The organism is Paenibacillus filicis (assembly GCF_038070315.1).
Lineage (GTDB): Bacteria > Bacillota > Bacilli > Paenibacillales > NBRC-103111 > Paenibacillus_G > Paenibacillus_G filicis.
In genome coordinates, this window is sequence record NZ_JBBPCC010000029.1 from 1 (window position 1) to 57,671 (window position 57,671).

The window sequence follows — 57,671 nt, forward strand, 5'->3', positions numbered from 1 at the left end:
GAATTCCTCGCGCTGAAGCTCTTGCTCGATCTGCTCGTCTGCCAGCTTGCTCTCCAGTCCTACACGCTGACGCTCCTGCTCGGCCCGCTCGTCTTCCAGCTTGCTCTCCAGCTCTGCACGTTCGCGCTCCTGCTCAGCCCGCTCTGCTGCCAGCTTGCTCTCCAGCTCTGCACGCTGACGCTCCTGCTCGGCCCGCTCGTCTGCCAGCTTACTCTCAAGCTCTGCACGCTGGCGCTCCTGCTCGGCCCGCTCCGCAACCAGCTTGCTCTCAAGCTCTGCACGCTGACGCTCTAGCTCGGCTTGCTCGGCGGTCAGCTTGCTTTCAAACTCCGCCCGTTGGCGCTCCTGGTCCTCCAGGCCGACGGCCAGCAGCTCCTCATAATCCGCACGCTGCTGTTCCCATTCGGCGAGCCCGGTTTCCAACCGGCCTTCGAGCTCGTACCGAAGCTTCTCGCCTTCGCGCAGCAGCCCGCCGATCCGCTCCAATTCGCGCTCCTGCTCCGCGCTGCGGCCTTCGTACTCGCGGGCCCGCTCCAGCGCAGCCGCCAGCTTGGCCTCCAGCTCCGCCTGAAGAGACAACTGCCGCTCCAGCCGCTCGGCCGTCTCCGCGAATTCCTTTTCAATGGCCTGCTTATGCTCGGCCAGCGATTCCAGCTCCTTGGCAAGCTCTGCCCCTCGTGCCTCGAGCTCATCCTTGCGCGCCTGCAGATCGCTGCGTTCGGCCGTCACAGTCGCGAGCTGCTCCCGCTCCGCCGTCAGCTCCTGCTGAAGCTGCTCCAACAGCTCGGTTGCAGCAGCTACATCCACCAGCGCTTTATCCAGCTGACGCTGCTGGTCCTTATGAAGATCGATCTGCTCCTGCATCTGCGTCCATTCATCCGCCATATTTACAGCAGCCAATACCGCAATTTTGGGAAGATCCAGCCTAGGGCTTCCGGAAGCGATGCGGTGCATCTGATCATTGACCACAGCGACGACTCGTTTTATATAGGAAGGACTGGACCTTGAAACCAATTTGTATTGGGTGCCATAGATGTCGACGGTCATGCGTACTTTTTCTTCACCGTTCACTCAGGTTGTCCCCTTTCCATACACCAAAAAATTCTCCGTATCCTCAACTATTCGATACGGAGAATCGCTTTTCCTGCTGCCTCAAGCCATGATTTGCCGAATGAAAACGGTACGCAAAAGGAGGGGCGCCCCCCTCCTTTTGATTTATGAAAACGATATAACCGCTCTGCCGCACAATACGCTGTTCACGGGACCAGAGTCCCGGCAAGGAGACCTCAGGACCCGCAGCCCAGTCTGTCCGAAGGCTATCCCTATCTTCCGGCTCCTGCCGTTACTTACGGAGCTCAGCTCCGTAAGCAGCTTCCAGCTCAGACACGAGGCGGCTGTGCGTCCCGCTGACTTCTTCGTCGGTAAGGGTCCGATCGGCTGTCCGGTATACCAGTGCGATCGCTACGCTCTTCTTATCCGCACCAATACGGTCACCCGTATAGATATCGAACACTTGGATCGACTCCAGCAGCTCTCCAGCCGTTTCCTGAGCCTTGGCGATCAGATCGCCGACAGCGACACCGCGGTCTACGACCAGAGCCATATCCCGGGAAATCGCCGGGAAGCGAGGCAGCGGACTGTAAGCGAAGCGCTCGGAAGCGAGCTTCGTCAAAGCCTCCAGCTCCACCTCCAGCACGTAGGTATCAGCCAAATCTCTCGCTTGCTGCAGCGCAGGGTGCAGCTGGCCGATCGTACCGATGACACGGCGGACGCCGTCCAGCTCGACCTCAATCGCAGCTGTACGGCCAGGATGGAAGCCTTCTACCTGTGCCTGCACGTAACGGAGTCCTTCAACCCCGAGATACGAGACGACATTCTCGAACACGCCCTTCAGGTCGTAGAAGTCCACGTCTCCAGGCTTGCCTGTCCAGTGCAGCTCGCTCCGCTTGCCGGTCAGCAGCGCCGATAGGAGCAGCTTTTCCTCTGGCTGCTTGGTCAAGGAAGCTTCCTCCGTCAGGAAGACCGGGGCAATCTCGAACAATGCGACATCATCCGTATTCCGGTTGCGATTGTAAGCAGCGGCATCGATCAGATGCGGCACCAGGCTGGTCCTCAGTACACTGCGCTCCTCGCTCATCGGCATAGCCAGAGCGACCGGCTTCGCTTCGCGGTAAAGTCCGGGGAATGCAGCAACCTGGTCCGGATGCGTGTACGAATAAGTGATCGCCTCATGCAGTCCGCTGCCGTTAAGCAGATTGCGGACAGTCCGGCGGATCGCCTGCTCTCGCGTCAGGGAGCCCGGTGTCGTCTCCGTATTCATCAGCGTCGTCGGGATGTTGTCGTAGCCGTACAGACGTGCAACTTCCTCAATTAGATCGACAGCGCGGGTAATATCGCCGCGGCGGCTCGGCACATGCACGAGCAGACCGTCTTGCTCCAGTGGCTCCACCGTGAAGTGCAGGCGTCCGAAAATCGCCGTGATCTCTTCCACAGACAAGCTTGTTCCCAGATACGTATTGATCCGGGTCGCCGTAATTTCAATCTGCACCGGGCGATGCTCGCTCGATATTGCCTCTACGATCCCTACAGCGACTTGTCCTCCGCTAAGCTCGGCAATCAGCGCAGCCGCCCGGTCCAGAGCAGGAATGACCGCCTCAGGATTGACTTCCTTCTCGAAGCGCAGCGAGGCTTCCGAGCGGAGTCCGAGCTGACGGCTCGTCTTGCGGATCGTACCGCCTTCGAACTTGGCCGATTCCAGCAGGATGCGGGAAGTGCCCTCTGAGACTTCGGAATTAGCGCCGCCCATCACGCCGGCGAGGCCTACAGGCTTGGTACCGTCAGTGATCAGCAGCATATGCGGCTCCAGTGTACGCTCGTTATCGTCCAGCGTTACGAGCTTCTCGCCTTCCCGGGCGAAACGAACGTCAATGTGACCGCCTGCCAATTGATCCGCGTCAAAGGCATGCAAAGGCTGACCGTATTCCAGCATCACGTAATTCGTCACGTCGACAATATTGCTGATCGGGCGAATACCTGCAGCCATCAGCCGGTTTTGAAGCCAGAGCGGCGATGGACCTACCTTCACGCCTTCGATCAAGCGGGCCGCATAATGCGAGCAGGCGTCCTTGGCCGTAATTTCCACAGAAATCTTGTCCGCCGCCTTCACTGCTGCTTCGCGGTCACGAAGTCCGGCCTCACTATCCGGCAGACGCACCTCGCGTCCGAGGATCGCAGCAATCTCATAAGCAGCTCCCAGCATGCTCAAGCAGTCGGAGCGGTTCGGCGTCAGATCCAGGTCCATCACTTCGTCGTTGATCGCCAGCACATCGAGAATGCTCTCGCCTACCTGCGTATCCGCCGGCAGCACCAGAATACCTTCTTGAATCTCCTTCGGCAGCAGCTTGTCGTTCAGGCCCAGCTCCTTGGCCGAGCAGATCATACCCTGGGATTCCACGCCGCGCAGCTTGGCCCGCTTGATGTTCAGTCCGTCCGGCAGCTTGGCGCCGACCGTTGCGACCGGCACCTTCTGGCCCGCATCCACATTTTTCGCCCCGCACACGATTTGCAGCTCTTCGCCCGTTCCTACGTCTACCTTACATACGTTAAGTTTGTCTGCATCCGGATGCTTCTCTTTCGAAGTTACGTAACCGACAACAACGCCGGTGACGCCTTTATTCCGGCTTTCGACGATATCGACCTCGATGCCGCTGCGGGTCAGCTTCTCCGCCAGTTCTCCAGCCGTAAAATCAGCAATATCCACATACTGTGCCAGCCATTGATAAGATACATTCATCGCTCGTACTCGCCCCTTTCCCTTACAAGTGAACGAACTGCTTCAAGAAACGCAGATCGTTCGTATAGAAATGCCGGATATCTTCAATATCGTATTTGAGCATGGCAATCCGCTCGACGCCCAAGCCGAAGGCAAAGCCATTGTACTCCTCAGGATCATAGCCGGCCATCTCCAGCACGCGCGGATGCACCATCCCGGAGCCGAGAATCTCCAGCCAGCCTGTATGCTTACAAACCCGGCAGCCGCTGCCGCCGCACATCGCGCAGGTCACGTCGACTTCAGCGCTTGGCTCCGTGAACGGGAAGAAGCTCGGACGCATCCGGATCTTCGTTTCCTTGCCGAACAGCTCCTGCATAAATCTCAGCAGCGTCCCCTTCAGATCGCTCATCCGGATATTGCGGTCGATGACCAGTCCCTCGATCTGGGTGAACATATGGGAATGCGTCGCATCGTCATCATCCCGGCGATATACGCGTCCCGGACAGATGATTTTAATTGGCACCTTGCCCTTGCTCTTCTCCAGCGTACGAACCTGAACCGGCGAAGTCTGCGTCCGCATCAGAATATCTTCCGTGATGTAGAAGGAATCCTGCATGTCACGCGCCGGGTGGTTCTTCGGCAAATTGAGCGCTTCGAAATTGTAATAGTCCTGCTCAACCTCCGGGCCCTCAGCCACGGTGTAGCCCATACCGATGAAGATATCCTCGATCTCCTGGATGACCTTGTTGATCGGATGCTGCGCGCCCTGTGCAGACGGACGGCCTGGCAGCGTGACGTCGATCGTCTCGGATGCCAGCCTGGCCTCCGTCTCCGCCTGATTGTAGGCCGCCTGCTTCGCCTCGATGACGGCCTCGATCGCGCCGCGTACGTCATTGACGACCAGACCGATAGCCGGACGCTCCTCCGCGCTGAGCGCTCCCATCCCGCGTAAAATCTCGGTGAGCGGTCCTTTCTTACCCAAATACTTAATCCGCAGCTCATTCAGCTGCTGCTGGCTTTGTACGTCCGCCAGCTCGGCGAGCGCTTCTTCCTTCAACTGCAACAAACGTTCCTTCATGTTCCTGCTCCCTCCTAAAGGTTATAGTTAGCTGTGGTCCTCAATCTCGGAGATGGCCCCTTCACGGAAACCGAAAACCGTCCTGCCTTGCAGCCGCAAGGTATCGCCCGCCCTCAGCCCATCCGGGAGATCCTGCGCGAGTACGGCCTCGTAGTTGATATGGGCCTCCACCCGGCCTCCGTGCATGACCAGATGACCGGGAATCTGTCGGCGGCTGACGAAGAGACCGGCGCTCCGCTCGGCCAACTGGCGGAAGGCCTGATGTCCCCTGGCGCTCGAGTTCTCTACGCCGTCCGCGATATTCCGGAACACAATGTCCTCATGGAGCACATATATCATGCCCTCGATATCCATGCCGTTGTACGCCTCCAGATACCGGTCAATCAACTGCTTCTTCGCCTCGTACTCCATGGGTGGACTCTCCTCTCCAGATAGCCGTGATCCCTGTTTCCAAACACGCAAAAAAGGCCTCTCCATCCCGGATAAGGGACGAAAAAGCCGTGGTACCACCCTTGTTAGAAAACAGCTGATCCCAAAATGCGATCCGCTAGCCTTCTCACTTCATTGATCATAACGGTTCGAGAACCGGTAACCCTCTACTTGCCCCGGTACGCGTCACAGACGCAAAGCCAGAGGGTTCAAAGGACTGCTCGGGAGCGAATTTCGGCAGCCTGATTCTAACGGTCCCGCTCTCAGTCTCCGGCGGTTCCTCCCTGTGAAGAAGCACTGCTTACTTGTCTCCGTCCACGCATTTGTGGTATGGATTTACCAAGTATTATATGCAATCCCTGGCGCGGATGCAAGGGGCTTCTCTCGGATGCATCGCGACTCGCAAGCATGCGACCGGCGTTCAGATCACCAGTTGGCTGGAGCGCACGGCCTCCAGTACCTTGGACACCGCCAGGGAGAGCTCCATATTTTCCACGACAGCTTCACATGACTTTCGGTAGGATACCTCATCCGAATATTGGGCCATGTAACGTTCCACCACCTCGTAAGGCATCCCCTTGGCGGTCAGCCGTTCCAGAACCGTTTGCTTGCTGACGTAAATAAAGACGCGGAAGGCTTGTTCGCCGTACATCCGTTTGAACAGTTCCGTTCCCTCCCGGTTCAGGACGAGATAAGCTCCCCGGGTTCCAGCCAGAGCCTTGTCCAGCTCGGATCGCTTGATGCCGTACCGGTATCCGTTGATCGTGACCGTTTCCATAAATTCTCCGGCTTGGAATGACATTTCGAAATCGCTTTCATTAATATACCGGTAAAAGCCATTATTAGCTTCGCGAGGTCTAGGACTCCGGGTGGTATAGGAGACGACCGGATGAAGCCCCATGGCCTCCCCGACCTTACATGCAACCGACTTGCGTCCCGAGCCTCCCGTACCGGTAAAAAGAAGAAGGATTGGCCGACCGCTCATTGCGATCACTCCCTTTGAGAAGCTATCTTCATAGCCTTATTATAGTATGAATATTCTGATAATTAAAGAGGGTCTGTGACTTCTTTTTTTGAGAACCCGGTTCTCTATGGTATAATCAACCACACCCAATACTTGTCCATGAAAAGAGAGGTTTACCCTATGTTAAGCTATGAGCAAAAATTAGCGATTATCGATTCGTTCTCCGAGCTGACTCGCAAAGAAGTATCGCTCGGCCGTGCGAACTATCATTATGAGAACAGCGGCTACGACAAGAAGATCGTCGTTTATCATCTTCACCCGAACGGCAATGGCTTCGTATACGCCGGTCACTTGACCGGAGTGGACGCCGACGAGCGCGGTCTTGTCAATATCCGCGATTACGAAGCTGATGAGCTTCGCTCCCTGATCAAGGCTTCCATCCTGTCGCTTGCTCCGAAGTCGGCGGCTGAGCTGGCTGTCAGCGGTACTGCCGATGACGAGGAACGCTGGCATGGTCCGGATAACCAGACCCTTCTGCTCGTGCATGAGGATGAGCTGTGGTACGTCTATTCGGGCCTTAATCTGGAATCGGCATTTGAAACGTATGAGGAAGCCGTGCAATATTTGCAGGAAGAGGGCTTTCGCCGTCCGTAGCTTGGCTAACGGAGTACAACGGATCAGTGAAGAACGCCGTACAGGAAAGGAGTGGCATCCAGATGCACGCCGGACAACAGAGAAGCCAGATCCGCCCGGGGCTTGAAGTCGATATCGTGCTCAAGCAGGATCAGCGCACCGGAAAAACCACACGCGGAATCGTCAAGGACCTACTGACAAATTCCCCCACCCACCCGCATGGCATAAAAGTACGCCTGCAGAGCGGTCAGGTAGGGCGTGTCAAAACCATCGTAAGCACAGGCGCAGACAGCAGCACAAGCTGAGCTGCGCCCTCTTGCGGCGTTTCCTCTTGCCATTGGGGGAGGTTTCGCCTTATAATGGGAACATATATTCCTATTCTCATCTTAGAATTTATTGCGATAACAGGTGATACGAATGGACTCCAACAATTTTTATGATGATTTGCGTGTGAAGTTCAAGGACGAGGACCGGGCCAAGCTCGTCATGCAGCAGTTGTACACATACCGGGAGAACAAGCTGAAGCGCAAGTGGTGGCAGAAGATCACGCTCTCCCGCAAGCCCAAGACCAAGCCCAAGTCCTGGGAATGACCGGTTGATGGGTATCAGCTGGGCCCCTGGGAACAGACCAGGCCTGACTCAGGTTGTGCCTTGCTTCGTTCAGTTCCCATCCCCTGCGGTCAGCCGGATGCCGTTGCGCCTGGCCCACATCCCGATAACGTTCATGGCCGCCTGCGACTGATGGCGGGAAACCGTTAGATTGCCCCATCCCCAGTACCTTTTGCTCTTGATCGAGATCACTCCCTTCTTCTCCAGAAGCCTGATTTCCGTAATCTCCTCCCGCCGGTAAGCCCGGTATCCCGGCACGACGATCGCCCCCTGCTCGATGCGCAGCACATAGCGCTTGCGCGCCATTCGAATAAGCAGCCCTACGGAAGCGACGATCAAGACCGTTAACGCCAGGAATAGAAGCGTTCGCTCATACCCGGTGCCTGCATGATTGATGGTGTCCATGAGTCCGATGCCGATTACTGCTGTTAATCCGCCGATCCAGGCTCCCCATCTGCCAGGTCGGGTCATGTGATAGACAACGGGTTGGTTCACTTCTTCATTCCCTCCTTCTTGCAGCCGCTTGATCTCGGCTTCATGAGCACATACGGGCTCGACAAGCGGCTCTATGAGCTGATCAAAATCAGGACTTCCCAAATTAACGGATGCGCGTTCTGCCTCAACATGCACACGACCAATCTGCGCGCCATTGGCGAAGAAGAGCGGGCGCGTTCATCTCATCTCCGCGATCACTACAGGAATATTTCACGGCTGCTTCGATACCAGTCATCCTTGTCCACTACGTAAAGATATGCGGCACGGAGCGCTTTCTATGACCGGAAGGTTGCACTGTGCTTGGCATAGGAAAAGACCTGGCCGGAGGGCCAGGTCTTTTCCTAGTATAAGTCTGTGCAGGTTACTGCGGGCTGAAGGCCGATAGGCACGCTGCCGATTAAGTCTGCAAAGCCTGCTTCCGCTCTCCCTGGTACTGCAGGCAAACCTCGAGCCAACGTGCAACAAGCCCCGGATTGGAAGCAAAATGCAGATGCGTGTAGCCGGCTACTAGCCGGTGGAGCAGGCAGCCCTCGGTTTTGACCCCTCGCATTCCTTGGGTCTCGTAAGCGGTGGAGAGCACCCCTTCTCCGGACTTATAGACCGAATAATGGAACTCATGCCCGCGCGCCCGTTCTCCGTCCGGTAGCAAGTAGTTGCCAGGCAAACCCTTCACCTCGCGCAGACCCAGCGCAGCCAGCTTGGTTTGCATCACGACATGCCCGGGTACGATCCCGACCATCGGGTAGCTCTGGCCCTTCGTGTCGCTGATCGACTCAGTCAGATACATGTACCCGCCGCATTCTGCAAGTGCCGGTATTCCCCGGTTAATCACTGCACGGATGGACGCTGCAACCTCTGTCTGAGCCGCGAGCCGTTCGGCAAATTCTTCGGGGAAGCCTCCCCCAATGTACAGGCCATCGGCATCTGCCGGAACCAGTTCGCCGACCAGCGGCGAGAAGAAGAGAAGCTCAGCCCCATAGAGCTGCAGCAGCTCCAGATTTTCTTCGTAGTAGAAATGAAACGCCGCATCCCGTGCTACAGCCAGTTTGACCGCAAAGCGCCGATCGGGCTCAGCAAACAGCACCGGCTTGACCGGTCTGGCTCCGGTCGGGCGGGAGCCAACGGGCAGCTCCTCAGAAGAGGCCCCGGACGCTGCTGTGGGGTCTGCACCCGTCGGCTCAGCCTTATTCACATTGTCAGACACATTGGCCTTATAACCAGCCTCTGAAGCCTGTACACCCGTCTCATCCGGCACATTCCTCTTCGTCCCTGCCAGTTCGATCAGACGGTCCAGATCTGTCGACGCCTCAATCCGGTCTCCCAGCGCCGCGTAGAACCCGGCAAGCTCTCCCCGCTCGATAGACGGCACGAGGCCAAGATGACGCTCCGGCATGGACAGCTCGTCGCTGCGCAGCATATAACCGATCACAGGGATGCCGCATTCCTGCTCGATCGCTTCCTTCACGATCCGGTAATGATTGTCGCTGCCGACCTTATTGGCGAAGACGGCTGAGATTCTGACCTGCGGATCAAGCAGCTGGAAGCCCTTGACGATTGCCGCTGCGCTGCGGGCCATGCTCTGGCAGTTGACCACGAGCAGCACCGGACTGTCCAGCAGCAGGCTGACCTCAGCCGTGCTGCCTGTGTTGGACTTCGGGTCCTTGCCGTCGTAGAAGCCCATCACGCCCTCGATGATAGAAATATCCGCATCGGCTGAGGCCCGGTCATAGATTTCCCGCAGAACATCGGCTCCCAGCATCCAGCTATCCAGATTCCGGGAAGGCCTTGATGTAACCGCCTTGTGATAGGTCGGGTCGATATAATCCGGCCCGCACTTGAAGCCCTGCACGGTCAAGCCTTTGCGCCGCAGCGCCTCCATGATGCCGAGCGTGACCGTCGTCTTGCCGGCACCGCTGCCGGTCCCTGCGATGACGAGGCTGCGCCCTGCAGCTTGCGTGTTTTCCATCTGAGGGGTTCCTCCTGATTGTGAGTTAGGCATAGGTCATCAGTGCCACGGAGATCGTGACATTGCCGCTCTTTTTCTTAGTCAGGACGAGCTGTCCGTTGCCCGAATAACGCTTCGCCGCAGGCTCGCTGACCCCGTAGGCTCCCGTGAATTTATAGACCGTATCGGACGGGTCCTCGATTGTCATCTCGTTGAGCTCCTGCGGCGTATAGCAGACTAGCGGCCAGTCATGACGCTCGCAGACCGCCAGCAGTCCCGCTTCGTCCTTCTTCAGATCAATGGTGCAGATGGCCTTGACGCTGCGGATCGAGAAGCGCAGCTCCTCGAGCGTCTCACGGATGACAGACTCGATCTCGGCTTCTTCCGTGCCCCGGTTGCAGCCGATGCCGAGTACGATGGACTTCGGCCGGTAAAGCACGCCGTTGGACAGAATGGCTTCTTCGTCAGCCTCCAGCAGCCGGTGCGTGACCACGAGCGCGCCCTGAGGCTCATCCGCCAGCGCGGTCTTGATGTTGTCATACACGCGGATATAGCCGGGCATCGGAGTCTGATGGAGCCACCAGTTCGGCTCGCCCGATTCCTGCACGACCGCTACACGCTCCTCATTGACGACCGAGGCGCTGACCGGCGTCAGCTTATCCGCGCTCTCCCACGTCCAGCCGAACCGGCGGCCGAACAAGTCGACAGCGATCGTCTTCTGCACGTCAGAGGCCGTCGTAATGACCGCCCGGGCATTCAACGCCGCAGCCACCTCGCCAGTGAGCTCATTGGCCCCGCCCAGATGACCGGACAGCACGCTGATGACGTTCTCGCCTTTGTCGTCGATGACGACGATGCCCGGGTCCTTCTTCTTGTCCACGAGCAGCGGGGCAATCATCCGCACAACCGCGCCGAGCGAGATGATGCAGATGATGCCCGAATACGCCGGGAACAAGGCAGGGAACAACAGCCTGACGCTGCCCTCGAAGAGCTGAATGCCACGCGCTTCCTCGTCCCCCTTGGCAAACTTGGACATATAATAGACATCGGCTACGCCCTCGAAGGACGTCTGCAGCCGTCTGGCCAGCTCCACGCCATGCTTGGTGATCGCCACGACCGCATAGTCGCCTTGGCGGCGGACCACTGGCACGACGCCCTCCTGGAGCTTGATCGGTCCGGTGCTTGCCGGAATAACGGCTTCTGCTTCGGTTCTGCCGGCTTCCTGCTCTGCCATTACTCCTTCACTCCCTTGCGGTAGCCATGTGTGAATGTCTTATCATATAGCTTGGACCGATACTCGTCCCGGCTGTGAATGTCCGGGTCCAATGCCCAGCCCGCCAGAATCATCGCGTGGGAGCGGATGCCGTTGGCGCGCATGTCCGCATCCAGATTCTCCAGCGTGGAGCGCACGATGAGCTGGTCCGGCCAGGTTGCGCGCTGCACGACCGCCACCGGCGTCTGCGGGCTCCAGCCCGCTTCCGTCAGCTCGCGGACGATCTTCTTGGTCAGCGTAGCGCTCAGGAACAGCGCCAGCGTACAATGATGCGCGGCCAGATCCCGAAGCTGCTCCCGGTCCGGCATCGGCGTGCGTCCTTCCACCCGTGTCAGGATAAGCGTCTGCGTGAGCTCGGGGATCGTCAGCTCGGCGCCGATCGCCGCTGCTGAAGCAAATACGGAGCTCACGCCGGGGATGACCTCATAAGAGACGCCTTCGCGCTTAAGCAGCGCGGCCTGTTCCATGATCGCGCCGTAGACCGACGGATCGCCCGTATGCACGCGGGCTACCATTTTCCCTGCCTTCACCCGGTCGACCATCACCTCGACCATCTCTTCCAGACTCATCCCTGCGCTTAGGATGACCTCCGCTTCGGGCTTCGCCTTGGCGATCAGATCCGCATTCACGAGAGAGTCCGTATACATGACGACATCCGCTTCCTGGAGAAGCTTCAGTCCCTTGACCGTAATCAGATCCGGATCGCCCGGGCCTGCGCCGATAATATAGATCTTCATTTTCTCACCACCATCAATGTTAAATATTCCAGCTCACGGCCTGCGAGCTCCGTGACATCGCGCCAAATCTGCTCCTCGCCCGACGTCACCTTGGTCAGTACCGATGCGCGGTCCGTCAGTCCCAGGTCTCCCAGCACGCGCAGCATCAGATCGATAACCTTCGCCACCTTGATAAAGACGACAGCATCATGCGTCTCAAGCGCCGTACGCATCGCGTCGTAGTCGTCCGTAGCCGGTACGATCGCTACCTGCTCGTCGCCATCCGCAAGCGGTATCCCCAGCCGGGAAGCCGAAGCGATGACCGACGAGATACCTGGCACCGATACAGCCTCCACCTCAGGATGATGCTGCTTCATCAGCCGCATCAGATGAATATAGGTGCTGTAAAGCATCGTATCTCCCTCGGTAACGAATGCCACGTCGCGGCCCTCGGATAGATGGCCCCAGACGGTCTCAACCGTTTTGTTCCAATGCTTCTCCAGCGCTTCGCGGTCCTTGGTCATCGGGAAGGTCAATCCGAGCATGACCTTCTCCCGCGTATCTACATAGAGCTCTGTGATTGCCAGCGCGTAGCTCTTGGCTCCCGACTTCTTGCGTGGATACGCAATGACGGGACACTGTTTCAGCAGACGAAATGCCTTGACCGTGATCAGCTCCGGGTCCCCTGGCCCTACGCCCAATCCGTATAACGTGCCTAGCTTTGTCATGCTTATGCTTCCTTTCCTCTATCCGTTAATCGCCGATGGACGGCGTATCCTGCTGCCGGGCCATCGTAAGCTGATACGTTATTCACTGCGTCTTCACGGCGCAGGCTATGTAGAGCCCCATCTCCGGCAGCTCTTAATCGTTAGCCGGCTCCGCTTCCAGCGGTTTGCGGCGGGCCGCAATGATGTAGACGGGATTCAGTCCCTCGAATCTCGTCATATCCAGAATCGGCTTGCTGCGGGACAACTGGGCAAGCGTGATGTCCGTCGTGAAGCCCTCCTGGGCAAACGCCTGCTGAGCTCCCGCCAGATTCTCGATCGTCACCGCATTCAGGACAATCGTCCCGCCGGGACGCAGCCGGGAGCAGCACAGCGCCAGCAGCTCGCGCAGCTCTCCTCCGCTGCCGCCGATAAACACGGCATCCGGGTCCGGGAACGCTTCTAGCCCCTGCGGAGCCTTGCTGTGCACCAGCGTCAGATCCGTGCGGAACTTCCGCGAGTTCTCTACGGCATTGGCCAGATCGCCCTCATTCTTCTCCATCGCATAGACGGCGCCCTCCCGGCAGAGGCGGGCAGCCTCGATCGCCACGGAGCCTGTGCAGGTGCCGATATCCCACACGATGCTGTCTGGCCTAAGGCCCAGCGCGCCCAGGCTAAGCACACGGACTTCCCGCTTCGTGATAAGCCCTTTATCCGGCTTGCGCTGGGCAAATTCGCCATCCTCGATCCCAAGCGGCCATACGGCCGGACGCTCGGCGTCACGCCGGAACCGCAGCACGACGACATTCAGCGGAGCGAAGAAGGCCTCCTCCACGGTGCCTAGCTCTTGCAGGCCGTACCAGCCGGTACGCTCGCGTTCCCCGCCCAGATGCTCGCCGACGAAAGCTTCATATTCGGTCATGCCGAATTCGAGCAAATAGCGGGCGATAGCCGGCGGACTATTGATCTCGTCGGTCAGCAGCGCTACCTTGCGCTTGCCGTCGATCCGCTGGGCAAGCCCCTTGATAGAGCGGCCGTGCAGACTGAGAATCGCTGCGTCCTGCCAGCTGTCTCCGATTCTGGCGAAGGCGAGCTGCAGCGAGCTCACTGCCGGATAAACGCTGACCCGACCCGGCAGCTTCCCTGCCAAATAACCGCCGATCCCGTAAAACAACGGATCGCCTGATGCCAGAACGACTGTATCTCGGCTCTCCTGCTCCAATTTCTTGACCAGCTCGGAGAGACTGCTCCGAATCACGACCTTCTCAGCCGGACTGTCTTCAAAAAAAGACAGCTGTCTCTCGCCTCCGATCAATACTCCGCAGCGCTCGATCCGCTCCAGGTAGGCGGCAGGCAAGCCCGCCTTGCCGTCGTCCCCAACGCCGATCACTGTAATCTGATGGCTCATGTTCCGTCCTTCCCCTTCCTATCAGCCACTCCGGTCCAGATCGACCGTCCAAGCAGCTCAGCCTTCATCGAAATAATGATGGTCTCTATCTCCGCTTCGCCTGCCGAGCCCCCCGAAGTCTCTCTTTGCTCCATGTCGTGTATGCCGCCTTCCCGCATGTCCATGGCACGCCCCGCTTCCTTCAGCAGCGCTTGGCAGCAGTAGGTCCCCATCCGTTCAAAAAAAGCGCGGTTCCCCTGAGTCTGCATCAGATCGCCGACCTGAGCAGCGGTATTCGCCCCGCGAATGATGTCGAGCGTGTCCTCCGAAGCCTCCGCTTCCTCCGCCAATTGAGCGAGGAAGCCGAAGTCGACGGGCGCACTCTTCGAGTGCACCATCATCACACCTTGCGCGACCTTGGAGAACTTGCCCATCATCCCGACCAGTGTGATCCGGGTGATTCCCTGACGGACACACTGCTGCACGGCAAAGCCGACGAAATCTCCCATCTCCACGAACGCCTCTTCCGGCAGAGACGGATATACGTCCATGCCGTACTTCTCCGTTCTTCCGCCCGTAGACAGCACGATATGACGGACTCCGCTTTTCACGGCGACCCGGATCGCCTGCGCGACACTGGCTTTATACGCAGCCGTCGAGAAAGGCACGACGGTTCCCCGCGTGCCTAGAATAGAAATGCCCCCGATAATGCCCAGTCTGCCGTTCAGCGTCTTCTTGGCGATCTCTTCGCCGTCCGGCACCGATACAACCACCCGAACCCCTCGGTGAAGCAGATCGAACCGGTTTAGTACGCCATGCACGGCCTCGCGGATCATCTTGCGCGGGACCGGGTTAATTGCCGCCAGTCCGACCTCGACAGGGAGGCCCGGCTTGGTCACGCGGCCAACGCCGATGCCGCCGTCGATCTCGATGCCCTCCTGCTCCAGCCAAGACACCTCGCTGATGATGCGCGCACCATGCGTCGCGTCGGGATCGTCGCCCCCGTCCTTGATGATCTCCGCGCTGGCTCGGCCGGATTCATAGACGCAGCTGACGATCTGGAACGTCACAACCTGGCCGATTGGCAGCCGAATCGTCGATTCACCAACCGTCTCCTGCATAATCAAGGCTTCCAGCGCAGCCTGGGCGGCTGCCGTCGCGCAAGATCCCGTCGTATACCCATGACGCAGCGGCTTTGCTTCTCCGTTATCTCCACCAGCCTGCGCCATCGCGGTTACCCTAGCTTTTCAGCCATCAGCGACAACGCGTTGACCGTAGCGACCGCTACCGGGCTTCCGCCTTTGCGGCCGATATTTGTAATGAACGGGATATCGAGCTTGAGCAGCTCTTCCTTGGACTCAGCGGCAGAAACAAACCCGACCGGCACCCCGATGATCAGACCTGGACGCGCTTCGCCCGCCTTGACCATACGGATGAGCTCCAGCAGTGCCGTGGGCGCATTGCCGATCGCGTAGATCGCACCCTCGGCCTCGCGGGCCGCCTTGCGCGTTGCGATAATCGCGCGCGTCGTATTCAGACGCTTGGCCTCCTGCATCACATCGGGATCGGAGATATACACGCGCACATCGCCGCCGAATTTTTCCAGACGCGGCTTGCTGATGCCGACCTGCACCATTTGCACATCCGCGATGACCGGGCGTCCCTGACGGATAGCCTCAATGCCCGCACGTACGGCATCCGGGTGGAACACCAGGCTTCGGCCCAGCTCAAAATCCGCAGAGGCGTGAATCACTCGCTGCACTACCTTGTACTGCTCTTCGGGATAATCATGCGGACCGAATTCCTCGGTGATGATATCGAAGCTTTTTTCTTCTATTTCCTGGGGCTGAACGGTCAGCGGCTTAAATTCCGTCTGAAAATCCATTAACCACGCACCTCCTGCACAGTAGTCGCAAGCTCGGCGATGACGCCGGCAAACTCGGTAAAGACGAGTCCATAATCCAATTGAGGCCGTCCGATGACAATCGTGTCGATATCCAGCTCCAGCGCTGCGGACAGCTTCTCCTCGACGGCTCCCACTTGTCCGCTTTCCTTGGTCACCAGAACCGTAACACCGTAATGACGGTAGAACGCCTGGTTCATTTCCTTGGAGAAAGGCCCCTGCATGGCGACGATATATTTCTGCTCGACGCCGAGCTGCTCGCATTTCTCCATATTATCCTTACGCGGCAGCATCCGCGCTACCAGCGTCGTATCCGGCAGGCCGATCAGCTTCTCGGCAAAAACGTGAAGCGTTTTGCTGCCCGTCGCCAGGAAGACAACGCCCCGCTTCTCAGCGGCCAGCTCTGCAGCCTGCTCGTAGTCGTCCACGAACGTCAGCTTCGGATGCGCCGCATACTTTCCATGCTCCCGCTCGTAGCGGATGTACGGGACGCCGGCCGCTTGAGCAGCTGCCATCGCATTGCGCGAAGCTTCCTCGGCGAACGGATGCGTCGCATCAACTACCGCCTGAACGCCGCGTTCCTGTATTAAAGAGACCAGCGCAGGCTCAGGCAGCCTTCCCACCTGTACAGGCAACCCTACCTCCGCCAAGCTCTTGGCGGCCGTATCGGTGACCACCGTCGTCAGCAGCTCGAAGCCCGCTTGGCTGATCTGGACGGCCAGTTCCCGGGCATCGCTCGTTCCGGCCATGACCAGGATCATGAGCGGTCCTCCTTTGCTGCCGCCGCCTCGCTGCTGCCGGCTTGCTGGCTTTCAGCGCTGTGATCATGGTCATGATGGTGATCGTGTCCATGGTTATGCCCGTGATCATGATGGTGATCGTGACCGTGGTCATGCCCATGATCGTGATGGTGATCGTGTCCATGGTCATGCCCATGATCGTGATGGTGATCGTGGCCGTGATCATGTCCATGTTCGTGATGATGATCGTGACCGTGATCATGGTCGTGGTGATGATGCCCGTGGTCATGATCATGGTTGTGATCGTGGTGATGATGCTTCATCGCTTCCAGACGGAATTGGCACATGTCGCAGTTCATCTTGACCTCGCCCTGCAGCGCCTCCAGCGCGCGCTCGCGCAGGATATCTTGCAGCTTCGGGTGGAAGCCGAAATAGTCGGCCAGCGTGATTTCAATTTCAGGATGGGCAGCCGCGAACGTTTCCTTCAGCTGCTCCAACCTCTTAATGAGAACGCCCGTAAACAAGAAGTAAGGCAGCAGGACGATCTTCTTGGCTCCGAGCCGGACACAGCGCTCCACGCCTTCATCCGCGCGCGGGGAAGTGACGCCGATAAACGCCGTCTCGACCCACTTGACGTTCAAGCGTTCCCAGAGCAGGCGCGAGATCTTGAACAGATCGCTGTTCGCATCAGCATCGCTGCTGCCCCGTCCGATCAGCAGGAGCGCCGTGTCTGGCGACTCAGCAAGTCCATCCACCCCTGCATCATCCAGACGAGATTGCAGAATGTCCAATGACAGATCATGTACGCCGATCGGTCTTCCATAATTGAAAGTGATGTCCGGGTAAGTCTTCTTGGCCTCATCGATGGCTGCCGGAATATGCAGCTTGGCATGACCTGCCGCAAGCAGCGTAATCGGCACGACGCCGACGCGGGTGGCTCCGCGTCTGGCGCAGGCTGCGAATCCGTCCCTCATCGTCGGACGCTCGAACTCCAGAAAACAGGTTTCGACGATCGGCACATCCAGTCCCTGCTCGACCGCCTTAACAAACTCACGTATCTCTTCATTCCCTTCCGGGTCACGGCTTCCGTGCCCGACAAACAATAATGCATCCATAATAATGTTCTCCTATCAATCGCCGCAAATGGCGTTCTCGATTTTGAAAACCGGCACCTCACGGTGGCGGTAGCCTTCCAATTCCTTGACCCGGTTGAAATATTTATGAAACCGTTCATTCGGATGGGCTTCATCCGCATACTTGCGCACGATGCTTTCAACCGTATCGAGCAGCTTCTCGGGCTCGACGCCTTCGGCGACAGGAATACCTGCATGCGCATTTCTGCCTACAGTCTTGCCTCCCAGGAACAGATCGAATTTCTCCCGGCGGTACACGATGCCGATATCCTCCTTGACTGCGCCGTAGCAAGCCATCCCGCAGCCATTGAACCCGATGCGCAGCTCCTTGGCAACCTTCATGCCGCCGATTCGGCTCTGCAGCTCTTCGAGATACGGAACCGAATCTGCTTTATCCATGTTGCAGAAATCGCAAGCCTTGATCTGCGCGACATCGCCGATCGGAGCCAGCAGCAGCCCGGCCGCCTTCAGACGGCTAACCGCCTCGCTAGGCTCGCTAGTCACAATGCGCACGAGCATCTGATGATGAGGCGTGTATTCGATCGTACCTTCCTCGCCGACCACATCCGCCAGCAGCATCAGCTGGGCGCTCGTCAGCTTCTTCTCCGCCAGCCCCGGGCTAACGGCCAGCTCCAGAATCTCCTGCCTGCGGAAGGCCGACGCCTGCTGAAGCCATGGCGCTGCGGCTTCGCCTGCGGAAGGCACTCCGGATGGCTCCGCCGTTCCCTTGTGGCTATCGACCAGCCACAGCGCTTCCAGCGCAAGTGCGAGCGGTGACACCGGCTCTGCCACAGCTGCTGCAGCCGAGCCCGCCCCCCTAGAGGCCTCTCCAGCGGCGGGCTCGCGCTCTGCGACCGACACGCCTGCCGGGCTTCCTTCATACGCGCCAGTACCGGACAGCGGGCCTAAACCTCCTGTCCATGGTCCGCTCGTCGCTGGCTGCACCGGTACGGACGGACCTGACTCAGCGCCCTGCTGCGCTTCCAGCGACCACGGCTCTGCTGCAACCTGCAGTCTTTGATGCGGCTTGAGCGGCTGAATATCGTCGCCGAGCGTATATTTGCGCTGGTAGCCGCGTGGTGTAATCATCAAGCCGTCATAGTTGACCGTGGACGAATTGCCGATGATAACCGTCGTCAGCATGCCGATATCATGCTCCAGCATACGGCCTAGCGTAGTCACGACAATGTCCTCCCGGTCCCGATAGGCGCTCTTGACGATTCCCACGGGGGTATCAGCCGAACGGTAGCGCAGCAGCATGTTCTGCGTCTCCACGATCTGGCGCGTCCGTCTGCCGCTGCGCGGGTTATACAGAGCCACGACGAAGTCGGCGGCAGCCGCAGCCTCCACCCTTTTAATAATCAGCTCCCAGGGAGTCAGATGATCGCTCAGACTGATCGTGCAGGCATCGTGCATGATCGGAGCTCCGAGCAGGGAGGCTGTCGAGTTGATCGCCGAGATGCCCGGAATAATTTCAACCTCAACCCCGCTCTCGCGCCGCCATCCCTTCTCCATCAATACCTCATAGATCAGTCCGGCCATGCCGTAAACGCCTGCATCTCCGCTTGAGATAACGGCAACCGTACGTCCTGCCTCTGCCTGACGCACTGCCTCCTGCGCCCGGCTGACCTCCTCAGTCATCCCCGTGCGTACAATCTGCTGACCATTCAGCAGACCGCGAATCAGATCGACATACGTGTTGTAGCCGATAATGACGTCGCTGTTCTGAATCGCGTCCTTCGCCGCTTGTGTCATATGGTCGAAGCTGCCGGGACCGAACCCGACGACCAACAATTTTCCTCTCATCCGCTTGTTCCTCCCTCTGCCTACACTAACCAAACTTATGACGAAAATAATCGTTCAAGCACATCTCAACGACAGACTGTCCGATTCGGATCATGATCCTAAACGCAAAAAAGCGTCTCCCCTCAAAAATGAGGAGGACGCTGAACGACAGGGAGATTTTCGCCGATGAAACGATCCGTCCGAAGCCGATGTCTGGCGACAACAGCAGCGGCCGAGTGCGCATCGAGCCAGAACCCGTTCGGCGTACACCTCCCTATCCTCGTAGGTTATACGGTGACTTTGCATCATGTCCACACGGAATATACCGCGTCATGACGCTTGTGCAACAGGCAGGTCTCCTGACTCGCGTCTCTTCGCTTCTCCTGCGCCTTCCCATCCGGTTGTGACAGTGGCGTCATGCAGAGAGCAGCTCCTCGCTTACAGTGGCGGGACCGTGCCGGACTCTCACCGGCTTCCCTTTTAACCGTCCGGGAGCGTGACCTCCCTTTCCGGCACCTGTTCATCAGAACAATAGCTTTATGAAATGAATAGCTTGATCTTATGTGTTATCATCAACCTTAATGATAGCATGTTCGTTTCGGGACTGTCCACCGTTTCCAGTTGAACCGGAAGCCCCCTCCAAGATACAGAAATCGAAAATACTGACTCTAGCGTTCTCTGCGTCTACTCCAGCTAACCTTCATCTGTCCTCTTCACAAACCTTTGCCAACTCCCTGCTCTTCGTATATGCTGGGGTTATCCTGGAATGCTAGAGTAGAGTATTATATAGGAAAGGAATCAAAAACTATGAACCACCAAGCCATCATCACTCACGTCCTATCCAAGCCGGGAACGCGTCTGCGCTACCCGTTCGATCCGGATCTCCCCATATTATTCGTAGGCGACAAAATGTTTGCTGTTCTGGGCACAACCTCAGGTGTCCAAAGCGTGACCCTCAAAGCTGATCCTGATACGGTCTGGCTCACAAGGGAAACGTACCCTGGCACCGTCCTGCCCGGCTATCATATGAACAAGAAGCATTGGAACACCGTCGTGCTGAACGGGCTCCTGCCAGAGACCGAACTGCTGGACATGCTGGAGGAATCCTATCAATTGGTCCGCCGCAAGCTGACCCGGGCCATGAAGGAAGAATTCGGACTTTCCTAAGGGAAGTCTGGCGCCTAGCATTGATTTTCTCTCTCATTTATGCTACAGTTTGTTGGTAGTTCCATTGTGCGGGTGTAGTTCAATGGCAGAACGCCAGCTTCCCAAGCTTGAGGCGAGGGTTCGATTCCCTTCACCCGCTTATCTTTAATGTGACTCTAAACCCTTGCGGCGCAAGGTTTTTTTCTTTTTCTACAGAGTCATATCTTTCTTAAATTTTGCCCCAGAGAAGCCCAGTGGGGACAGAATGGGGACAAAGGCCGACGATTGACATATTCACAAAAATTGGACGCCATTCTAAATGGGCAAGTAACGAAAAAGAGCAGTCAGGGTTAGTCCTGCTGCTCTTTTGCTTTTCTTAATTTTTCTTCTATTGCTTCAAGTATAAATGCATTGCGGCTAAGGCCCAGACGGACAGCGGCTTCATCTATCCTCTCCCTCTCCCCCTTCTTTACTGTGAACTTGACTTGATCATAATTTGCCGCGTTATATTTATCTTTTGCTCGAGTAGCGGCTGTTCCTTTCTTTTCATCCATCGCTATCACCTTCCTTAATTAGCATTTTATCATAAAAAATATACGCGTACCAGTATATAATAAGAGTATAAGGAGGTGAACAAGAGATGGATAAAACGAGAAAAGAAAGACAGCAATAGGAACGTATCGAAAGATTCAAGATGATGACTGCAATCATCACTTTGATCAACACGGTCGCTCTCCTCATCCTCACACTGGTGCGCTAGAGCCAGAACCAAGCCGAGGCTCCGAAAGGGGCCTCCGGCAAGGTGGGTGAAAAATAAGGTGCTGTCTTTCTTTTCTCAAGTATATCACAAAGGGGCCGATGATATGAAATTCCAAAAAGTAACGATGACGATCAGCGTGATTGCCTTAGTCATCAGCATTATTACGCTGATCATAATCCTTCTAAAGTTAACCGCCTGACGATAGACGGAAAGGAACCGGCTGAAGCGCTGAGCTGAGAAATCGGCTCAGCTTTCTTTCATTTGAAAATCCCAGACGCTTGGGAAAATTAATAAAATCCCCGCCAGCACACGCCAGCGGGGTAAGGAAATTTTTCCTAGACTGTTATTGATTCACTGCCGCAGGTTATCAATGGCAATAGTGTGACCGGTGAAGATCCGATTGTCCAAGTAGGCCGCGAAAACTTAACTGTTTGGTAAAAGGTCAAAGTGCTCATCAGTCTTAATACAATGAATCTTACTGCAATATTGACTCACGTTATCCCACCTGCCCCATATACAGTTTTTGCATTTTTTAGGCTGTTTGGGTTTGATCTCAAACGTCAACTTACTTTCCTCACCTTCAAACCACATTATGTATATACCCCCGCAGAAGCGAGGGTATAAATTGTTTCAGATATTCAGCAACTGCTTAAGCCTCTACAAGTTCAGGGCGTTTTACTTGAAGGGGTGGAGGGATAAGCCATCCTTTTTTCTTAAATGTGCGCAAAATTTTAGCCCCTGTTGCAGCTTTGGTCATATGATACTTTCCAAACAGAGCTCCTATGTCCTCACGAATGGATTTACCCATTACTTGGCTGCAAACAACCAGTCCAGCGGCACTATCAGTAGCTATCAAGGCCGCTATCTCTTGATCTGTAAAACGCGCTCCCACGGGGATTTCTTCAAGCTTAACCTCTGGCCGTGGGGGCAGTTTTGGAGAAGTTGCCACTCCATTCTGAATAAGTATTTCATCACATTCACTTACTTCCAACTCCGCTTGATCAATCATATCGGCAAGAATGTCCTTAAGCTCCTTATCTCCAGCATGATACTGATAAGCGCGATAAGCAGAAATGCACCCTTTGGCTTTCATCGAAAATTGCCATAGGTCGTAAACCTCTCCATAATGTAAAGGCTCATCTTTAGGATTACCACTAAGAATTCCCAAGTTCAGTCATCTCCTTCATAAGCTGTTACAAGGCAGTAAATTTAGTATGTGTCCGATTGAGTGAATTATTCTTTAAATTAATGGAGCAATTATTTGCGGAAATCGCCTTCTTCGCGATTGCGACCACGCATACCTGCGAGCCCGATCAAGCCGAGCAGACCAAGCCATCCCCAGTTAGATCTGCGGCCATTATCATCAGCAGCGTTGGTGCGGTAAGAATTAGTGCTGTAGTTGCCGCCATATCCGGTACCATTGGCTGTCGTTGTGCCTGTCAGCGAGGTTCCGCTCGGGGAGGTGCCGTAGGTCCCATCGCTGTGCGTACTGGTTCCATATTGGCTTGATCCGGTCGTTCCTGTTGTCCCCATGCTGCTTTCAGCCATAGCCTGTCCGCCAAAGCCTACAGTTGCCATCAGAGCGAATGTAAGCACTGCTTTACCGAACTTGTTCATGTTGTAAGAGATCTCCCTTCGCATAATTAAGTTTGGTTTTGCTACTTGCCCTTATAGCATGGACTTGCCCCACCATTCTTATGCCAGTAAGCGGGAGGAGGTTATTCCTATGGAAATTGTTCGCTTTTTCCTGTGTTTCACGAAGAATCAGCGGGGATTTTCAATGTTTTAACTTTGAAATTTAAATAAACAGTTACCCCGCCAGCACACGCCAGCGGGGTAAGGTAATTTTTCCTACACTTCAAGCTTCCGATCGATCCGGCCATCCAGCACCGTATTGATGAAAACCAGCTCCGCGGTCGTCATCGTCCGGTCCTTGATCTTCTGCAGCCATTCCCAGGCCAACCTGTCCTCATTGTACGCCTTGCCCAGCACCTCATACAGCATATCCCATTGCCACTCAGCAAGCTTCATTGCCATATCCCATTTATCCTCCATTTGATCATATTTGTCTAACCCATTGCTGGCGATCAGGCTGTTCAGTTTGTCCGTATAGCGCGGATCGGTCGCATAGCCGCAGGCCAGCAGCATTGCCGTCTGTGCTTGGGGTGATTTCGCGGCCCTCACCCGATCGTAGCGGCTCCACGTGAACAGAAGGTCTTGATCCCTAAAACAATCCTCAACCGTATCGTATGCCCGCCAGTACGCCGTCACGCCATCGTGGCGGACACCGTCGTACACCTCCCACGTCTTCGTGGAGACGTTGCGTCCGCTCCAGTAGGCGTTGGGCAGGCCGCTGCCGGCCTTTAGCCCAACAAGGTTGTTCCAGCTGTGCAGGGTGCAGCCGGTCTCCAGCATCGCCTGCGCGATGCGAACAGACGGGAAGATCGGCGAGCCCTCGACGCGCAGCTTGGCCACGATAGGGGCGATGATTGCAATAAACTCTGATGGCTTCATTGCTTGTCCCCCTCCTGCCTCGCACCTGGAGGCTTAATGGATTTGTGCTGCATCTGAGCGGCGGCAGCGGCGACCAGGAAGGCGTTTGCGAACGTCAGAGCATAAAGCCGCCAATCCCTCCCGTCTGCTCCCACGGCAAGCTGCGCCACCAGCAGCACGCCGAAGGCGATGGCAACCGCGTAGTAATCGGTCGGCCATGGCAGGTAGCGGTCAAGCATTCCCTTTGTGTACTGGACGATGAAGAACGTCAGCAAAGAAGCGCCTCCCATCGTGGACAACGCCTCCCAGGTGAAAAATGATTGTTCCATTAATGACCAAGCCCCTTCCAGAGCAGATTGATAAGCCCCCCGATTAGAGCAGCAATAGCAGTCCTCCAAAGCCAAGTCTGATTATCTGTAAGCGTCTTGATCTCGCCGTTTTTGATGTCCTCCAAGCGCTTATGAGCTGATCTCGTGCTTTGCAGCGCCTCTTTTGCGATGTCCTCTATCGTTTCGACTTTTTTATTCAGATCCTTGATGGCGTCGAGCTTTGTTTCCAGACGGGCTAAATCAAGTCGGACTCCGGTGAGTTGTTCGGAGAGCTTCTTGGTTTCGTCTATAGTCATATATTCATCCTTCCCGCTCGACTCCCGAGCATGTAAAATAGCCCCGATTGCTCGGGGCTTGAATCCTATCGTGCTGTCACCTCAAAATTGTCGAATAAATCATTAGGGTCAGACGACCCGACGCCAGCCTTACGGCCCTTGACTTGGGACAGACGCTCGTCGTAATCCACCATAAGTGGTGACCCGTTGATCAAGACAAAAACAGTCGATCCAAGGACGCCGATCGTATACGTCCGCTTTTCGCCTGCCGCAACATTCGGGCTGATGTTAGGCGACTCTATGATGTTGCTCGATAGCTGGTTGGCGATCCTTGTCGAGAAGCCTGCTTTGAGTGAAAATGACACGGATATAAGGTTTTGATTGTCTGCGAACCGCAGCACTACCGTTGGACCTTTGTTGGCAGCTAAGGCGGTATGATCGATCGTCATGACCATATCGTCTACCCCTGTCTGTACAACGGCATATTGCCCGATGCCAGAGGCTCCTGTACGGCGTAAGCTGCCGTTAGTGCCTTCGGGGTTATAGATATCGTAGCGATCCGCGTTTGTCCGCTCCCACGCCAATGCCCCAGCTACACCAACCTCCACATTGCCTAGATTGGCACTCGACGGTCGATCAAATGTGTCTTTAACGGCAATGACCTTACCCGCAACGGACGCCGACACTGCGTCACTGGCCGCACTCTCCACGTCAAAGATAGACACAGCCTTGACGGTGATACTGTGCGATCCAGTAGCTGGCATCGGGTGGATGTATCCAGGTTTGCAGTATGGGATTACATCGCTGTTAACCTTGCCCCGTCAACGTAGACGTTGTATCCAAGAATCAAAAAGTCTGATCTCGGATTTTTGTCCCAAGCAATCAGGGCATTGGTGCCAGCTATTACCACGCGCAGCCCTGTAGGTTTGTCCGGCACCACCGGTGGATTCCGCAGCACGGCCTTTGTAACGGATATGACCCACCCCCTCCCATACGGACACGATATCATCCGGCATGCGGTCGATACGTACACGATGGCGCAATTTAAGCCATGGGCTAAGGTAGAGACAATGATTGTCAAGGTTAGTACTGACTCTTATGGACTTGGAACCTCTTTGGCGTCTTTACTTCTTTGGTGCAATGTTTGGGGGATACCGCCGCGGCGAGCTGCTTGCGCTCGAATGGCCGAATGTAGATTTCGACCAGAACCGTTTCTACATTGACAAGAGCATTTCATGGACAGAGAACGGAACGGCCGCGGTTAAAGGCACCAAGGAAGATAATGAGGATTGGGTAGACATGCCACTGTGGTATATGCGGGAGCTAAAAGAATTCCGCCTCGCTTGGAATGAGGAACACCTAGAAATCCATCCTGACGACTGGTTGGGTGAAGATCACCAATACGTATTCCATAACAGGACAGGCAAGCCTTATTATCACGACACTCCAACAGCAACATGGAGGAGATTTCTCAAGAAACATAAATTGAAGCATATCCGCCTGCACGATCTGAGGCACACGGCTGCCACGCTGCTCCTTGAGGACGGCGTTGATCTGAAGCTCATCCAAGAACGACTTCGACACGCTAAATTAGAAACTACTGGAGACTTTTACGCACACGTAACCCCCAAAGCCAGCCGAGGTGTGGCAGACCGACTCGAGAAGTTCGACCCCCAAAAAGTTAGGGACGGAGTGGGGACAAAATGGGGACGAGACACATCGGGTGAGGGCCAAATCGCTCCTATCAGTCAGTTCAGAAAAAAGCGGAAAGCCTGATACATCAAGCTTTTTCCGTTCACATAAGGATAGATCGGGTAAGAAAGATAAAATTCCCAAGCTTGAAGCGAGGGTTCGATTCCCTTCACCCGCTTAAGCCAACACACGAACCTTTCGGGGCACTGCTTGCCTGATCGGAAAGTGTGTTTTTTGTTATTTCGATGTAGTTGGCCACCTGCAACCACACCGTACGCTTGACAAAACAGAAGCCGTATATTATCATTACGTCCAAAAGATCAAACCAATAAACTAAAGGAGGGGATCAAGATGACCTCTCAGCATGCTCATATTTTATTACAATTTCAGTCGTGCATTCCTCTATTAGAAGTATTAACAGATGCCAATCGGCAGGCCATTATTATGCTGCTATCCCAGCATAAATCAGGGCTTAATGTAAATACTATTTCTGAACATATTAATCTTTCCAGACCGGCCGTTTCCCATCATCTAAAAATTCTGAAGCAATCTGGCTTTATCAGCTTAGAGAAAAAAGGGGTAGAAAATTATTATCTATTGACCCTTCGAGAACCGCTACAAAAGCTGAAATCCTTGATTGTCAATATTGAAAATGAGTGCCAGGGATCTTAGCCTAGATGAAACTCTAATTTTTTTACACTATTCGTTTATATGTTTAAACTAATAATCAAATAAAGGAGTTGCGAACCATAATGAAAGCTATCACTATTGATCAATACGGAAAAAACGTTCCTTTGAGGATGACCGACCAGCCTACCCCAGTGGTTGGAGCTCATGATGTGCTGGTTGAAATCCATGCCGCCAGTTTAAATCCTATCGATTTTAAAATAAAAGAGGGGAAAGTGAAACTTCTCATCCGTCATCAATTTCCTTTAATCCTAGGAAATGATTTTTCGGGAGTCGTCGTGAAAGTGGGTACTAAGGTAGAAGCGTTTAAGCCAGGGGATGAAGTATACGGGAGACCTCGGAAAACTCGCATTGGAACTTTCGCGGAGTATATTTCCATTGATGAGACGGAGATCGCACTAAAACCAAAAAACCTAACCTTCGAGGAAGCGGCATCCATTCCACTGGTTGGACTTACGACCCTGCAAGCTTTTTCCGATATCATGAATCTCAAGAAAGATCAGAAGATCTTGATCCATGCAGGCTCAGGAGGGGTCGGTACCTTCGCAATTCAACTCGCCAAGGCTATGGGAGCCTATGTAGCTACAACTGCAAGCGAGAAAGGATATGACCTCGTCCAGTCCTTGGGTGCCGATCAAATTATTAATTACAAAAAAGAACAATTCGAAGAGGTTTTATCCGGATTCGATGCCGTTTATGACACCTTAGGGGGAGAAGCTTTGGAAAAATCCTTCAAAGTGCTTAAACCCCATGGAAAAATTGTGTCGGTCTCCGGCCTCCCTAACGCCAGATTCGGCAGAGAACAACAACTCGGCTGGTTCAAAACGACATTGCTGTCTATCGCAAGTAGGAAGATCACGGCTTTGGAATCGAAATACCATGTAGACTATCATTTTTTGTTTATGAAGCCAAGCGGCGTTCAATTGAATCAGATCAAGGATCTCATTGAAGAAGGAAAAATAAAGCCGGTGATTGATCAAGTTTTTCCTTTTGTAGATACGGATCAAGCTATGAAATACCTGGAATCAGGGAGAGCCAAAGGAAAAGTACTCGTCAAAATTAAATAGTTTCGAGTAGTTCAACATTACAAGTTAGTTAGCCCACCTTTCATCTCGGACACCAGGTCCTTGATGAAAGGTGGGCTTTTTTGTGTGACTTACACCGGGTAATCGGGAGAGCAACGCTCTATATCACGTCCATTAGTTCAAACGGACTCCATAATAATACGACAAGTCATCATTAGCCTTTACATAAATGTTGACTGCATTCTCGCTCATCGGGTCGCTCTTCAACTTGAACCGCCCGTTGGTCTCGACTGAAACCGAGTACGTTTGTATAAGCGGACCTGTAAAGATGCTTTCCGGCGGATTCGGTCCATAGATTTGAATCTGCACCGTGTTACCCGTGAAATCGGTCAAAATGCCTTCGACCGTAACCGTCCTGTCATTCAGGAAAGTAGCCGTAATATCATGATGACTGTCCACATTGGGCTGTCTGTTCGTTTCCGGCGCATTCGTCGTTTCGCTCTTTGCTGGCTTTTCCGGCTTTTCCGGCTTTTCCGGCTTTTCCGGCTTTTCGGTCGTTACTGTTGTTGCCTGCTTGACGGCCGGGATATCGAATTTCTTATCCTTCAAGTTTTTCAAAAACTGCAGCGCCTCTGCGCGAGTTAGCTCTTCTTGGCCGGCATAACCAGCAACAGTTGCCGCCGTTTTTCCTTCCGAATACTTCGCATTCAGCAAATATTGGATGGCCTGATCGTTACTCAAGTTTTTTTGCCCGCTTAACCTGGCGATGATCTGGGCTACATCCGCTCGCAGCAGGACAGCATCCCGAAGTGCAAGATCGGCTTTGCCAGGCTCCAGGCCGAGCTGATAATGTTCAGCATATTCATAATACAAATCGCTCCAATGATTTGCAGAACCGGTCATTGCAAAATCCTTCACGCTGTCCGGGTACATCCGGAATATCATGGATACAAACTGGGCTTCCGTCACCGGAGCGTCCGGTCGAAACGTGCCGTCTTCAAACCCGTCAATCACTTTAAAGCTTTGTGCCCACAAAATCGCGCTCTTCGCCCAGTGGGACCCAATATCGCTGAACGAAGGAGCTAAATCGCCGGTTTCATTCGCAATTGGGGTCGCAGGAGTAGGACTTGACACTTGCTCCGCTTTATCTTTTACAATGACCTGAAAGGTATGGGTCTTCCCTTCGAAACTGACCGTGACGGTCGCCGTCCCTGCGTTTACAGCGGTCAGTTGGCCGTCACGAATGCTTACATTCGCCGAATCCGATGCAAATGTAGCAAGCGAGGTTACGTCCCGTTTCGCCCCGCTAACGTAATAAGCCGTAACGTTCGGTACTTTCACGCTCTGTCCCTTACCGACTGAAGATTTCCAGCCGTCTAGCGATATCGACTGCAGCGTATCGGACCTCGTCGTAAAGCTCCATGTATGGCTTTTGGCAGCCGCACCTCCGGATGTAACGGTACTGCTTTGCGTAAAGTCGATCATAACAGTATAGGTCGTATTATTTTGCAGAGGCTCTTTCGGAATGAGCATGATTCCGTATTCGGACCCCATTCTGGTGCTATCAACCAAGTAATAGTCTAAACTGCCCGAAGGGCTCGTAATACGGGCGCTTTTAAAAGCAAGCTTATCTCTCATAGATCCGCTTACCGTAATCGGATAGCCGACGTTTGCGCCCTCTTTACCGTAATATTGCAACGGATTCGGAGTTTCATAGGCCAGCCATGAAGCCGGCACATCGTTCTGTCCATGATACGGATAATAGACCAGCTTCCCGTCTTCAGACACTCTGCTGCCTCGACTCGCCGCGGGATTGATGACCGTATATCCTTGCGACACCCCAATCCCCACCTCACGGTAAGGAGGCATTAACAAAATATACCGGTGAAAAGGTGCATCGATCAGCGCTTGCGTAGCTCCATCAGGTGATGTCGCCGTTGAGGCAACCGTCTCTCCATAGGTGGAGTACGAATAGCCGAATGCTTGCAGCCGATTGCCTGTGGTCACACCCGAGAACCCCGGCTTACCCTCTACTTCGTAGTGGCCCATTCGCTTATCGATGTGCTGATAGTTCGCATGGGCTTGAGCCGCTTTATTTAGGTTGTCGTTCAGTGTAAGCGGAGCGACGCCTACTGCGTTCCTGACGGCATTGATCAAATTCAGCGACGCGGAGCGATGGGAGTCGAGCCGGTTCCTATCGACACCAACATAAACATCCAACGTGGATAAAGGGACGGTTGGCTCTGACGGATTCGTCCCCGGATTCGTATCACGTTCTTTCTTCGTTATCACAACAGGAATGGAGGCAGACAGATGGTTATATTCCAGATGCAGTGTAGTCGATCCGGCTGCAACTCCGTATACCCCTCCATTGCTGGTTACCGTGGAGACGGAGGAGTCATCCATCCGAAAACTGCAAGACGACGTCACCAGAGTAAACTGACCTTTATCGTCATAGGCAAAGCAATTTACGTTGATCCACGTATTTTCGCTTACCCGGATTTCTTGGAGGCTAGGCGTAAGCCTTACATATTGTTTCGCCGTGTCGTAGGTTGCGTTTGTTACCGATGACGCTTCGGCTGTGAACGGACGATCGCCCATAGCATCACCAAACCATAATAGCGATAGCCCCAATATCAGGGTTACCCATGTAAGCTTTTTAACCAATTTCATCTTCCTTCCCATAGTCCCTTTGATCTAGCTGTCCTTTAGGTATATCGGCATAGTCGGATGGTAGATGAATAGGGAGACCTGCTTCGTTGAATGAATTTCTTTAGGCCACACAAGGCTGAGCCTAGCGCTGGCCCTTCTTTACATCAGTCATTTTTTCCTCCATAATGGTGAGATGCATACAATTGAAACGTTTATTTTGTTTGTTCCATAGAACCGGGAGAGGGAGCGCATTCATGCCTACATCACCATTCAAGTCATCCGTCGTGTCCAGCTTCCGTATGTCCTGGAACAGCTTCAAGTCGAAGCTGCTCTTTAAGTATGCGTTGTCGTATATCCTGATGTTCTTAGTCCCTCTAACCGGCGTTACGGTTTTCATCTATGAAAACGCAGTCAATGACTTGCGCAGAGAGGTCGAGCAGACCAACGTCAATCAATTGAATCAATTCAAATTAACCATAGATGAACGCATGAATGAATTGCAGCAAATTACGAGCCGGATCGCTTACGACAAACAGCTCAGCTCCTATATGGTCCATCATCCCTACTACGAGTTGGAAGCGATTGAAGCCTTGGGCAATTATAAGGCCAACAGCAGCATCCTTGAAGATTTATTCCTTTATTTCCATAACGATGAAAATATCTACTCCTACCGCGGATTAACGAATGTGCATGTGGCCTTTGGGACTTTTTACCAATATAAGAGCTGGAGCAGCGAGCAAATTTACCGGGATCTGAATGAGATCAAGCAGCCGCTCATCCGCCCGGCCGAGAATGTAAACGTTAACTCGCGCAAAGATTCCATGCTGACCATGCTGTTTCCCATCAAGCCGAACGACCTCTATCCGACCGGTACGGTTGTTTATTTGGTAGATGAAACGAAGCTGACCGGCGTGATGGACACCATCCTGAACAATTTCTCCGGAAGCAGCTATATCTTCAAACAAGACGGACAGCTGCTTACCTCCAATAATCACGGAACGAGTCTTCCTCCTGATGTGCTGGAAACCTTGTCCTCCCTGGAGCCGGGCATACACAGCATGGAGCTGAACGGCGTTCAGCATTCCGTCGTGTCGGTGAGATCCAAGGAAAACAACTGGAACTACGTCACCACGATGCCCAGCTATCAATTCTTCAGCAAAGTGGTCCATATCCAGACGTTGATTCTCCTGGTGTTCTGTATTACGGTATTGACCGGTATTATCGTCGCGATGTTTTTGGCCAAGCGGCAATATCACCCGATCAAGGACTTGATCGAATTCACGAAGCTGAAGAGTCCGGATCACGACATTTCCCGAACCCGCAATGAATGGGATTGGATCAAGCAGACCATTCATGAATACAGCGCTCGAATAGACACCCAGGAGCCTTTCGTCCGTAATCAGTGTCTGCTCCTGCTATTCAAGCACGGTAAACCGGATGATCCGGAAATCGAGCGCATGGTGGCAGGCGCCGGGCTTGAATATCCGAACGGACCCGGGTTATATATATCCCTGATCTTGGCCTGGGATGACGCGCTGGAGGGCGATAGCGCTTCTAACCTTAGGCAGCACTTGCAAGAGATGCTCAGTGAGCTGGAGCTTCCGAATTTGAACGCTCTTGTGTATGGCGTTGAATTCTCTACCAAAGATCAGCTTGCCCTATTAATCTCCATACCTGCTGAAGACCAGGAGCCGGTTCAGAAACGAATTGAAAGAGTCATTGAAGCCGTTAAAGTGATTATCATCGAAAACGCCCAGATCGTGCCGTATTTCGGCGTCGGACTGCCCTATCCCGATCTCGCTAGTATTAACCAGTCGTTTATCGAAGCAGCAACAGCCATCGATAACCGGATTCTGGGTGCGAGCGGGCGGGTCACCTATTTTGAGCAGCTGCAGGAGATGATCACATCGGCTTCTTCGGAAGCCTTCTGGATTCCCAAGAAGCTAATGCTGAAGCTGGAGCAAAGCTTGAAGCAAGGCAATGAAACGGTAGCGAATCAGATGATTGCCGATATCATTGCCCAGATCAAGGAAGCCTCGATGCCGGCCGCTCTGCTGCGCTGCATCTGCTTCGACCTGTTGAACTCCCTGCTGCGCACCGCCCATGAGCTGGGCGTGAATGATGTCTTCACGAGCATTAATAACTTCACTGTATTTGAAACGCTGGAGGAGCTTGAAGTCCGTCTAACCTCCCTGTCTGTCAGCATCTGTCAGCAGGTCGAGCGCAATACGGAGACGGAACAGCCTTCCTTGATTGAGGATATCGTCGCTTATATCGATCAGAAATTCGCCGACTATACGCTCAGCCTGGAGCATGTCGCCCTGAAATATTCCGTGTCGATCTCCTACCTGAGCCGCAGCTTCAAAGAAAAGATGGGTCATAACTTCACTCAATACATCTGGCAGAGAAGGATGGAAGAAGTGATCCGGCTGCTCGTACACACGACAGCCCCGCTCAAGGAAATCATCGAACAAGTGGGCTATCTGGATGCCCCGAACTTTATCCGTAAATTCAAGAAAGAGACCGGCTATACGCCTGGACAATACCGCAAACTGTACGCCTCATCCAAAAAAGAACTGGAATAGCCTAGAACGGCAGCAAAAAAGCTTGAATTCTCCTATCAAGAGAATTCAAGCTTTTTGTATCGCCACCGCTTATTGCGGCTCGTTCAAGATATAGTCCACCAGCTCATCGAGCGGTACCGTCGCGAGTGCGATGGCCGTGTCCGTCACCCCATAGTAGATATAGAGCAGTCCGTCCTTCACGACGTTCCCTGTCGGAAAGATGACGTTCGGAATTTGATAGCCGAATTTCTCGTAATAGGTTTCAGGCTCCATGATGAAGTTTTTGGTTCTGGCAATGACCTTCTCCGGATTCTCCAGATCGAGCAGCAAAGCGCCGACGCGGTAAACAATCTCTTCATCTACGCCGTGGTAAAGCACCAGCCAGCCCTTATCCGTCTTGATCGGCGGCGTGGAGCCTCCGATTTTTCTGCCTTCCCAAGCCGGATTCTCGCCCTTGGCCAGCAGCTTAGGCTCTTCCCAGTTGATCAGATCCTCGGAGTAAGTGATCCACATCGCAGCCTTCTCCGTGCCGTACTCTTCCCCTACATACTCCTCCGGACGGCGGAGCAGGACGAACTTGCCGTTAATTTTCTCCGGGAACAGGATGTTGTCGCGGTCATTAATCTCCAGTGGAGTCGTATCGGCCACGAACTCCCAGTCGATCAGGTTCGTGGACTTGACGATTGAGGAGCGGGTCAGCCAGTGGCCTTCCTGTTCGCCCCAGCCGTCCGGATACTTAGGGATGGACCGTTCAGGAACCCCGCGGTTGGTCGGGTAGTAGCTCATCGCGCAAGGACGCAGCGCATAGTTCATATAGAAGGTCCCGTCGATCTTGACGACACGCGGGTCCTGTACGCTGCCGTACGGGAAGCCCAGCTCGTCGGGAGTGAGGATCGGGTCGTCCTTCACGTGGGTAAAGTTCACGCCATCCTCGCTCTCCAGGAGGCCCAGGAAGTTCTTGCACGGAGTCAGCGAGCCGGCCGTGCGCTCGATCATATAGAATTTGTCATTGTCGATAATAACGGCAGGGTTAAATACCGTTACCTTCCGCCATTCGTAATCGCCCGGAACGACAATCGGGTTATTAGGATGTCTTGTGATTTTCATGCGTATGGCCTCCTAAAATTATGCGTTTCAACTACAGTTATCCTTTAACGGAACCAATCATGACACCTTGTACAAAATAGCGCTGCAGGAATGGATAAACGGCGATAATAGGCAGCGTCGACACGATAATGACCGCATATTTCACCAGCGCTGCAATCTCGGCCTTGTTGTTCATCGCGATGGCCATATCGCCGCTGACGGCTGCTCCTGTCGTCTCTGCAGACATTTCCTGTAGAACGAGAATTTGGCGGAGCACCATCTGCAGCGGATACTTGGTCTCATCATTGAGATAGATCAAGGCCGGGAAATAGCTGTTCCAATGATTCACACCGTAGAATAACGCCATAACCGCGATAATCGGTGCCGATAAAGGAATGATAATCAGGCGGAACAGCTTCAAATTCGTACAACCGTCTATATAAGCAGCTTCATGAAGCTCCTTGGGAATACTGGATTCAAAAAACGTCCGGGCTACAATGATATTCCACACCGATGCCGCCACAGGCAAAATAAGCGCTCCGATGGAATTGATCAAGCCAAGATTTTTAATCAGCAAATAGCTCGGAATGAGACCGCCGTTGAAGAACATGGTCACCAGAAACATGCCCATGAAAAATTTACGGCCTACAAAATCGGTTCGACTGAGCGCGTACGCTGCTGGCAGCGTAACCACGAGATTTAACAAAGTGCCGATGGCGGTATACATAATTGTATTGCCGTAGCCCGTCCAAATTTTCGGATTATCAAATACGAGCCCATAGCCCTTCAAAGTCAATCCTTTAGGAAACAGCCACATTTCACCGGAGCTCACATATTTGGGATCGCTGATCGATGCACTGACGATATAGAGTACGGGATACAGGACAACGATGAGCGCTAACGCGAGGAACACGTAGTTGAACATCAGATACAGTCTGTCTCGCTTGGATTCCCTAATGACGCTGGCAGCCATAGCCTATTCCTCCTTTCTTTCTGTCTACCACAGACTTGTTTCACTTGTGCGCTTGGCAATTTTATTCACCGTAATCAGCAGGATGGCGTTCACCAGCGAGTTGAACAAGCCTACGGCGGTAGAGAAGCTGTACTGCGCGCTGACAAGCCCAGAACGATATACAAAGGTTGAAATCACATCGGATGAATTCATATTCAGCGGGTTCTGAAGCAGCAATACCTTCTCATATCCTACACCTAGAATATTGCCCACATTCAGGATCAGTAAGATCGTAATGGTAGGAACGATCGTCGGCAGATTGATGTGAATGACGCGTTTGAACCGGCTGGCTCCATCTACGATCGCCGCTTCATGCAGCTGCGGATCTACTCCGGATAGCGCAGCCAGATAAATGATGGTCCCCCAGCCTGCATTTTGCCAGACGCCTGACATCACGTAGACCGTCTTGAACCAGTTCGGGTCCGTCAGAAAGGCCGGTGCGTCGATGCCGAACATGCCGATGAGCTTGACGATCATCCCTGACGATGGCGACAAGAAGGTAATGACCATCCCCGCCATAACCACGACAGAAATAAAATGCGGAGCATACGTAATCGTTTGCACGCTTTTCTTAAAAAATCCATTGCGCACTTCGTTAAAGGCAAGCGCCAATATGATGGGAAGCGGAAACCCGATCACAAGCTCATACAGGCTGAGGCTCAATGTATTCCACAATAATTCCCAGAAGTAATAGGAATTGAAAAAGCGTTCAAAATGCGCAAACCCTACCCAATCGCTCCCTAAGATTCCCTTGGACGGCGTGAAGTTCTTAAAGGCAATCTGAATCCCATACATCGGTCCATATTGGAAGACCAGGAAGTACAAAAAGGCCGGGGCGATAAACAAATACAGCTCCCAGTTTTTCAAAATTCTCGAACGCAGGGAGCCGTTGCCCGAAGGCTTCGTTCTCTTCGTTCCTATAGCTGCTGCTTTACTGGTTGCACTCATTTCCTCTATCCTCTCCTTTCTCTACATGTTCTTGTCCGGTTGTGTTGGACTGCTAACGCTTACAAGCAAAATTTTAGAGAAAACAGAGGGCTTCCGTAAATATGTGAAATCTGCATTGTCATGACTCGGCTGCTCCGCGCCTTGATAATCAAGGAATTATTCGCCCTCACACTCCGGAATGACAAGGACAGTGACGGTTTGGCAGAGGATCGCAGGGTTCATTTTCCGGAAGCGCTATGTTGTTTTTACATGCTCCTATCTGCGTGCAAATCATACATATTGTCAACCGCTGCAAGATATGTGAATCTGTCTTACGAAGTTATAAGCAAGAAAGCCTCTAGGTTGTACGTGTTTGAACGCGCATACATCTGAACGATTTCTTCATTTAAAAGGAGGATTCCATTCATGACCCGGAAAGTCGCTCATCTGATCTCGCACAGCCACTGGGACCGGGAATGGTACTTGCCGTATGAGCATCATCATTATCTGCTGACAGAGTTGATGAACGATCTGCTCGACACGCTGGACCAAGATCCCCGGTACCGTTATTTTCACCTGGATGGACAAACCATTATTATCGAGGATTATCTCCAGATTCATCCGGAGAGAAGAGAACAGCTGGAGGCTTATATTAAGGAAGGCCGCATCATTATCGGCCCTTGGTATATCCTGCAGGATGAATTCCTGACCAGCTCGGAGGCGAATGTCCGCAACTTGCTCATCGGGCATCAAGATGCCGCGAAGTATGGCGTCATCTCCAAGCTGGGCTACTTCCCCGATTCCTTCGGCAATATGGGACAAGCTCCTCAGCTGCTGAAGCAGGCTGACATCGATACGGCTGTATTCGGACGCGGCGTCAAGCCTACGGGCTTTGACAATGTGGTTATTGATCCGATCAGCTCCAGCTACGAGTCGCCTTACTCAGAGATGTACTGGTCGGCTCCGGACGGCTCTACCGTAGTCGGGATTTTATTCGCCAACTGGTACAGCAACGGGAACGAGGTGCCGGTCGAGGCCGAAGCAGCCAAGGTATTCTGGGACAAGCGTCTGGGCGATGCCGGGAAGTACGCCTCCACACCAGAGCTGTTATTTATGAATGGCTGCGATCATCAGCCGATCCAGCGTGACCTCGGCGATGCGATGGATACTGCCAAGGCGCTGTATCCGGAGGTGGAATTCGTCCATTCCAGCTTCGAGCAATATATCGACGCGCTCAAGAAGCAGCTGCCTGACGATCTGGTGACCATCCAGGGAGAGCTGCGCAGCCAGCATACCGACGGCTGGGGTACCCTGGTGAATACCGCATCAGCACGCGTTTATCTGAAGCAGCTCAACCAGCTCGGTCAGACGCTGCTGGAGAAGGGCGCCGAGCCTCTGGCTGCGCTGGCTCATCTGGCGAGCGGCAAAGCCTACCCGCATCAGCTGCTCACCTATGCGTGGAAGACGCTGATGCAGAACCACCCTCATGACAGCATCTGCGGCTGCAGTGTGGATGAGGTTCACCGCGAGATGGTGGCGCGGTTCGACAAGAGCAGACACATGACCGACACCATCATCGATGAAAGCCTGCAGGCCATCGCAGGACAGATGGATACGGCTAGCGTCGCGGCCTGGTCCGAATCCAGCCTCCCTGTCACCATCTACAATATGACGGGCTGGTCACGTACGGGAACCGTCCGTGTCGAGCTGATCGCAGCCAAGTCCTACTTCAAGGAAGGCCCGAACCCTCCGGCGATCGCCGAGCGTCTGGCTCAGCTTCCGCTGAACCTGGATGGCGGTGTGCTGTTGGATGATCAAGGCCATGCGATTGCGGCCAAGGTAGAGGATCTGGGCGTGCAATTCGGCTACGAATTGCCCAAAGATAAGTTCAGACAGCCATATATGGCTCACAAGATCGCCTTGACCTTCGAAGCGCAGTTGGTTCCGGCGCTTGGCTTCAAGACGTTCGCCTGGGTGAACGGGCTGGCAGCCCAACAAGCCGAGGCTCCGCGGAGCTCGCTTGTCGTGACGGAATCCGGTATGGCCAATGCGCATGTGGAAGTACGCATCCATGCAGACGGCTCCTACGATCTGATTGACAAGTCGACCGGCCAAGTCTATGAAGGTCTGGGCGTGTATGAGGACTGTGGAGATCTGGGCAACGAATACGTCTTCAGACAACCGGACGGGGATGTCGCGTTGACTACCAAAGGCCTCCAGGCCCAAGTGACGCTGGTGGAATCCGAGCCTTATCGGATTACTTATGAAATCAAGCATGCCTTCTCAATCCCGGCCTCCGCTTCGGAGCTGTTCGAGGAAGAGAAGCGCAAGATGGTTCCTTTCCGCAAGCGCACAGCTTCGCGGTCGGCAGAGATGGTGACCCTGGAGCTGACCACCCGCATCAGTCTCGAGCAATCCGGCAAGGGCGTGCAGGTGTCCGTTTCCTTCCATAACCAAGCCAAGGATCACCGCCTCCGGGTGCTGTTCCCGACGGGTCTCGCTGCTGTTACGCATCTGGCTGACTCGATCTTCGAGGCTGCAGAGCGCGATACGACGCCGGCCGAGGAATGGATCAACCCGAGCAATGCACAGCATCAGCAAGCCTTCGTCAGCGTGTCGGACGGCAAGGTCGGCCTGACGGTTGCCAACAAAGGGCTGAATGAATATGAAGTCCTGCGCGACGGCAAGAACACCATCGCCGTTACCCTGCTTCGCAGCGTGTCGGAGTTGGGAGACTGGGGCGTATTCCCGACGCCGGAGGCGCAATGCCTCGGAGATCAAACGGTGGAGTTCGCTGTCTATCCGCATCCAGGCACCGTAGTCGAATCGGGCACCTTTGCCGAAGCGTATCAATTCCAGTCCCCTTGGTTCCATACGCAAACGCCATACCAGCAGGGCTCGCTGCCTACTACGTATCAAGCGCTGGCCTGGAACGGCCCGTCGCTAGCTCTGTCCGCGTTCAAAATGTCCCTGGATCACGATGACGTCATCGTCCGTCTATACAACCTGGCTCACCAGACGGAAGACGTGACGCTGAAGCCTTCCTTCCAGGTAGCATCCGCGTATCAAAGCGATATTCTGGAACGCAGACACCAGCAAGCCGAGCTTGCAGACGGGCAGATCCGGTCCACGGCAGGCAAATGCGAAATCATCACGTACGCATTGCAAACTAAATAACCCTAAAATCAGGCTGTAGGAGGAATCTACTGATCATGAACTTACCCGCTTCCATTACTGAATTTCTGAACGAAGCCGACCAGAAGCTCGCACACAATCCCAAGCTGCAAAAGCTGTTCAGAAACTGCTTCCCCAACACGCTGGAAACGACGACAAAATTACTGGATGACGGAACGACCTTCGTCTTTACCGGAGATATCCCGGCTATGTGGCTGCGTGACTCAACCGAGCAAGTACGCCACTACATCCCGTTCGCTAAGAACGATAAGGACCTGCAGCGGATCATCTGCGGTCTCATCGCGCGGCAAATGTTCTATATTAATATCGATCCCTACACCAACGCCTTCAACGAGACAGCAAGCGACAAGCACTACCGCGACACCGACGATTGCGATCTGAACCCATGGATGTGGGAGCGCAAGTATGAGATCGATTCCCTGTGCTTCCCGGTACAGCTGCTGTACTCCTACTGGAAAGAAACCGGGCTCACCGATGTCTTCACCCACTCGGTCTACCAGGCGCTGACTTCGATCGTGAATTTGTTCATCACCGAGCAGCATCATGACCAGAAGTCGCTGTACCACTTTACGCGTCAGACGAAGCTGCATACGGAGACGCTGCAGAACAATGGGCGCGGCCTGCCGTCCAACTACACCGGCATGACCTGGTCGGCATTCCGTCCGAGCGATGATGCCAACCTGTACGGCTACAACATCCCGGGCAACATGTTTGCCGTCGTGATCCTCGGCCATATCATCGAGATCGCTACGGAGATTTACAACGATGTGCGCCTTGCAGCACGCGCCGAGAAGCTGCGCAAGGAGATCGACTTCGGTATTCAAACCTACGGGATTGTCGATCATCCGAAATACGGCAAAATTTACGCGTACGAAACAGACGGCTACGGCAACTACTGCCTGATGGACGATGCAGGCACGCCAGGCCTGATCACGATTCCTTACATCGGCTACACGGGCATCGACGATCCGATCTACCAGAATACACGCCGGTTTGCACTGAGCTTCGACAATCCTTATTACTTCGAAGGCAAGTATGCCAAGGGTATCGGCAGCCCGCATACACCAGGCGGCTATGTCTGGCATATGGCCCTGTCCGTTCAAGCGCTGACTTCCAACAACGTGGAGGAAATCAAAGAGCTGATCCAGACCCTGATCGCTACGGATGCCGATACCGGCTACATGCACGAAGGCTTCCATCCAGACGATCCTTCCGACTTCTCAAGACCTTGGTTCGCCTGGTCCAACAGTCTGTTCGCTACGCTGATCTGCAAGGCGATGGATGAAGGCCTCGTGTAACTAAGAGCTAGGCAACAAAACAACGCTCCTCCAGACCGCTAACGGCTTGGAGGAGCGTTGTTTGTTGTTGTACTCCTTTCCGATAACAAGACGTGTAGAGCTGCTTTACAGCCTTTTAACTTAGCAATGCCTTATCTTCCCCCTTGAATCGGGGAATGAATAGCGACAGAGCCCCTTGGAGGCTCTGCTGGACTACCTCATCCTGGAAGTCAGGCAGCAGCACAAAGAGCAGAAGACAAGGTCGAAGAGACCTGGCTTCCGCTCTTGGCGCGTATACTTTCTGTATGAAGGATATACTTAGCTGTTTTTCCAACGATCATAAGCTTTTTGGTAAATCTCTTGGAAGCGGTCGGAACCCATCTTCTTCAGCGTTTGCACATACTTATCCCAGCCGTCCAGCGATTCTTGGCCAGTAATAAATTTCGCTTCCATCTGAGCCACATAAGTCGTGAGATCGGAACGCAAAGCCGCTACTTCACCAGATTCGGCCTCCGTCAGGAACAACGCCGGGAATGGCACGCGTGCGCCACGATCCAGCAGCTTGGTCTTGGACTCATTCTCCACCCATTTCGCAAACTCATCCTTCACAGGCTCGTCCGGCACGACCATGGGAGACGCGATACCGAAGTTAGGCGTAATCTTGGAGCGGTACGTTTCTCTGTCCTCTCCATTCGGTACAGGCAGGTACTCGATCTTGGACTTGGCGCTGTCCGTGTATTTCCACAGAATGCCCTCAGGACCTTTGTTGAGCATCATCTGGCCTTCTGGCGAGTACATGTAGTCTACCCAACGGATCGATGCTTCCGGATTGCGGTTCGACTTGGAGATAGCGAACGTACCGGTCGAGAAGCCTTTGTTGCGGGCGATTGCCGGAGCGCTCACCGCACTGCTGCGGACCGGGCTGAACATCACGTCTTCGGTGTTAGGCTGCCCGCCATGCGCCATATACGCATGCCAGTCGGAGAACAGCAGCACTTGGTCGTTTTTGATCTTCGCCTTCTTCTGGTCATCCGTCTGCGAGAACGACTCGTGATCCAGCAGGTTTTCGGCCCAGAGCTTGTTCAGGTACGTCACATAGCCCTTGTATGCGTCTTCAGCTGGCGTATAATGAACCTTCGCTTTGTCGTCTACATACAGCTCTTCCTCATACGCGCCGAATGCGCCGAGAAGCCAGGTCCTGATATCTCTCAGCTTGATGCCTGCAGAGGAAGACAGTGGAATTTCATCCTTCTTGCCGTTCTTATTCAGATCTGTATCTCTGGCCCGCTTCAGCAGGTCGTACAGCTCATCCGTCGTCTCCGGAAGCTTACTCACATTCAGCTCCTTCAGCATCTTGCCATTGTACCACATCGGATTACGGTACCAAGGCTGGTACGGCTCGATGCGCGGAAGCGAGTAAATATGTCCGTCCGGCGCCGTGATCGACTTGCGGATATCCGGATTATCGGTCAGCACCTTCTTGATGTTCGGTGCATATTCATCGATCAGCTTCTCCAGCGGAAGCAGAATGCCTTGAGTTCCATAGTTCAGCTCTTCGGCCTGCGTCAGCTTCGCAGCGAAGAAAATGTCCGGATAGTCGCCGCTGGCGAATACTAGGTTTTTCTTCGTATCGAAGCTGTCCCGCGGAGCGTTCCGGTACTCGATCTTGATCCCTGTAAGCTTCTCCAGCTCCTGCATGACCGCCATGTCCTTCCAATTCTGAAGCCCCATATCAGGAGCCATGATGGATAAGCTCAACGGGGACTTGACGATCGGGTACCCTTCTTTGTTGATCGAGCTTTCCTTGGAGCTTCCGCTTCCCTTGGCGGCGTCGCCGTTCTCTTTATTACTGGCGCAGCCGCTCAGCACGGTCAGTGTCATAGCTGCGGCCATTGCGGACGCTACTACTTTCTTTGTTCTGTTAGACAATTGCATGTCCTCCCTTATTGTTATATATGAAAGCCGTCATAATAAGCGAAGGCAGGTCATGCTTTCCGCTATTATGATCACGCTTGCAACATGCTTTCCTCCAAGACATCTCCAGGTTCTCGATGTCCGGTATGTATCAAGCTGCTAGCGCTTACAAACTGAAGTTTAATCTTCACGGCCTGCCGAGTAAATATGTCGATTTTGTACTGTCAGAGACACTCCTGTCATGCTGTTGATTATGCGGATTGTTTCAGCATGTTGAATGGATGCATCCAGCAGCTCTGCAAACAGGAATATGTGGTTTTTGAGAACCATTCCCGCAGAGCAAAATATACACATTGTACTTTATCAAGAACAACTCGCCGCAACAACCCCATTAAAGCTCAGTTTTAAACATCCATTTCATCATTTAATTTGGTATATCATATATTTAATCCTATCACATATTCGATATATTAAATGTGAATAAAAATCATTTACATTTCCATATTTTAAGCGATATAATCTATTTCGTTAACCGGATATAGTTTCCATCTAAGATGCCAACAAAAGATATATCAAATTTACATAAGGAGTCCCCTATGCCAAGTGTGCCGCTTTACCAACATATCGTGAATAGGTTGAAGCAGCAGATTCGATCGGGAGAATTACAGCCGGGTGATCAGATTCCTACCGAATTACAGCTGTCTGAAGCGTTTCAAGTAAGCCGCATTACATCCAAACGGGCATTAAGCGAGCTGGAGCATGCCAAGCTGATCTATCGCGTGCAAGGAAAAGGAAGCTTCGTAAGCCCTCGGAATCCGCCCCTCCGCTCTTCGTTGACTTCGAGCAAAGAAATATTGCTGATTCTTCCTTTCGCCGACAATCCCGGTATTAGTGACTACATCAAAGGTGCCAGCGATTATTTGTCCCATACGGACTTTAGCTTTCATATTCAATCGAATACGGCGGCAGGACAGCGCAAGCTGCTCCAGGCAGCCCTGCGCAGCTCCATTTCAGGTGTGCTGCTGTACCCGCATAGCAGTCTGGCCGATCTGGATATTTTGTACCAATACTACTTGCAAGACTTTCCCTTGATTACTTTGGATAAAAGCATCAGCGGGATTCCTCTTCCCTCTGTCGTATCCGACAATTTCAATGGGGGCTACGAAGCAACCCGATATCTGCTTCAGCATCAGCATACACGAATAGCGTATCTCACGGCCAATCCCATCTCTCAGCTGTCATCCATTCGAGACCGTTACTTCGGGTACCTGAAGGCCTTGTCAGACTACGGTATATCCTATCCTGAAGAGGAGGAGTTGCCCGGCGTCTTTACCACGGAGCACACGATTCACTCGCTGCTGCAGCACAAGATCACGGCCATTGTGGCCGAGAATGACATTCTGGCCATCGATCTGATCGCCCAAGCGAAAGAGCAGCATATCCGTATTCCCGGAGATCTCTCGATTATTGGCTTCGATAACATTCCCATGACCCATATGATCGAACCGCCATTGACGACAGTCGCCCAGGATTTTGTCCGATTGGGATATCTGGCCGCCGAGAGCTTGGTACACCGCATCGAAAGAGGACAATGGCCAGAGAGTGTCCGGCAGCAGGTGCCTGTAGCTCTCCTGCAGCGCGCCTCCGTCGAAGCCCTGACCGCTTCACCCTCAATCCACATATAAGAAGGAGACTATTATGCTGCACTACATCGATACGAGGCAAGGCACGAACAGCAAATATACGTATTCCAACGGAAACACATTGCCGTATACGAATGTTCCCTTCGGCATGAACCACTATGTGCTGCAAACCCAAGCCGAAGGAAGCTGGTTCTTCAATCCCAACGACCGCGTGACGCAGGGAATTCGGTTAACTCATCAACCGAGTCCGTGGATGGGCGACTTTGCTCATTTTCTCATGACACCCATTGCCGATGATAAGATCAAAGGAACCCCCTTCTCCTGCCAGAGCTCTTACCGTCCCGAAGAAGCTGTATTCAAACCGCACTACTTGCGGTTCAAGCAGCAGCGGTACAACATCGTGACCGAGCTGACTCCAAGCTGCTATGGAGCGGCGCTTCGCCTTACCTATCAGTCTAATCAACAAGCAGGCTTTGTCATCAACGCAGCCAAAAAAAGCGCCTTTCAGCTAGATGCCGACAACCGGACCCTGCGGGGCTTCGTCAACAACTACGCGGGAGCTCAAGATGAAAACTTCGGCATCTACCTGGTCATGACCTTCGATAAGCCGATCGATCTCTGGAACACAGGGTATTACAACGCAGATAAGCAATTCGTAAGCTGTAAATCCCTGGAAGGGGAGAACCAGCACTATGTCATCCGTTTCCTGGATGCCGAGCAGAGCGTCCTGAATATCCGATTGGCCACTTCCTTTATCAGCTACGCGCAAGCGGAGCTCAACCTGCAGCGGGAAATCGGGGCTTCCTTTGACCAATTGAAGGACAGTGCGGAAGACCAGTGGAATCATTATCTGAGCAAAATTCAGGTTACTCACCAAAGCGAGGAAGCTTTAAGGACGTTCTACACCTGCCTATACCGCATGTTCCTGTTCCCACAAAAATTCTACGAGCTGGATGCAAATGGCGAGCCTGTTCATTACGATACGACGTCCAAAACCGTCAAGAAAGGCATCCTCTATACGAACAACGGCTTCTGGGATACGTTCAGGACGGTATATCCGCTGTATTCAATTCTGGCTCCCCGTGAATACGAGGAGATGCTGGAGGGCTTCCTGAACTCCTACCGGGAGACGGGCTTCCTGCCCAAGTGGCTGTCTCCGGATGAGCGGGGCCTGATGCCGGGAACGCTGATCGATGCCGTCGTCGCTGACGCCGCGGTCAAAGGCATCGCGGATAAGCTCATGCCGGAGCTACTCGAAGCCATGCTGGCCGGAGCGACTACGCAGAGCGAGAAGAATATCTACGGCCGCCAAGGTACCTACGATTATGCCAAATACGGCTATGTGCCGAGCAGCTACCACGAGAGCGTGAACCACACGCTCGACTATGCATACAGCGATTATTGCATCAGCGTAGTCGCAGATAAGCTGGGCAAGCAGGAGCTGGCGGAGCAGTACCGGCGCAGCGCGCTGAATTACCGACATATATTCGATTCGGAGACTGGATTTATGAGGGCTAAGGATGCCGAAGGCCGGTTCAGGGAGGACTTCAACGATACGAGCTGGGGGCTCGACTATGCCGAAGGAAGCGCCTGGCAAAGCAGCTTTGCCGTCTACCAGGACGTAGCCGGCCTGATCGACGCCTATGGGTCGGAGCAAAGATTCTTCGACAGATTGACAGAGCTGTGCAACAAGGCACCGCACTTTGATGTCAGAGGGTACGGCTTTGAAATCCATGAGATGAGCGAAATGGCTGCGGTCGATTTTGGACAGCTGGCGATCTCCAATCAGCCGAGCTTTCACTTGCCGTATCTGTTTAGCTATGCCGGACAGCCTGCTTCTTCGCAGGTGGTTCTGAAGCAGATCATAACTCATCTGTTCAACAGCGGCTTCGACGGCTTCCCGGGCGATGAGGATAACGGCAGCATGTCCGGCTGGTACATCTTCAGCTCCATGGGCTTCTATCCGGTCTGCCCCGGCAGCGGCGAGTATGTGCTCGGCATTCCGTTGTTCGACACGGTGAGGATTGAGCTGCCTAATGGGTCGTATATGTCAATTACGACCGATAATAATAATCCCCAGTCTAACTTTGTATCGGAGGTTAAGCTGGATCGCGAGAGCTACACCAAGCTATTTATTACCCATGAGGATATCATGGCGGGCAAAGAGCTGAGCTTCCGACTCGGTCTGGCTCCAAGCTATCGTTCTTATGAGCGGGATGAGCTTCCTTTTTCTATTTCAAAATAGGAGTGAAATCCAGGCATCGTCAAGAAATAAACACGCGATGAGCTAACGTACCCGAATAAGGCCGAGCAGCAGCTCGGCCTTATTCGCATAAACAAATTCTCTCCAATTTAATTCGATAGCTCCCATTTAAAATTTATGGGTTTAATGAAATCCATAGATAAGGACCCGCCTCTAATCCTCCCCCCTATTTCATTGTGAATGTTGGACCTTGTCAAAGTGGCCACCAGCATATTCACTGACACAAATACGAGCATATCATTTAGTGTTATTCCATTTACCTCAGCTTTGCCGGCATAAAGGACACCCCATCATCCTGAACATAACAAACAAACGAGTGATCCCCTCCAAGGTCTAAGTATTTCAAATGTATTTTATTTATAAATATGTCTTTAACTTAACTCTACCTTTTTAAGCCCTATGCTATAATCAGACCGAAGATACTCCTATTCGGTTCTACAGATCTACTACATACAACAATATTTGGAGGTATTCGACCCGCTATGCCCACTTTCATCTCCCGAAGCGTTTCACGCAAGCTCAGTCTGATGTTATTCAGTATCATGCTCGCCTTCGCGCTTTCCTCAGCGTTCTTTTCCTACCAAGGGATGCGAAGCCAGTACATCGACAACGTCAAAACGATCCACGAAACCAATGAGCTGATGGCCACCTTGCTCAGCTCCTATATCGTAAGTATTAGAGACAGCAAAAAAACACCCGCCGAGCTGCTCAAGGACGAGAACTATATTGCACTGGCCGGCGTGCTCGACTCCATGGTGAAGAAGGAACTGGTGGAGAACGCCTACGTGTTCAGCCCTGACATCCAATCCCAGGGCGGCAAGGATATCCTGAACATTCTTGTGACGAATACGTCCTTATCCGGCTTGCAGCCGCCGAAAAGTCCTTACACGCTGCCTGATGCGTTTAAAAAAGCAGTACTAGAGCTCGATAAGCTCGACGTCGCTCTGACCGACACATACCGTGATGATAGTGGGGTGGATTATATAAGCACGTTGTCCAAAGTCCGGGATGACAAAGGAAATACACTTGCCATCTTCGGCTTGGACTTCAAGTACGACAATATCCAAACAATGCTGGCCAAAGAAATCTTTTACTCATTCGGCTTCGCCTTGCTGCTGGGTATCCTGTTCTCTGTGCTGAGCTGGTTTGCCATCTTGAAGCAGTTGGCTCCGCTCAAGGAGCTCACCGAAGCTACGAACCGTGCAGCCCATGGCGATTTCTCGTTCCAGGTTCCTGTCACCCGCCAAGACGACTTCGGACGGTTGAAGCAATACTTCAATTCGATGCTGGTCAACGTAGCCGCTCTGCTGAACGATGTAGCCGCTTCTTCGCAAACAGCGGTTTCCGCTTCGCGCGCGATGCAAGAAGGCTCGACCCGCAGCCTGGATACCACGCGTCAGATGGCTCACGCGGTACAGGAGATTGCCGCAGGGGCCGAATTGCAGCAGCATAGCACCGCCGAGACGAAGCGGGCGATTGAAGAAATGGCTGTAGGCGTACAGCGGATTGCCGAATCGGCAGGCGATGTGACGGAGCAGGTATTCGCGGTGGCCGAGGAAACCGGCACCAACCAGAAGCTGATGGCTCAGACCGTAGAGCAGATGGAGCGGATCAACGAAAGCGTGCATGAGTCCGAGGAAAAACTGGAACGGCTGCTGGAGCGCTCTAGCGATATCAGTGGAATTGTCAGCATTATCAGCGACATTGCCAACCAGACCAATCTGCTCTCGCTCAACGCCTCGATTGAAGCGGCGCGCGCAGGCGAGCATGGCCGTGGATTTGCCATAGTTGCAGGAGAAATCCGCAAGCTTGCTGAGCAATCCCAGGTGTCGTCCCAGTCGATCGCCGAGCTGATTGGCGGTATTACTCAAGACACGGACAGCATCGCAACCAGCATGCGGGCAGGCGCTCAAGAAGCGACCAGTGGGGCTGAGATCGTCCGCCGCACCTACGATGGCTTCGAACGGATTGCTGGCTCCGTCCGTCAGATTACTTCCCAGGTCGAAGAAATTTCGGCAGCTACAGAACAATTATCCGCCAGTTCTGAGGAAATCTCGGCGACGATGGAGGAGCTGTCACGTATCTCCAGACAAGCGGCAGCGAATGCCCAGGAGGCAGCCGCTTCAGTCGACCATCAGGTGCAGACAATGGATGCAATGACCCAATCGGTCGAAGAATTAAGCGCAAGTTCCGATAAGGTCAACGAAGGGCTGAGCAAATTTACAATCTAGTTGTATCTTCTGTAGCTTGATGAACACGCCGGTTTGTTCGATATAACGAACAAACCGGCTTTTGCGTCTATAGCCGGGACATCAGTAGCCCGTCCACCGAACCTTTATTTGAAGCAGCCTGTTCTTTGTCCTACAATAGAGATTGAATCCAGTCTACATAAGGAGGCTATCGGCCATGAAATACAGACAATTAGGTCAAACCGGTCTTAAGGTTTCGGTGATCGGCGTCGGCACCTGGCAGCTCGGAGGCGAATGGGGCAAGCCGTACACGCAGCAGGAGACGGACGCGATTCTCGATCAGGCCAGAGAAAGCGGCATCAACCTGATCGATACCGCCGAATGCTATGGCGATCATACGTCGGAGTCGCTGATCGGCGGATATTTGGCCCGCGGCCGCCGCGAGGATTGGATCGTGGCTACGAAGTTTGGCCACCACTTCCATGAAAACTTTACCCGATCGCAGGAATGGTCACCGGAGCAAGTGCTGTCCCAACTGGAAGCATCGCTCAAGGTGCTTCGTACCGATTATGTCGACATCTACCAGTTCCACTCCGGTACGGACGAAGTCTTCGATCAGGATGCGCTGTGGACGATGCTGGACAAGCAGGTCCAGGCGGGGAAGATCCGCCATCTCGGCACCTCAATCGGCAGCAACGACAACCTGCATCAGGTCGAAGCGTCCACGCGCATCGGCTCCAAGGTCATCCAGGTCGTATATAACCGGCTGGACCGTCTTCCGGAGGAGCGTGTATTCCCTTCATGCGAGGAGCAGCAGCTCGGCGTATTGGCCCGGGTACCGCTCGCCAGCGGTTACCTGAGCGGCAAATACAAGCCGGGAGCCGTCTTCCCGGACAATGACGTGCGTCACCGTCACGAGGCTGAGCAGACGCGGTTGAAGCTCGAGGAAGTCGAACGCATCCGCACGCAAGAAATTCCAGCCGGCATGGACATGTCCGCCTGGGCACTGGCCTGGTGCCTCAAGCACCCGGCCGTGACCGCCGTTATCCCCGGCTGCAAGAGCCCCGAGCAGGTCATTGCGAATGCTGCGGCAGCCGCTTATGTCGGAGACGGCCATCCGCAAACCTGGCAGGAAGCGTAGAGTAGCAGCTGCACCGGCGTCCGGCTGCCTAGCCCGGTAAACGTCCAAGAAGCCGCATCCAGTTCGGATGCGGCTTCTTCTTCAAGTTCCGTATACAGTTAGGCGGATAACCGCTGCAGCAGACTTGTAAACTCCCGGGCCGGAATCGGCTTGGAGTAAATATAGCCCTGGATCTCCCTGCACTTGACGTCCAGCAGGAAGGAAAGCTGCTCCTCAGTCTCAACGCCCTCGGCGATCACATTCAGCTTCAGGCTGTGCGCCATCGCCATAATCGCCCGGATGATGGCTGCATCATCCGGATCATCCGTAATATCGCGGACGAACTGCTGCGCAATCTTCAGCTTATTGATCGGGAACTTCTTCAAGTAACTGAGCGAGGAGTAGCCCGTTCCGAAGTCATCCATCGAGATATGGACGCCCAGATTCCTCAGCTCCTGCAGCTTCTGAATCACCTGATCGACGTGAACCATCGCGATGCCTTCCGTGATCTCCAGCTCCAGATACTGCGGCTCCAGACCGCTGTCCTGCAGCGCCCTCAATACCACCTGGATGAAGTCCTGCTGATGGAACTGGATCGGAGAGATGTTGACGGCCATCTTGACCGCAGGGAACCCTGCAGCCTGCCATGCCTTGTTCTGCTTACAAGCCATACGAAGCACCCATTCCCCGATCGGAATGATCAGTCCCGTTTCCTCCGCCAGCGGGATAAATTCACCCGGAGAGATGTAACCCAGACTCGGATGGTTCCAGCGAATCAAGGCCTCCATGCCATTCAATCGGCTCGTGAAAATATCTACCTGCGGCTGGTAATGCAGAACAAACTCCTCATGCTCCAGCGCTTGATTCAGCCACTCCTCCATCACCAGCTTCTTGATCACCGTATCGTTCATCTCGGCCTGAAACAGCTGGTAACCGTTTTTGCCGCGGTCTTTCGCCCGGTACAAGGCGGTATCAGCGTTTTTCATCAAGGTGACAGAGTCGTCGCCGTCGTCCGGATACATGGCAATGCCAATGCTGCACCCGACTCTGAGCACATGCCCTTCTATGGAAAAGGGCTGGCTGAGCAAGCGCATAATCTTCTGCGCGACCTTCTCGGCATCGTCACTCAGTGCCGTATCCTTGATCAGCAGCGTGAATTCGTCGCCACCCTGTCTGGCTACTACATCTCCCATGTGCAAACCCTGCTGCAGGCGCTGGGCTGCTTCGTTCAGAAGCTGATCTCCAAAGGTATGCCCGAACGTTTCATTGACGTTCTTGAACCTGTCCAAGTCGATCAGCATAACGGAGAGCTTGCGCTGTGACTGCTTGGCTACCTCAATCGACTGGCCCAGCGTTTCCTGGAACATTTGCCGGTTCGGAAGCCCCGTCAGTGAATCGTGATACGCCAGATAAGTCAGCTGGCGGACCGTCCTATCGCGTTGACGGATATCCGTGGCGACCAGAAACATCAACGGACCGGTCAGCAGGAACAAGAGAAGCGTTTCGGGCGTGTCCGCGAACCAATTAACCGTGCCGGTATACATAAACCGAAACATCATGTCGATGGCCTCTATGGCCACGAACAGAGCCGCAACGATGAGCACGGTTCTGACCGGGCGGAAGGCTCCTCTCTGCTTGATACCGCCGTATAGAGCAGGAGGAACGAGCAAGCTCAGACTTAAGGCCTTCAAGTAATCGAACAGACCGTTCGACCATCCGATAAGATCTTTCATGGACAGCATGACCAATGCGGCTCCGGCCATTACACCCCACAGACGCAGAAGCAATCCATACCGGGCAAGGGTACTCCTCGTATTATCCCCCTGCTCCCTGTAAGGGCCTGGAGCATGTTGCGCTTTTTCCATTGTCGATCCTCTGCTTCCTCTTTAAAGGTATACTTCTATTGTAAGGGGACGGCTACAAATCGACAAGAAAAACTTGGTCGTAAAGTCCTATTTTTCTAAAGTTCGCACGAACTGAGCAGAAATATGTCGAACATCCCGTCAATAGAGCCTAATCTCATTGGGGTAGACGGTCTCATCGTCGTTGCTGTCCATGACCCGAACCTCGATATTCCATCTTCCCGCGTAAGGCAAGTAAGGTCCCTGCGCCTTATAGGTATAGCGCTTCATCCCATAATCTTCGTCTACGCTCGCATCTTCAGCCGGTACCAAGGGTACCTCAAACGGAGCGATATCCGGCATATCCGGTGACTGCAGCTTCAAGATCACTTGCTTCGGAGGACCCAACTGCTCCAGCAGCCATACCTTGACGGTAAAGCGGTTGACACCCGGCGCATTGGGCGTAATCTGTGTGGTCATATGAATCTTCTGCCCCATCACATGCCATTGCAGCGGGGTATTGGCAGGCATCGGGGTCAGATAGGTGAAGATCCCGACAATGACCAGAATACAGGTCATGAGCGCGGCGTCGACCCGAATCAGCGCTCCGAGAGCACGCTCTTTCTTACGTTTGAGCGTATAGCGGATGACGGCTGCTGTGAGGATGACCAGCAGGACAAGCCCCGTTTTGGCGATCAGCCAGCGGCCCCAAGCCGTCTCCAGCACGTATTCGATGTCAGGCAGGAAGATCAGCGTGGACAAAGTCCCCGTCACAGCCAGCACGATGATGGACAAGAGCGCAGCGGTCGAGAACACGGGCAGCAGCTTGCGGACTCCCTCCTGATGGACACGCCATAGATAGAGCAGCATCACCAGACCTCCGACCCACACGGCTGAAGCCCCTAGATGCAGCCAGTCGAGCAGCAGCGTCTGACTCTTGGGCTGGAAGGCCGACGCATGGCCCAGCAGACTTTTGCTGAACCAGACAGCCGCTACCCAGCCATAAGCGAGCCAAGGTCCGCGCTGCAGACATACGAAGGACAGCAGTGCCAGCAAAAGCCCAGCCAGCCAGGCGGGTCCGATCGTCGTTTTGGTGAACAGGCTGATCAAGCCTTCCGTCCCCCCATCTCCGACAAGATCGCCCAAGTGCGCGCCCATGAATAAAATATAGACAACCGTGTAGGCCTGCTGCAGGACTCCTGTGACCTTGCGCAGCAAGGATTGCGTCTGCTCCGGCTGGCCAAGCCCGAACCAGCGCTGCCACAATACCCAACCCGTCAGCGTAAGCATCGAGACGTAGAAGGCGATCCGGGCCGCGAATTGCAGGACGTCCTTCGTGCCAAGCCCGCCTAAGTCGCTGGCATGCCGGTGCATATGCTCCATGGATTCATTGCTGCTCGCCGCAGAGGGAGCATCCAGGCTTTGCCCGACAGCAAACAGATAGCTCCCTTGAATCGGGTGCCCGTCCGCTGAGATGACGTGATACGTCGCCAGATAAGTGCCTCGCGCGAGCTCGGGCAGATCGAGGATCACCGCCGTCCTGGACTCGTTCATGACTGCGACCTTATCCGTTACCTTATGCTTGTCCTTATCATAGACACGCACATAATAAAGCCCTTCTTCGAGGCGCTCGTTGAACGTTAGCGTCACGGCCTCCGGAGACCTCTCCAGCTCACTGCCCGCTTCCGGCACCGCCTGCACGAGACTGGCGTGCGCATGAACACGGTCTGCCGGCAGCATCCAAAACACCATAAGTGCAATCATCCACACATAGACCCAGATCCGGGCACGCGTTCGATGAAGCCGAGAAACATTCATATCGTTAACCTCCGTTTCAACCTGTCAGCCTTAAATGTAGCACAAAGCAGGGCCCGAAACCACAGGACTTGGACCGCGAAATCTACGATTCTATGACATGTCAATTCTCGCAAATAGATTGACAGAAGGTCCCCTTATCATGTACATTCTTTTTATTGTCTCATTCGAAAATAAACTATATGTTGTAGATTGAATATCAGTTAAACACGATATGTAGTATATTTTACAAAAAGTCAAGTCTTTTATTACAGAGTTCGGCTAGTCCGTTCTTCCCCTTTATTCGACAAAATTCATCATGTCTTGGAACACCCTTTAGGACATCATCACCAGCATGCTGCTGCCCGCAATAGGACAGGCGCGTGCTTTTTATTCGCTGGCCGATTGAACTACTTGCAGAGGAGCTAAAATCATGATTATCGTCAAACGCGACGGCACGAAGGAAGAGCTCGTATTTTCCAAAATGAAAAAGGTGATCGATTTCGCAAGTGAAAGCTATCCGGAATGCGATCCCCTGGAGCTAGAGACAGCCTTGCTGCCTTTGTTCCGCAACGGCATTACGACTAAGGAAATCCAACGCTTACTGATTCAAGTGGCAGTAGAGAAAACAAGCGTAGAGCAGCCCAACTGGCAGTATGTTGCCGCCAAGCTGCTGGCCTACGATCTGTATAAGGAAGCCCGGCTGAACCGCAAATATGGTCATTTTGGCTACGGGGATTTGTATTCGCTCATCACCTATCTGACCGATGCCGGACTGTACGGCTCTTATATTCTGGAGCATTACACCCGTGAAGAGATCATGGAGCTCGGCGCCTACATCAAGCCGGAGCGCGATTATCTGCTCAATTACATAGGGCTCAAAACACTCGCCGACCGCTACCTGATCCGCAGCCACGACAAGGAAGTGCTGGAGCTGCCGCAGGAGCTGTTCATGGGCGTGGCCATGCATCTGGCCATGAAGGAGTCCGACAAGCTGCGCTGGGCCAAGCAGTTCTACGATGTGCTGAGCAGCCTGGAGATGACCGTCGCTACACCTACCCTAGCTAACGCGCGCAAGCCGCTGCATCAATTGTCCAGCTGCTTCATCGATACGGTGCCGGATAACCTGTGGGGCATCTATAACGTGGACCAAAGCTTCGCGCAGGTCTCCAAGCATGGCGGCGGCATGGGCATCTATGTCGGCAAAGTGCGCAGCCGCGGCTCCAACATCCGCGGGTACAAGGGCGTCGCAGGCGGCGTCGTGCCTTGGATCAAGAACTACAATAACACCGCTATCGCCGTCGATCAGCTCGGTGTTCGCTCCGGTGCAGTCGCCGTCTATCTGGACGTCTGGCACAAGGATATCCTGGACTTCCTGAACCTGAAGACCAACAATGGCGACGACCGGATGAAGGCTCACGATATTTTCCCTGGCGTCTGTATTCCGGACCTGTTCATGCGCACGGTGCAGGAGCGCGGCTCCTGGTACCTGTTCGATCCGCATGAGGTCCGCAAGTACAAAGGCTACTCGCTGGAGGATTCGTTCGGAGACGAGTGGGAGCAGCGTTACCTCGATTGCGTCAACGACGAGAACATCTCCAAGGATGAGATCCCGGCGATTGACATCATGAAGCGCATCCTGACCAGCTCGTTTGAAACCGGCACGCCGTTCATCTTCTTCCGCGATACGGTTAACCGCGCTAACCCGAACAAGCATAAGGGCATGATTTACTGCTCTAACCTGTGCACAGAGATTTGTCAGAATATGAGCGCTACCGAGATCATCCAAACGACCCACGAGGATGGGATCATCACTTCGCAGGTGAAGAGTGGCGACTTCGTCGTATGCAACCTGTCCTCCACGAATTTGGGACGTGTATACACCAAAGAGGATATCGAGCGCGTCGTCATGACCCAGATGCGGATGATGGATAATGTCATCGATCTGAACTATTACCCGGTACCGCAAGCGGAGATTACGAATAAGAAATACCGTGCCGTCGGTCTCGGCTCCAGCGGCTACCATCAGATGCTGGCCCAGCTGCAAATCAACTGGGAATCGGATGAGCATGTGGCCAAGGCTGCAGAAGTATACGAATGGATGAACTTCTACGCCATCAAGGCTTCCATGGAGATTGCCCGTGAAAAAGGCGCCTACCCGGCGTTCGAGGGCAGCGAATGGCAGACAGGCGTTTACTTCGACTCCCGCGGCTATGATAGCCCCGAGTGGCAGGAATTGAAGGAACAGGTTGCGAAGCACGGCGTCCGCAATGGCTGGATGTTCGCCATCGCGCCGACCGCATCGACGTCGCTAATCGCCGGCTCGACCGCAGGGATCGATCCGATCTTCAACAAGTTCTTCGTCGAAGAGAAGAAAAACGCAGTCATTCCGCAAACGGCGCCTAACCTGAATGCCGACACAATGTGGTATTATAAGGAAGCTCACCGGATCGATCAGCTCTGGAGCATCAAAGCAGCCGGTGCGCGCCAGCGTCATATTGACCAGTCCCAATCCTTCAACCTTTATATCACGCCAGAGCTGTCCGCAAGGGAGTTCCTGGAGTTGTACATGGCCGCTTGGGAGAATGGCCTCAAGACCGTGTATTACGTCCGCAACAAGAGCCTTGAGGTTGAAGACTGCGTAAGCTGCAGCGCCTAAACCTGAAAGGACTGCGGCCAGGGCTGTGAATAGCAGCGACCTGATTTTGAAATCCTACACAGGGGCCTCTGCCCCTGTTTCCTTTATTTACACGACTTCTACTCACAGGAGGGTCTACATATGGATCTGCAAAAGAAAAAGCTGTTCAATGAAAACGGGGACCGCGATTGGGGCAAGCGCCGCATGATCGGAGGCAACACGACGAATCTGATCGAGCTGAACAATGTGAAATACGACTGGGCTACGAAGATGTACCGGACGATGATGAATAACTTCTGGATTCCGGAAGAAATCCCCCTCGCCCAGGACGCCAAGGATTACAAGTTCCTCTCGCCCGAGGAGCGTCAGAGCTACGACAAGATCATCAGCTTCCTGATCTTCCTGGATTCCCTCCAGACGGCTAATCTACCGAATATCAACGAGTATATCACCGCTTCCGAGGTCAACCTGTGTCTGACCGTTCAGACGTTCCAGGAGGCCGTGCACAGCCAAAGCTACTCGTACATCCTGGACAGCGTATGCTCGGCCGAGGTACGTGACGACATCTACAATCAATGGCGCGAAGACAAGCATCTTCTGAAACGCAACCGGTTCATCACCGATCTGTACGAGCGCTTCATCGAAGCGCCGACAACCGACAACCTGATGCGTACGATTATGGCCAACTATATTCTTGAAGGCTTGTACTTCTACAGCGGCTTCAGCTTCTTCTACGCGCTCGGACGTCAAGGCAAGATGCTCGGGACCGTTTCGGAGATCAAGTACATCCAGCGTGACGAGCTGACACATCTGGCGCTGTTCCAGAATATTTTCCGGGAGATCCGCAAGGAAAACCCTGAGGTGTTCACGGAAGAGCTGATCGAAGACCTGCGCGGTATGATGCGTACGGCTGTCGAGCATGAGATCGAGTGGGGTCAATACATCACGAACAACAAGATCAACGGACTCAGCAATGAAATTCTGGATCAGTATATTAAATACTTGTCCAATGAACGGCTGCGCAAGCTCGGCCTCGAGATTCTGTACCCGGAAGTCGTCGAGCATCCGATGAAGTGGGTCGAGAGCTTCAGCAACATGAACAGCATGAAGACCGACTTCTTCGAGCAAAAGGTTACGAACTACAGCAAATCGTCCAACCTCAATTGGGATGATTTGTAAGACCTATTGAAAAGCTAATCCGATTGAATATACAAAGGGGTTGTCCCGCAAGGTCCTAGAGAACCTTACGGAACAACCCCTTTATTTGAGCTTCGTTTCACTTGGCCCGCACACCGGATGCTGGATGCTTAGATGCGCTTGCGTGCCTCTTCATTAATCCCGGCACAGATTTTCTCCAGCTCATGGGCGAGCTGGTTCAGCCCCTCTGTCGCTTCCGAGATCGACTCCATCGCCATGAGCTGATGCTGGCTGGAAGACAATACCCGCTGCGCGCCGCCTGCATTATCGCCGGACAACCGCGCCACCTCGTTCAAGGAAGCGGAAACCTCCTCCGTACCTGCCGACATCTGCTGGGCTGAAGCCGATATTTCCTGAATCTGGTCACAAACCCTGCGAGCTTCCTC

The 57,671-nt window shown here is 53.8% G+C and carries 48 protein-coding genes, 1 tRNA gene, 2 pseudogenes and 1 riboswitch (1 of these 52 running past the window's edge); of the genes and pseudogenes, 19 read left to right on the plus strand and 32 right to left on the minus strand.

Going from position 1 to position 57,671, the window contains the following annotated elements; all coding sequences use genetic code 11:
* From zapA to WMW72_RS31005, 5 genes are all read right to left on the minus strand, one after another.
* Positions 1 to 1,071 (minus strand): cell division protein ZapA (gene zapA / locus WMW72_RS30985; protein WP_341419468.1); only part of this gene is annotated, 1,071 nt, incomplete at its 3' end.
* Positions 1,072 to 1,342: 271 nt separating this feature from the next.
* Positions 1,343 to 3,793: a phenylalanine--tRNA ligase subunit beta gene (pheT, locus tag WMW72_RS30990; RefSeq protein WP_341419469.1), complete on the minus strand. Its 2,451-nt coding sequence runs from the start codon at positions 3,791 to 3,793 to the stop codon at positions 1,343 to 1,345.
* 22 nt (positions 3,794 to 3,815) lie between these two features.
* On the minus strand, positions 3,816 to 4,850 hold the full coding sequence (gene pheS / locus WMW72_RS30995; RefSeq protein WP_341419470.1) for a phenylalanine--tRNA ligase subunit alpha: 1,035 nt from the start codon (positions 4,848 to 4,850) through the stop codon (positions 3,816 to 3,818).
* Positions 4,851 to 4,877: 27 nt separating this feature from the next.
* The gene (locus WMW72_RS31000; RefSeq protein WP_341419471.1) at positions 4,878 to 5,261 is read right to left on the minus strand and encodes a nuclear transport factor 2 family protein; all 384 of its coding nucleotides are present in this window, start codon (positions 5,259 to 5,261) and stop codon (positions 4,878 to 4,880) included.
* A 439-nt stretch (positions 5,262 to 5,700) separates the two neighbouring features.
* Positions 5,701 to 6,264, minus strand: a complete 564-nt coding sequence (locus tag WMW72_RS31005) for a hypothetical protein (RefSeq protein WP_341419472.1) — start codon at positions 6,262 to 6,264, stop codon at positions 5,701 to 5,703.
* A 159-nt stretch (positions 6,265 to 6,423) separates the two neighbouring features.
* On the opposite strand from WMW72_RS31005, the gene WMW72_RS31010 reads away from it, so the two are divergent.
* The 3 genes from WMW72_RS31010 (at position 6,424) to WMW72_RS31020 (ending at position 7,467) form a co-directional block, all read left to right on the plus strand.
* Positions 6,424 to 6,897, plus strand: coding sequence for a hypothetical protein (locus WMW72_RS31010; protein WP_341419473.1), 474 nt, complete (start codon positions 6,424 to 6,426; stop codon positions 6,895 to 6,897).
* Positions 6,898 to 6,959: 62 nt separating this feature from the next.
* The gene (locus tag WMW72_RS31015; protein ID WP_341419474.1) at positions 6,960 to 7,181 is read left to right on the plus strand and encodes a YwbE family protein; all 222 of its coding nucleotides are present in this window, start codon (positions 6,960 to 6,962) and stop codon (positions 7,179 to 7,181) included.
* Between the two features lie 112 nt (positions 7,182 to 7,293).
* The gene (locus WMW72_RS31020; RefSeq protein ID WP_341419475.1) at positions 7,294 to 7,467 is read left to right on the plus strand and encodes a hypothetical protein; all 174 of its coding nucleotides are present in this window, start codon (positions 7,294 to 7,296) and stop codon (positions 7,465 to 7,467) included.
* 69 nt (positions 7,468 to 7,536) lie between these two features.
* Here WMW72_RS31020 and WMW72_RS31025 read toward each other — a convergent pair whose 3' ends face one another.
* Entirely contained in the window at positions 7,537 to 7,980 is a 444-nt protein-coding gene (locus WMW72_RS31025; protein WP_341419476.1) for a hypothetical protein, read from the minus strand.
* A 39-nt stretch (positions 7,981 to 8,019) separates the two neighbouring features.
* Between WMW72_RS31025 and WMW72_RS31030 the strand changes: the two are divergent.
* Positions 8,020 to 8,151 (plus strand): annotated as a pseudogene (locus WMW72_RS31030) (carboxymuconolactone decarboxylase family protein); the annotation flags it as partial.
* A 226-nt stretch (positions 8,152 to 8,377) separates the two neighbouring features.
* Here the strand turns inward: WMW72_RS31030 and WMW72_RS31035 are convergent.
* The 10 genes from WMW72_RS31035 to cobJ all read right to left on the minus strand — a co-directional run bounded on the left by WMW72_RS31035 (position 8,378) and on the right by cobJ (position 19,587).
* Complete coding sequence (locus WMW72_RS31035; protein WP_341419477.1) at positions 8,378 to 9,946, minus strand: cobyrinic acid a,c-diamide synthase CobB; 1,569 nt, start codon at positions 9,944 to 9,946, stop codon at positions 8,378 to 8,380.
* 25 nt (positions 9,947 to 9,971) lie between these two features.
* The gene (locus tag WMW72_RS31040; protein WP_341419478.1) at positions 9,972 to 11,159 is read right to left on the minus strand and encodes a cobalt-precorrin 5A hydrolase; all 1,188 of its coding nucleotides are present in this window, start codon (positions 11,157 to 11,159) and stop codon (positions 9,972 to 9,974) included.
* Positions 11,159 to 11,935: a precorrin-4 C(11)-methyltransferase gene (cobM, locus tag WMW72_RS31045; RefSeq protein WP_341419479.1), complete on the minus strand. Its 777-nt coding sequence runs from the start codon at positions 11,933 to 11,935 to the stop codon at positions 11,159 to 11,161. The genes WMW72_RS31040 and cobM overlap by 1 nt, the downstream gene beginning before the upstream one ends.
* Complete coding sequence (gene cobI, locus WMW72_RS31050; RefSeq protein WP_341419480.1) at positions 11,932 to 12,642, minus strand: precorrin-2 C(20)-methyltransferase; 711 nt, start codon at positions 12,640 to 12,642, stop codon at positions 11,932 to 11,934. The genes cobM and cobI overlap by 4 nt, the downstream gene beginning before the upstream one ends.
* Before the next feature lie 133 nt (positions 12,643 to 12,775).
* Positions 12,776 to 14,026, minus strand: coding sequence for a precorrin-6y C5,15-methyltransferase (decarboxylating) subunit CbiE (gene cbiE / locus WMW72_RS31055; RefSeq protein ID WP_341419481.1), 1,251 nt, complete (start codon positions 14,024 to 14,026; stop codon positions 12,776 to 12,778).
* Positions 14,023 to 15,234 carry a cobalt-precorrin-5B (C(1))-methyltransferase gene (locus WMW72_RS31060; protein ID WP_341419482.1) on the minus strand — a complete coding sequence of 404 codons (1,212 nt, stop codon included), beginning with the start codon at positions 15,232 to 15,234 and terminating at the stop codon, positions 14,023 to 14,025. The genes cbiE and WMW72_RS31060 overlap by 4 nt, the downstream gene beginning before the upstream one ends.
* Before the next feature lie 5 nt (positions 15,235 to 15,239).
* On the minus strand, positions 15,240 to 15,890 hold the full coding sequence (locus WMW72_RS31065) for a precorrin-8X methylmutase (protein WP_341419483.1): 651 nt from the start codon (positions 15,888 to 15,890) through the stop codon (positions 15,240 to 15,242).
* Complete coding sequence (gene cobK, locus WMW72_RS31070; protein ID WP_341419484.1) at positions 15,890 to 16,669, minus strand: precorrin-6A reductase; 780 nt, start codon at positions 16,667 to 16,669, stop codon at positions 15,890 to 15,892. The genes WMW72_RS31065 and cobK overlap by 1 nt, the downstream gene beginning before the upstream one ends.
* On the minus strand, positions 16,666 to 17,763 hold the full coding sequence (locus tag WMW72_RS31075; protein ID WP_341419485.1) for a sirohydrochlorin chelatase: 1,098 nt from the start codon (positions 17,761 to 17,763) through the stop codon (positions 16,666 to 16,668). The genes cobK and WMW72_RS31075 overlap by 4 nt, the downstream gene beginning before the upstream one ends.
* A 15-nt stretch (positions 17,764 to 17,778) precedes the next feature.
* Positions 17,779 to 19,587 (minus strand): precorrin-3B C(17)-methyltransferase, encoded by a 1,809-nt coding sequence (cobJ, locus tag WMW72_RS31080; RefSeq protein ID WP_341419486.1) that lies wholly within the window; start codon positions 19,585 to 19,587, stop codon positions 17,779 to 17,781.
* 165 nt (positions 19,588 to 19,752) lie between these two features.
* Between cobJ and WMW72_RS31085 the strand changes: the two genes are divergently transcribed.
* The 3 genes from WMW72_RS31085 (at position 19,753) to WMW72_RS31095 (ending at position 20,872) form a co-directional block, all read left to right on the plus strand.
* Positions 19,753 to 19,902 carry a hypothetical protein gene (locus WMW72_RS31085; protein WP_341419487.1) on the plus strand — a complete coding sequence of 50 codons (150 nt, stop codon included), beginning with the start codon at positions 19,753 to 19,755 and terminating at the stop codon, positions 19,900 to 19,902.
* Positions 19,899 to 20,101: riboswitch (cobalamin riboswitch) on the minus strand. (Overlaps the previous gene by 4 nt.)
* 272 nt (positions 20,102 to 20,373) lie before the next feature.
* A complete protein-coding gene (locus WMW72_RS31090) occupies positions 20,374 to 20,733 on the plus strand; it encodes an MmcQ/YjbR family DNA-binding protein (RefSeq protein WP_341419488.1) in 360 nt (119 codons plus the stop codon).
* Positions 20,734 to 20,801: 68 nt separating this feature from the next.
* Positions 20,802 to 20,872, plus strand: a tRNA-Gly gene (locus WMW72_RS31095).
* A 190-nt stretch (positions 20,873 to 21,062) separates the two neighbouring features.
* Here WMW72_RS31095 and WMW72_RS31100 read toward each other — a convergent pair.
* The 7 genes from WMW72_RS31100 to WMW72_RS31130 all read right to left on the minus strand — a co-directional run bounded on the left by WMW72_RS31100 (position 21,063) and on the right by WMW72_RS31130 (position 25,333).
* On the minus strand, positions 21,063 to 21,266 hold the full coding sequence (locus WMW72_RS31100; protein WP_341419489.1) for a transcriptional regulator: 204 nt from the start codon (positions 21,264 to 21,266) through the stop codon (positions 21,063 to 21,065).
* An 855-nt stretch (positions 21,267 to 22,121) separates the two neighbouring features.
* Positions 22,122 to 22,640: a DUF3231 family protein gene (locus WMW72_RS31105; protein WP_341419490.1), complete on the minus strand. Its 519-nt coding sequence runs from the start codon at positions 22,638 to 22,640 to the stop codon at positions 22,122 to 22,124.
* 89 nt (positions 22,641 to 22,729) lie between these two features.
* Positions 22,730 to 23,089 carry a WGxxGxxG family protein gene (locus WMW72_RS31110; RefSeq protein WP_341419491.1) on the minus strand — a complete coding sequence of 120 codons (360 nt, stop codon included), beginning with the start codon at positions 23,087 to 23,089 and terminating at the stop codon, positions 22,730 to 22,732.
* Between the two features lie 234 nt (positions 23,090 to 23,323).
* Positions 23,324 to 23,986: a glycoside hydrolase family 73 protein gene (locus WMW72_RS31115; RefSeq protein WP_341419492.1), complete on the minus strand. Its 663-nt coding sequence runs from the start codon at positions 23,984 to 23,986 to the stop codon at positions 23,324 to 23,326.
* Positions 23,983 to 24,294 (minus strand): hypothetical protein, encoded by a 312-nt coding sequence (locus WMW72_RS31120; protein ID WP_341419493.1) that lies wholly within the window; start codon positions 24,292 to 24,294, stop codon positions 23,983 to 23,985. Before WMW72_RS31120 ends, WMW72_RS31115 begins: the two co-directional genes overlap by 4 nt.
* Positions 24,294 to 24,590 carry a hypothetical protein gene (locus WMW72_RS31125; RefSeq protein ID WP_341419494.1) on the minus strand — a complete coding sequence of 99 codons (297 nt, stop codon included), beginning with the start codon at positions 24,588 to 24,590 and terminating at the stop codon, positions 24,294 to 24,296. Before WMW72_RS31125 ends, WMW72_RS31120 begins: the two co-directional genes overlap by 1 nt.
* Positions 24,591 to 24,655: 65 nt before the next feature.
* Positions 24,656 to 25,333 (minus strand): hypothetical protein, encoded by a 678-nt coding sequence (locus WMW72_RS31130; protein ID WP_341419495.1) that lies wholly within the window; start codon positions 25,331 to 25,333, stop codon positions 24,656 to 24,658.
* A 334-nt stretch (positions 25,334 to 25,667) separates the two neighbouring features.
* Here WMW72_RS31130 and WMW72_RS31135 point away from each other — a divergent pair, with 334 nt between their 5' ends.
* The 3 genes from WMW72_RS31135 (at position 25,668) to WMW72_RS31145 (ending at position 28,015) form a co-directional block, all read left to right on the plus strand.
* Positions 25,668 to 26,345, plus strand: coding sequence for a site-specific integrase (locus tag WMW72_RS31135; protein WP_341419496.1), 678 nt, complete (start codon positions 25,668 to 25,670; stop codon positions 26,343 to 26,345).
* Between the two features lie 267 nt (positions 26,346 to 26,612).
* The gene (locus tag WMW72_RS31140; RefSeq protein WP_341419497.1) at positions 26,613 to 26,933 is read left to right on the plus strand and encodes an ArsR/SmtB family transcription factor; all 321 of its coding nucleotides are present in this window, start codon (positions 26,613 to 26,615) and stop codon (positions 26,931 to 26,933) included.
* A gap of 80 nt (positions 26,934 to 27,013) precedes the next feature.
* Positions 27,014 to 28,015, plus strand: coding sequence for an NADP-dependent oxidoreductase (locus WMW72_RS31145; RefSeq protein WP_341419498.1), 1,002 nt, complete (start codon positions 27,014 to 27,016; stop codon positions 28,013 to 28,015).
* 132 nt (positions 28,016 to 28,147) lie between these two features.
* Here the strand turns inward: WMW72_RS31145 and WMW72_RS31150 are convergent, their stop codons facing one another.
* Entirely contained in the window at positions 28,148 to 30,646 is a 2,499-nt protein-coding gene (locus WMW72_RS31150) for an S-layer homology domain-containing protein (protein ID WP_341419499.1), read from the minus strand.
* Between the two features lie 233 nt (positions 30,647 to 30,879).
* On the opposite strand from WMW72_RS31150, the gene WMW72_RS31155 reads away from it, so the two are divergent.
* Positions 30,880 to 33,210 (plus strand): helix-turn-helix domain-containing protein, encoded by a 2,331-nt coding sequence (locus tag WMW72_RS31155; protein WP_341419500.1) that lies wholly within the window; start codon positions 30,880 to 30,882, stop codon positions 33,208 to 33,210.
* Positions 33,211 to 33,279: 69 nt separating this feature from the next.
* Here WMW72_RS31155 and WMW72_RS31160 read toward each other — a convergent pair whose 3' ends face one another.
* From WMW72_RS31160 to WMW72_RS31170, 3 genes are read right to left on the minus strand one after another with little or no spacing between them, the layout of a single operon-like run.
* Entirely contained in the window at positions 33,280 to 34,296 is a 1,017-nt protein-coding gene (locus tag WMW72_RS31160) for a glycoside hydrolase family 130 protein (RefSeq protein ID WP_341419501.1), read from the minus strand.
* 37 nt (positions 34,297 to 34,333) lie between these two features.
* The gene (locus tag WMW72_RS31165) at positions 34,334 to 35,248 is read right to left on the minus strand and encodes a carbohydrate ABC transporter permease (protein WP_341419502.1); all 915 of its coding nucleotides are present in this window, start codon (positions 35,246 to 35,248) and stop codon (positions 34,334 to 34,336) included.
* A 24-nt stretch (positions 35,249 to 35,272) separates the two neighbouring features.
* The gene (locus WMW72_RS31170; protein ID WP_341419503.1) at positions 35,273 to 36,235 is read right to left on the minus strand and encodes an ABC transporter permease; all 963 of its coding nucleotides are present in this window, start codon (positions 36,233 to 36,235) and stop codon (positions 35,273 to 35,275) included.
* A 405-nt stretch (positions 36,236 to 36,640) separates the two neighbouring features.
* Between WMW72_RS31170 and WMW72_RS31175 the strand changes: the two genes are divergently transcribed.
* Positions 36,641 to 39,391 carry an alpha-mannosidase gene (locus WMW72_RS31175; RefSeq protein WP_341419504.1) on the plus strand — a complete coding sequence of 917 codons (2,751 nt, stop codon included), beginning with the start codon at positions 36,641 to 36,643 and terminating at the stop codon, positions 39,389 to 39,391.
* A gap of 35 nt (positions 39,392 to 39,426) precedes the next feature.
* On the plus strand, positions 39,427 to 40,707 hold the full coding sequence (locus WMW72_RS31180; RefSeq protein ID WP_341419505.1) for a glycoside hydrolase family 125 protein: 1,281 nt from the start codon (positions 39,427 to 39,429) through the stop codon (positions 40,705 to 40,707).
* A gap of 297 nt (positions 40,708 to 41,004) precedes the next feature.
* Here WMW72_RS31180 and WMW72_RS31185 read toward each other — a convergent pair whose 3' ends face one another.
* Positions 41,005 to 42,621 carry an extracellular solute-binding protein gene (locus tag WMW72_RS31185; RefSeq protein WP_341419506.1) on the minus strand — a complete coding sequence of 539 codons (1,617 nt, stop codon included), beginning with the start codon at positions 42,619 to 42,621 and terminating at the stop codon, positions 41,005 to 41,007.
* Between the two features lie 575 nt (positions 42,622 to 43,196).
* On the opposite strand from WMW72_RS31185, the gene WMW72_RS31190 reads away from it, so the two are divergent.
* Entirely contained in the window at positions 43,197 to 44,285 is a 1,089-nt protein-coding gene (locus WMW72_RS31190; RefSeq protein ID WP_341419507.1) for a GntR family transcriptional regulator, read from the plus strand.
* A gap of 13 nt (positions 44,286 to 44,298) precedes the next feature.
* Positions 44,299 to 46,488 (plus strand): GH92 family glycosyl hydrolase, encoded by a 2,190-nt coding sequence (locus tag WMW72_RS31195; RefSeq protein ID WP_341419508.1) that lies wholly within the window; start codon positions 44,299 to 44,301, stop codon positions 46,486 to 46,488.
* Positions 46,489 to 46,595: 107 nt separating this feature from the next.
* Here WMW72_RS31195 and WMW72_RS35725 read toward each other — a convergent pair.
* Positions 46,596 to 46,784 (minus strand): annotated as a pseudogene (locus WMW72_RS35725) (ABC-2 family transporter protein); the annotation flags it as partial.
* Positions 46,785 to 46,988: 204 nt separating this feature from the next.
* Between WMW72_RS35725 and WMW72_RS31200 the strand changes: the two are divergent.
* Entirely contained in the window at positions 46,989 to 48,737 is a 1,749-nt protein-coding gene (locus tag WMW72_RS31200) for a methyl-accepting chemotaxis protein (protein ID WP_341419509.1), read from the plus strand.
* 175 nt (positions 48,738 to 48,912) lie between these two features.
* Positions 48,913 to 49,836 carry an aldo/keto reductase gene (locus tag WMW72_RS31205; protein WP_341419510.1) on the plus strand — a complete coding sequence of 308 codons (924 nt, stop codon included), beginning with the start codon at positions 48,913 to 48,915 and terminating at the stop codon, positions 49,834 to 49,836.
* Between the two features lie 98 nt (positions 49,837 to 49,934).
* Here the strand turns inward: WMW72_RS31205 and WMW72_RS31210 are convergent, their stop codons facing one another.
* Positions 49,935 to 51,680, minus strand: a complete 1,746-nt coding sequence (locus WMW72_RS31210; protein ID WP_341419511.1) for a putative bifunctional diguanylate cyclase/phosphodiesterase — start codon at positions 51,678 to 51,680, stop codon at positions 49,935 to 49,937.
* A gap of 138 nt (positions 51,681 to 51,818) precedes the next feature.
* Positions 51,819 to 53,474, minus strand: a complete 1,656-nt coding sequence (locus WMW72_RS31215) for a copper resistance CopC/CopD family protein (protein WP_341419512.1) — start codon at positions 53,472 to 53,474, stop codon at positions 51,819 to 51,821.
* Positions 53,475 to 53,883: 409 nt separating this feature from the next.
* On the opposite strand from WMW72_RS31215, the gene WMW72_RS31220 reads away from it, so the two are divergent.
* The gene (locus WMW72_RS31220) at positions 53,884 to 56,109 is read left to right on the plus strand and encodes a ribonucleoside-diphosphate reductase subunit alpha (protein ID WP_341419513.1); all 2,226 of its coding nucleotides are present in this window, start codon (positions 53,884 to 53,886) and stop codon (positions 56,107 to 56,109) included.
* A 120-nt stretch (positions 56,110 to 56,229) separates the two neighbouring features.
* On the plus strand, positions 56,230 to 57,267 hold the full coding sequence (locus tag WMW72_RS31225) for a ribonucleotide-diphosphate reductase subunit beta (RefSeq protein ID WP_341419514.1): 1,038 nt from the start codon (positions 56,230 to 56,232) through the stop codon (positions 57,265 to 57,267).
* Between the two features lie 128 nt (positions 57,268 to 57,395).
* Here the strand turns inward: WMW72_RS31225 and WMW72_RS31230 are convergent, their stop codons facing one another.
* A protein-coding gene (locus WMW72_RS31230) for a methyl-accepting chemotaxis protein (RefSeq protein ID WP_341419515.1) crosses the window boundary here: on the minus strand, positions 57,396 to 57,671 show its 3' end. It continues 1,278 nt past the right edge of the window; the window shows 276 of its 1,554 coding nt (coding positions 1,279-1,554); its start codon lies beyond the right edge, outside the window — the gene reads right to left on this strand; it ends in the stop codon at positions 57,396 to 57,398.

What these genes read in the sequence shown, in the direction of transcription:
- pheT (WP_341419469.1), bottom strand. Translation starts at nt 3,793, where the DNA reads ATGAATGTATCTTATCAATGGCTGGCACAGTATGTGGATATTGCTGAT.
- pheS (WP_341419470.1), bottom strand. Translation starts at nt 4,850, where the DNA reads ATGAAGGAACGTTTGTTGCAGTTGAAGGAAGAAGCGCTCGCCGAGCTG.
- WMW72_RS31000 (WP_341419471.1), bottom strand. Translation starts at nt 5,261, where the DNA reads ATGGAGTACGAGGCGAAGAAGCAGTTGATTGACCGGTATCTGGAGGCG.
- WMW72_RS31005 (WP_341419472.1), bottom strand. Translation starts at nt 6,264, where the DNA reads ATGAGCGGTCGGCCAATCCTTCTTCTTTTTACCGGTACGGGAGGCTCG.
- WMW72_RS31010 (WP_341419473.1), top strand. Translation starts at nt 6,424, where the DNA reads ATGTTAAGCTATGAGCAAAAATTAGCGATTATCGATTCGTTCTCCGAG.
- WMW72_RS31015 (WP_341419474.1), top strand. Translation starts at nt 6,960, where the DNA reads ATGCACGCCGGACAACAGAGAAGCCAGATCCGCCCGGGGCTTGAAGTC.
- WMW72_RS31020 (WP_341419475.1), top strand. Translation starts at nt 7,294, where the DNA reads ATGGACTCCAACAATTTTTATGATGATTTGCGTGTGAAGTTCAAGGAC.
- WMW72_RS31035 (WP_341419477.1), bottom strand. Translation starts at nt 9,946, where the DNA reads ATGGAAAACACGCAAGCTGCAGGGCGCAGCCTCGTCATCGCAGGGACC.
- WMW72_RS31040 (WP_341419478.1), bottom strand. Translation starts at nt 11,159, where the DNA reads ATGGCAGAGCAGGAAGCCGGCAGAACCGAAGCAGAAGCCGTTATTCCG.
- cobM (WP_341419479.1), bottom strand. Translation starts at nt 11,935, where the DNA reads ATGAAGATCTATATTATCGGCGCAGGCCCGGGCGATCCGGATCTGATT.
- cobI (WP_341419480.1), bottom strand. Translation starts at nt 12,642, where the DNA reads ATGACAAAGCTAGGCACGTTATACGGATTGGGCGTAGGGCCAGGGGAC.
- cbiE (WP_341419481.1), bottom strand. Translation starts at nt 14,026, where the DNA reads ATGAGCCATCAGATTACAGTGATCGGCGTTGGGGACGACGGCAAGGCG.
- WMW72_RS31060 (WP_341419482.1), bottom strand. Translation starts at nt 15,234, where the DNA reads ATGGCGCAGGCTGGTGGAGATAACGGAGAAGCAAAGCCGCTGCGTCAT.
- WMW72_RS31065 (WP_341419483.1), bottom strand. Translation starts at nt 15,890, where the DNA reads ATGGATTTTCAGACGGAATTTAAGCCGCTGACCGTTCAGCCCCAGGAA.
- cobK (WP_341419484.1), bottom strand. Translation starts at nt 16,669, where the DNA reads ATGATCCTGGTCATGGCCGGAACGAGCGATGCCCGGGAACTGGCCGTC.
- WMW72_RS31075 (WP_341419485.1), bottom strand. Translation starts at nt 17,763, where the DNA reads ATGGATGCATTATTGTTTGTCGGGCACGGAAGCCGTGACCCGGAAGGG.
- cobJ (WP_341419486.1), bottom strand. Translation starts at nt 19,587, where the DNA reads ATGAGAGGAAAATTGTTGGTCGTCGGGTTCGGTCCCGGCAGCTTCGAC.
- WMW72_RS31085 (WP_341419487.1), top strand. Translation starts at nt 19,753, where the DNA reads ATGAAACGATCCGTCCGAAGCCGATGTCTGGCGACAACAGCAGCGGCC.
- WMW72_RS31090 (WP_341419488.1), top strand. Translation starts at nt 20,374, where the DNA reads ATGAACCACCAAGCCATCATCACTCACGTCCTATCCAAGCCGGGAACG.
- WMW72_RS31100 (WP_341419489.1), bottom strand. Translation starts at nt 21,266, where the DNA reads ATGGATGAAAAGAAAGGAACAGCCGCTACTCGAGCAAAAGATAAATAT.
- WMW72_RS31110 (WP_341419491.1), bottom strand. Translation starts at nt 23,089, where the DNA reads ATGAACAAGTTCGGTAAAGCAGTGCTTACATTCGCTCTGATGGCAACT.
- WMW72_RS31115 (WP_341419492.1), bottom strand. Translation starts at nt 23,986, where the DNA reads ATGAAGCCATCAGAGTTTATTGCAATCATCGCCCCTATCGTGGCCAAG.
- WMW72_RS31120 (WP_341419493.1), bottom strand. Translation starts at nt 24,294, where the DNA reads ATGGAACAATCATTTTTCACCTGGGAGGCGTTGTCCACGATGGGAGGC.
- WMW72_RS31125 (WP_341419494.1), bottom strand. Translation starts at nt 24,590, where the DNA reads ATGACTATAGACGAAACCAAGAAGCTCTCCGAACAACTCACCGGAGTC.
- WMW72_RS31130 (WP_341419495.1), bottom strand. Translation starts at nt 25,333, where the DNA reads ATGCCAGCTACTGGATCGCACAGTATCACCGTCAAGGCTGTGTCTATC.
- WMW72_RS31135 (WP_341419496.1), top strand. Translation starts at nt 25,668, where the DNA reads ATGGACTTGGAACCTCTTTGGCGTCTTTACTTCTTTGGTGCAATGTTT.
- WMW72_RS31140 (WP_341419497.1), top strand. Translation starts at nt 26,613, where the DNA reads ATGACCTCTCAGCATGCTCATATTTTATTACAATTTCAGTCGTGCATT.
- WMW72_RS31145 (WP_341419498.1), top strand. Translation starts at nt 27,014, where the DNA reads ATGAAAGCTATCACTATTGATCAATACGGAAAAAACGTTCCTTTGAGG.
- WMW72_RS31150 (WP_341419499.1), bottom strand. Translation starts at nt 30,646, where the DNA reads ATGAAATTGGTTAAAAAGCTTACATGGGTAACCCTGATATTGGGGCTA.
- WMW72_RS31155 (WP_341419500.1), top strand. Translation starts at nt 30,880, where the DNA reads ATGCCTACATCACCATTCAAGTCATCCGTCGTGTCCAGCTTCCGTATG.
- WMW72_RS31160 (WP_341419501.1), bottom strand. Translation starts at nt 34,296, where the DNA reads ATGAAAATCACAAGACATCCTAATAACCCGATTGTCGTTCCGGGCGAT.
- WMW72_RS31165 (WP_341419502.1), bottom strand. Translation starts at nt 35,248, where the DNA reads ATGGCTGCCAGCGTCATTAGGGAATCCAAGCGAGACAGACTGTATCTG.
- WMW72_RS31170 (WP_341419503.1), bottom strand. Translation starts at nt 36,235, where the DNA reads ATGAGTGCAACCAGTAAAGCAGCAGCTATAGGAACGAAGAGAACGAAG.
- WMW72_RS31175 (WP_341419504.1), top strand. Translation starts at nt 36,641, where the DNA reads ATGACCCGGAAAGTCGCTCATCTGATCTCGCACAGCCACTGGGACCGG.
- WMW72_RS31180 (WP_341419505.1), top strand. Translation starts at nt 39,427, where the DNA reads ATGAACTTACCCGCTTCCATTACTGAATTTCTGAACGAAGCCGACCAG.
- WMW72_RS31185 (WP_341419506.1), bottom strand. Translation starts at nt 42,621, where the DNA reads ATGCAATTGTCTAACAGAACAAAGAAAGTAGTAGCGTCCGCAATGGCC.
- WMW72_RS31190 (WP_341419507.1), top strand. Translation starts at nt 43,197, where the DNA reads ATGCCAAGTGTGCCGCTTTACCAACATATCGTGAATAGGTTGAAGCAG.
- WMW72_RS31195 (WP_341419508.1), top strand. Translation starts at nt 44,299, where the DNA reads ATGCTGCACTACATCGATACGAGGCAAGGCACGAACAGCAAATATACG.
- WMW72_RS31200 (WP_341419509.1), top strand. Translation starts at nt 46,989, where the DNA reads ATGCCCACTTTCATCTCCCGAAGCGTTTCACGCAAGCTCAGTCTGATG.
- WMW72_RS31205 (WP_341419510.1), top strand. Translation starts at nt 48,913, where the DNA reads ATGAAATACAGACAATTAGGTCAAACCGGTCTTAAGGTTTCGGTGATC.
- WMW72_RS31210 (WP_341419511.1), bottom strand. Translation starts at nt 51,680, where the DNA reads ATGGAAAAAGCGCAACATGCTCCAGGCCCTTACAGGGAGCAGGGGGAT.
- WMW72_RS31215 (WP_341419512.1), bottom strand. Translation starts at nt 53,474, where the DNA reads ATGAATGTTTCTCGGCTTCATCGAACGCGTGCCCGGATCTGGGTCTAT.
- WMW72_RS31220 (WP_341419513.1), top strand. Translation starts at nt 53,884, where the DNA reads ATGATTATCGTCAAACGCGACGGCACGAAGGAAGAGCTCGTATTTTCC.
- WMW72_RS31225 (WP_341419514.1), top strand. Translation starts at nt 56,230, where the DNA reads ATGGATCTGCAAAAGAAAAAGCTGTTCAATGAAAACGGGGACCGCGAT.